We start from the raw sequence: 55789 nt of genomic DNA on the forward strand, positions 1-55789 counted from the left end.
CCGCCTGGTGGCCGGCCCGTGCGGAACAGCTCTCCGGGGTGCCGGTGGCCGACCTGGAGGCGACCGCCCGCGCACTGGGCACCGGCGGTCGGGTGATCATCCTTACCGCGCGCGGTGCCGAGCAGCATGCCAAGGGCGTGGACACGGTCACCGCGTACGTCAATCTCGCCCTTGCCCTCGGCCTGCCGGGCCGCGACGGATCGGGGTACGGCTGCCTCACCGGCCAGGGCAACGGTCAGGGCGGGCGGGAGCACGGGCAGAAGGCCGACCAACTCCCCGGCTACCGGCGGATCGACGACCCGGCGGCCCGGGAGCACGTGGCGGGGGTCTGGGGGGTGCCGGCCGACGAGCTGCCCGGTCCGGGCGTGCCGGCCTATCAACTGCTCGACTCGCTCGGCACTCCGGGCGGCCCCCGGGCGTTGCTGGTGTTCGGTTCCAATCCGGTGGTCTCCGCGCCCCGGGCGACCCGGATCGAGCGCCGGTTACGCGACCTCGACCTCCTTGTCGTCGCCGACCTGCTGCTCTCCGAGACGGCTGCGCTGGCGGACGTGGTGCTGCCCACCGCCCAGTGGGCCGAGGAGGACGGCACCATGACCAACCTGGAGGGCCGGGTGCTGCGGCGACGCGCGCTACGCCCGCCCCCGCCGGGCGTCCGGACCGACCTGGCCATCATCTCCGCCCTGGCGGCGAGACTGGCCCCCGACGAGGCCGCGGCCACCGAGGCCGCAGCTCGGTTCCCGGCCGACCCGGCGGCCGTCTTCGCCGAACTGCGCCGCGCCTCTGCCGGCGGGGCCGCCGACTACGCCGGCATCAGCTGGGACCGGATCGACGCCACCGACGGCGTCTACTGGCCCTGCCCGACCGAGGACGGGCCGGACACGCCACGGCTCTTCGCCGAGGAGTTCGCCACCCCGGACGGCCGGGCCCGGTTCCACCCCGTCGACCATCGGCCGGCCGCCGAGGAGGTCTGCGCCGCGTACCCGTTGCACTTCACCACCGGCCGGGTGCTGGCGCAGTACCAGTCCGGCACCCAGACCCGCCGGGTGGCCGCGCTGCGGCGCGCCGCACCCGAGGCATTCGTCGAGTTGCACCCCGACCTGGCCACCCGGCTGGGCATCGACGACGGCGACCCGGTGCGGGTCACCTCGCGCCGAGGTGAGTTCCGCGCGCCGGCCCGTCTCAGCGCCCGGATCCGACCCGACACCGTCTTCGCCCCGTTCCACTACGCGGGGGCGGAACGCGCCAACTCGGTGACCAACGACGCGGTGGACCCGATCTCCGGGATGCCCGAGTTCAAGATCTGCGCGGTTCGGGTGGAGAAGGCATGACCGCCCGGGTGGTCATCATCGGCAACGGGATGGCGGGTGCCCGCCTCGCCGGTGAGCTGCACGCCCGGGAGGGCGACCGGAAGGTCACCGTGCTCGGGGCCGAGCCGCACCGCGCGTACAACCGGATCCTGCTCTCCACCCTGCTGGCCGGCCGGATCGACGAGCCGGACGTGGAGCTGACCGAGGCCGCCGGGCACGGCATCGACCTGCGCACCGGCGTACCGGTGAGCGCGGTCGACCGGTCCGCCCGGGAGGTCCGCACCGACGACGGCGAACGAATCTCCTACGACCACCTGGTGCTGGCCACCGGCGCCCGAGCGGTGGTGCCGCCACTGCCCGGCCTCGACCCGACCGAGCTGCCAGAGCGGGTGGTCCCCTTCCGGACCCTGGACGACTGCCGACGGATCCTCGCCGTGGCGGACGGGGCACGCAGCGCGTTGGTGCTGGGCGGCGGGCTGCTCGGGCTGGAGGCCGCCCGAGGATTGGCCACCCGGGGTCTGGTCACCACCGTGGTGCACCCTCGGGAGCACCTGATGGAACGGCAGCTCGACCCGGCGGCCGGCGCGGTGCTCGCCGGTACGCTCGCCGGTCTCGGCGTGACCATTCAGCTGGCGGTGCCGGCGACCGGCGTGACCGCCGACGCCACCGGCGTTCGCCTCGAACTGGCCAACGGCCGCACGCTGCGCGCCGACCTGCTGGTGCTCTCCTGCGGCGTACGCCCGGACACCGCCCTCGCGCAGGCCGCCGGGCTGACCGTCCGGCGCGGCGTGGTGGTGGACGACCGGCTCCGCACCAACGACCGGTCCATCTCGGCGATCGGCGATTGCGCCGAGCACGACGGTGTGCTCACCGGGCTGGTCGCACCCGCCTGGGCGCAGGCCCGGGTGCTCGCCGACGTGCTGACCGGGACGGAACCCCTGGCCCGGTACCGGCCCCGGCCGGTGGTGACCCGACTCAAGGCCGCCGGAATCGACCTGGCCTCGATGGGCGACGCGGTCAGTGGCGGGCCCGGCGAGGAGCTGACCTTCACCGACCCGGCCCGAGGCACGTACGCCCGATTGCGGATCCGGGACGAGCGGCTGATCGGCGCGATCCTGCTCGGCGACAACCCTGCTGTCGGCACGGTGATCCAGCTCTTCGACCGTGGTCACCCGGTGCCGACCGACCGGCGGGCGCTGCTGCTGGGCCGGGCACTCGGCGCGGTCGGCGCTGCTCCGGCCGCGTCACCGGCACTGATGCCGGACGCGGCCACGGTCTGCCAGTGCAACACGGTGAGCAAGGGCGCGCTGGTCCGCAGTTGGCGCTCCGGGGCCCGGACGGTCGACGCGGTGGTGGCGGCGACCCGGGCCGGCACCGGATGCGGCGGATGCCGGGACGCGGTGAGCGGCATCGTCGACTGGCTGAGCCAGGCGGAATCGGTGGAGGTGACGCGATGAACGGCGGCGATCTGATCGTCATCGGCAACGGCATGGTCGGGCAGCGCTTCGTCGATGCGCTGCGCGCCCGTGACCCACAGGGCAGCTGGCGGGTGACCGTGCTGGCCGAGGAGGGACGTCCGGCGTACGACCGGGTGCGGCTCTCGGCGTACTTCGACGGGGTGAGTGAGAGCGAGCTCAACCTGCACACACCGTACGACGGGGTGCGGCTGCGTCTCGGCGAGCCAGCCACCGCCATCGACCGGGCCCGGCAGGTGGTGACCACCGCCGTGGGCGAATATCGCTACGACATGCTGGTGCTGGCCACCGGGTCGTACGCGTTCGTGCCGCCGGTGCCCGGCGTGGAGCTGCCGGGGGTCTTCGTCTACCGGACCCTGGACGACCTGACGGCGATTCGTGCTTACGCGCAGGGCCGAACGGTCGGCGCGGTGATCGGCGGCGGGCTGCTCGGTCTGGAGGCGGCGAACGCCCTGCGGCTGCTCGGCCTGAGCACCGACGTGGTCGAGTTCGCACCCCGGTTGATGCCGGTGCAGGTGGACCAGGCCGGCGGTGCGATGCTCCGCCGCTACGTCGACGAGTTGGGCGTACGGACCCATCTCGGGGTGGCGACCACGGCGATCCGATCCGGCCCGGACGGCGGTGTGGCAGCCCTGGAACTCTCCGACGGTGGTGCCATCGACGCCGATCTGGTGGTGGTCGCCGCGGGCATCCGGCCCCGGGACCAGTTGGCCCGGGACGCCGGTCTGCCCCTGGGTCCGCGGGGCGGGGTGCTGGTCGACGCGACCTGCCGCAGCGCCGACGAACGGATCTGGGCGGTCGGTGAGTGCGCGGCGGTCGACGGCACCTGCCACGGTCTTGTCGCCCCCGGGTACGCGACGGCCGAGGTGGTGGCCGACCGGCTGGTCGGCGGGGCGGCGACCTTCCCGGGTGCGGACACCGCCACCAAGCTCAAACTGCTCGGCGTCGACGTGGCCTCGTTCGGCGACGCCCACGGCGCGACACCGGGCTGCCTGGACGTCACGTTCACCGACCCGGCCACCCGGGTCTACGCGAAGCTGGTCCTCTCCGACGACGCGCACACCCTGCTCGGCGGGGTGCTGGTCGGTGACGCCAGCGCGTACCCGACGCTGCGGGCCAGCGTGGGCGGTCCGCTGCCGGCTGCGCCACTGGCGCTGCTCGCACCGGACGGCGGCGGGGCGGACGCCGGGGCGCTGCCCGCCGCCGCCCAGGTCTGCTCCTGCAACGCGGTGACCCGTGGCGACGTGGACGCCGCAATCGCCGAGGGCTGCACCGACGTGCCGGCGTTGAAGGCGTGCACCCGGGCCGGCACGAGCTGCGGTTCCTGCGTGCCGACGCTGAAGCAGCTCCTGGACGCGGCCGGGGTGGCGCAGTCCAGCGCGCTCTGCGAGCACTTCGACGTCAGCCGGCGGGAGCTGTTCGAGATCGTCCGCGTACGCGGTATCCGCACCTTCTCCCGGCTGGTCGCCGAGCACGGTCGGGGGCGCGGCTGCGACATCTGCAAGCCGGTGGTGGCGTCGATCCTCGCCTCGCTGGGCAGCGGGCACGTGCTCGACGGTGAGCAGGCGTCATTGCAGGACACCAACGACCACTTCCTGGCCAACCTGCAACGCGACGGCAGCTACTCGGTGGTGCCTCGGATTCCGGGCGGGGAGATCACCCCGGAGAAGCTGATCGTGATCGGCGAGGTCGCTCGGGACTTCCAGCTCTACACCAAGATCACCGGCGGGCAGCGAATCGACCTGTTCGGGGCGCGGGTGGAGCAGCTGCCGCAGATCTGGCGGCGGCTGGTGGACGCCGGCTTCGAGTCGGGCCACGCGTACGGCAAGGCACTGCGGACGGTGAAGTCGTGCGTGGGCGAGACCTGGTGCCGGTACGGGGTACAGGACTCGGTGGGGCTGGCCATCGCGCTGGAGCTGCGCTACCGAGGGCTGCGCGCCCCACACAAAATCAAGTCAGCGGTCTCCGGCTGCGCCCGCGAGTGCGCAGAGGCGCGCAGCAAGGACTTCGGCATCATCGCCACCGAGACCGGCTGGAATCTCTACGTCGGCGGCAACGGCGGCTTCCGGCCCCGGCACGCCGACCTGTTCGCCACCGACCTGTCCACGGAAGCGCTGATCTCCCTGATCGACAGGTTCCTGATCTATTACATCCGCACCGCCGACCGGCTGCAACGCACGGCCGGCTGGATCGAGGCGATGGACGGCGGCCTGGACCATCTGCGCTCGGTGATCGTGGACGACTCGCTCGGGCTCTGCGCCGAACTGGACGCGGCGATGGCCCAGCACGTGGCGTCGTACTCCGACGAGTGGCGCGACGTCCTGGAAGACCCGGAACGGCTGCGCCGCTACACCTCCTTCGTCAACGCTCCCGACGTGCCGGACCCGTCGATCACCTTCGCTCGGGAGCGCGGCCAGCCGGTACCGATACGCGACCACCCCCCGGCCGGACCTGCGGCGACCGACGGTCACCGTCGGCAACCGGTCACCCTGGGCCTACCGGAGGTACGGCGATGATCCCGACCACCACGCTGAGCTGGACCGCCGTGTGCCCCCTGGACCGGCTGGAACCGGACCGGGGAGTCGCCGCCCTGGTCGACGGAGCGCAGGTCGCTCTCTTCCGGACAGCGGACGAGCTGTTCGCCATCGACAACCGCGATCCGGTCTCCGGGGCGTACGTGCTGTCCCGGGGCATCGTCGGCAGCCGTGGCGGAGTGCCGACGGTCGCCTCGCCGCTGCACAAGCAGGTGTACGACCTCCGCAGCGGGCACTGCCTCGACGTGCCCGGGGTGGCCGTGGCACGGCACGACGCGCGTTGCCGCGACGGGCTGGTCGAGGTGCGGCTGCGGCAGGAGGGTTGATGCGGGAAGAACTGGCGGGATTCACCATCGGGGTGACCGCCGACCGGCGGCGCGACGAGTTGGCCGCGCTGCTCGAACGGCGGGGCGCCCGGGTGGTGCTCGCTCCGGCGTTGCGGATCGTGCCGCTCTCCGACGACACCGAGCTGCGCGAGGCGACCCGCGCCTGCCTCGACCAGCCGCCGGACATCCTGATGGCCAACACCGGCATCGGGATGCGCGGGTGGCTGGAGGCGGCCGAGGGCTGGGGGCTGGCCGAGCCGCTGCGCTCGGTGCTGGCCAGCTCGTACGTGGTGGCGCGTGGCCCGAAGGCGCGCGGCGCGATCCGTGCGGCCGGGTTGCACGACCAGTGGTCGCCGGCCTCGGAGAGTTGCGACGAGGTGGTCGACCACCTGCGCCGGCGCGGCGTGGCCGGTCAGGTGATCGCCATGCAGCTGCATGGTGAGCGGCAGCCCGAGTGCACGCTCGCGCTGGAGGCGGCCGGAGCCACGGTGATCGAGGTGCCGGTCTACCGCTGGGCTCCGCCGACCGACCCGGCACCGCTGCACCGGCTGATCGACCTGATCGCCGGCCGGCTGGTGGACGCGGTGACCTTCACCTCGGCGCCAGCGGCCGAGGCACTGTTGCGGGCAGCCGGGGACCGTACCGACGCGGTGGTGTCCGCGTTCCGCAGCGACGTACTGGCCAGCTGCGTCGGCGCGGTGACGGCCGAGCCGCTGCTGCGGCACGGTGTGCCGGTGAGCGCGCCGGGTCGGGCACGGTTGGGCGCGCTGGTGCGAACCATCGTCGACGAGCTGCCCCGCAGGACCCTGACGTTCAAGGCCGGCGGCCACCTGCTCACGCTGCGCGGGCACGCCGCAGTGATCGACGGCGAGTTGCGGCCACTCGCCCCAGCCCCGATGGCGGTGTTGCGGGCACTGGCCCAGTCCCCCGGCCGGGTGCTGTCCCGCACGGCGCTGCTGCGGACGCTGCCCCGGGGCGCGGACGAGCACGCGGTGGAGATGGCCGTCGCCCGCCTACGCGCCGGCCTGCGCGCGCCTCGCGTGGTGCAGACCGTGGTGAAGCGCGGCTACCGACTCCGGGTCGACTGACGCGTCACGGCCGGCACACGTCGGCCGGCCGTGACGCGACTGTTCAGCCGACCGGCGTGGGGAAGCCCCGCCCGTGCTCGGACTGGAGCCGGAGCATGGCGTGCTCGACCACCGTCACCAGCACCTGCTTGACCGAGTCCCGGTGTCGGGCGTCGGTCATCACCAACGGCACCTGCGGCGAGATGGCCAGCGCCTCGCGGACCTCATCCAGCTCGTACTGGGGAGCGCCGTCGAAACGGTTCAGCGCCACCACGTACGGCAGGTTGCGGTTCTCGAAGTAGTCCAGCGGGGCGAAGGCATCGGTGATCCGGCGGGTGTCCACCAGCACAGCGGCACCCACCGCACCTCGGATGATCTCGTCCCACATGAACCAGAACCGAGTCTGACCGGGTGTACCGAAGAGGTACAGGATCAGGTCCTCGGCCATGGTGATCCGGCCGAAGTCCATGGCGACCGTGGTGGTCTCCTTGCCCGGCACCTTGGACGGGTCGTCGATGCCGACACCGGCCGCGGTCATCAATGCCTCGGTGGTCAGCGGTGTGATCTCGGAGATCGCCCCGACCAGTGTTGTCTTACCGACGCCGAAGCCGCCCGCGACAACGATCTTCGCGGAGACGATTCCCCGGCCCGGCCGCCCCCCCAGCGGGGTCATAGCCTGCGAAGTCCACTTAGCACCCTTCCAAGCAGTTCCATCCGCTCCTCGAACCCCTCGGCGGGAGCAGCAGTGTGTAACGTCAGCAGGCTCTCGGCCACCATGTCGGCGACCAACACCCGGGCGACGCCCAGAGGCATCCGGGTGTACGCGGCGATTTCCGCCAGCGACTGTGCTCGGCCTTCACAGACCGTTGCAATGCGGTGCTTGTCATGCCCGGCGAAGCGGGACTCGGCGACCTGGGTGGGAGACGCGGTGAGGACGGCCTCGAGGGCGATGTCCTGCCGCGGCTCCGTTCGACCACGGGTGACCGCGTACGGACGCACCAGCGCGCCGCGTGGGTCAGCGCGTCGTTGGTCCATTCCCGATCACCTCCTCGTCCCCTGCGGAGCCGGTCTGCGCCGCCTCCTGCCCCTGCTTCGACGCGCGATCCGAGCGCCGCCTTCCGGTGCTAGGAGCGCACCGCGTCGCGCGGTAGCGGCACCAGCGCGGCGCCCACCCGCTCTACCAGCAGTGCCATCTCATAGCCCACCTGGCCCACGTCGCAGCTGCGCGCGGCAAGTACGGCCATCGACGAGCCGTCGCTGATCGACATCAGGAAGAGATACCCGCTGTCCATCTCGATGACTGTCTGCAACACCCCGCCCGCGCTGAACATTCGGGCTGCGCCCTCGGTCAGGCTCACCACGCCGGACGTGATCGCAGCGAGCTGGTCCGCCCGGTCCCCCGGCAGATCCCGGGAGGACGCGAGCAGCAGCCCGTCGGCGGACACCGCCACCACGTGGGCGATGCCCGCCACGCTGTCGGCGAAGTTGGTGAGCAGCCAACCCATGTCCTGCATGGCAGCTGGCCTGTTCATCGGCTCTCCTTGGTCGAGGTGCTGTTCAGGTCCGTTCCGGCCGTCCGACCGCGTTGCACACCACGGTGGTAGGCCGACAGCAGGCCACGTACTTCGTCCGGGGTCCGCCGGCTGCGGTCCCGGCCACTCTTCGGTTCGATGCCACCCGGCACCAGCTGTGCCTGCGGCGTCCGCTTGGGCAACCCGGATCGGGTGGTCCCGGCGGGGGCCGGTTCGGCGGCCCGGCTGGCCCGGGACCAGCCCTCGTCCGCCGCGGTCCGCCATGCCTCCGAATCTCCGGAGGGCGCACTGGGCGCGGCCGACGCCGTCCGGGGGCCGGAGGCGCAGCGTACGCCGGGGGTACCGCCGGCGGAGCGTTGAACCCGCTGGCGGTCGCACCGCTGCGGCCGCCCCCGGTGCCCGGCGTGGTGGTGCCGTTGGTGTTGGAACTGCCCGGGGTCCGGGTCGGCAGTGGCGGGCGTGCCGGCGCCGCGGTTGGCACAGCGGCCGCACTCGACTGACCGCCGTTGCCCGCGCGCAGGCCGGCGTCGGCCGGACCGTCGGTGGCGGACGCTGACGGCTCGTCGAAGTTGGGCCGGGTGAAGATCGCGGTGGCGTCGTCGCCGTGCGACCGGAACCAGACCGCCTCCATCTCCCGGAAGATCGGCGCCTCGGCGGGGAAGTCGGGCCGGGTGCTGACCGGTGCGGCGGGCAACGACGGCGCGGCAGGCGGTGCCACCGCGCCGGGGCCGGCGACCGGCCCGACCGGCAGGCCCGGAGCGCTGCGCGCGTCCGCGCCATCCGCGGTCGAGCCGCGCCGGGGCAGCGGGTCGATGGTCGGGTAGGCCACGGTCGGGCTGCCCATCGAGGCGCCCGCGCCGTTGCCGTACGCGGGCCGCGCCGGCAGAAGCGGGGCGGCGGGTGTCGGGGCGGCCGGCGTCGTCGAGCGTGTTCCGGTGTAGCCGCCCGCCTGCACGGCCGACGTGGTGTCCCGCGCGTCGAGCGGGGACTGCCACTGGGCCGGTGCCGGCGCGTTGGTCCGCCACTGGTCGGGCAGCGTCGCCGCCGAGGTCGCGGCACCGGCGAACTGCTCGGCGTGACCGGCCGGGGTGAGCGGCGCCTGCTCCACGGCCATCGGCTGACGCGGCCGGGTGAGCACCTGCTCGCGGCCCCGGTTGGTGGGCAGCACCACGGTGGCGGCGGGCAACGTCACCTGGGCGACGGTGCCGCCCTCGACGTTGCGGCGCAACTCCACCCGGACGCCGTAGCGGGAGGCGAGCCGACTCACCACGGCCAGACCCATCAGCCGGAACGCGGCGACGTCGACACTCGGCGGGGCGGCCAGCCGTCGGTTGAGCGAGTCGAGCTGCTCGTCGCTGAGGCCGAGCCCGCGGTCCTCGATCTGGATCAGGACGTAGTCACGGATCCGGCGACCGTCGGCGACCACGGTGGTGTTCGGCGGCGAGAACCGGGTGGCGTTGTCGAGCAACTCGGCGACGAGTCGTACCACGTCGTTGACCGCGTGCGCGGCCACCGAGATGTCGGTGTCCACCGTCCCGAACTCGATGCGGTTGTACAGCTCGACCTCGGACTGGGCGGCACGCAGTACGTCCACCACCAGCGCGTTGTCGTGACGCGGTGCGGCGGAGTCGGCACCGGCCAGGACCAGCAGGTTCTCGTCGTTGCGGCGCATTCGAGTGGCCAGGTGGTCCAGCTCGAAGAGCTGCGCCAACCGCTTCGGGTCCTCTTCGCCGCGCTCGATCGCGTCCAGCTCGCCGATCATCCGGTCGACCAGGGTCTGACTACGACGTGCCAGGTTGAGGAACATCGCGGAGACGCTGGTACGAAGCGCGGCCTGCTCAGCTGCGACCCGTACCGCCTCGCGGTGGACGACGTTGAAGGCCAGCGCCACCTGGCCGACCTCGTCACGGGTGTTGAGCTGGATCGGGTCCCGGACCTGCCGGACGATCTCCTCCACTCCGCCGTCGCCGACGCTGCCCATGTTCTGCAGCCGCTGCACGGCGTCGGGCAGGTCGTGGTTGGCCACCGAGAGCGCGCCCTCGCGCAGCCGGCGAAGCGAGTGGTTGAGCGACCGGGCCAGCACCACGGCCAGTGACACGGCGATGATCAGGGTCAGCAGCACCAGGACCGACTCGACCACGGCCTGCTGGATGACGTCCGCGCGTGCCTGGTCGGCCTGCTGGAGCAGCCGGTCCTGCAGTTGAATCTCGGCCCAGCGCATCAGGTCGTTCACGGCGCCGATGGCGGCGGTGGCGTCCTGCGCGGTAACCAGCGGGCGCTGGCCGACCGAGCGGGTGATGTCGGCGGCCACCCGGTCGGCCAGGCCGACCGCGTCACCGGAGACGGTGCTGTCGACCAGGGCGCGCTGCACCGGGTCGGCGGCCAGGGAGAAGGAGACCAGGGCCTCCTGCTGGCTGGTCAGCGTGGCCACGAAGGAGGAGAACTGCTCCGGGTCGAGCTGGCCTGTCGTCAGCGCGGTGAAGGCGACCGCTTCCTCTTCGGCGACAGAGGCCTTGGCGCGGGCGAAGGCGGACACCGCGCGGCGGCTGTCCGACAGGCTCTCGTCGCCGGGCAGCTGGGCCAGGCCGTCACCGTAGGAGACCAGGTCGGTGAGGATGACACCGTAGCGGAGCACCGCCTCGGCGACCGCCATCTGCCGGCGGTCCAGCACCTCCTGACGGGTGCCGTCCAGCGTGGACAGGTGGTCGTCGATGGCGGCCAGCCGGTCCCGCAGAGCCGCCGGCACCTCGCCGACGCGGCCTCGCTCGGCGCGGTACTCGTCCACCTGCTGCTGCGTCTTGCGGACCCGCAGGTTGTACGCGTCGGCCGGCTGCTGCGGAGTGGCCAGGTAGGCCGCCGCGGCCATCCGCTCGGCTTGGAGGTCCTGCGTGAGGGCGCTAACGTCGATGGAGAGCGCCGTCAGCGACCGGGCCCGGGTGGCGTCGAAGGCACCCTCGCCAACGGAGATGAGGCGGACCGTGGCCAGCGCGATCACTGCCGCCACCGGGACAACCAGGATCAGCGCCAGTTTCGATCGGATCCGGGCGTCCCGCAGTCTCGGCAACCGTCGGCGGGCAGGTCGACCACTGTCGCCGAGCGCGGGCAGGGTCGTCGGTCCGGTGCTCACGACATCGCCTCCGTCGTTTCTTCCCCGCCTGAACCGCCGAGCCATGCCGTAAGCGGAGGGGACCACGCGCGGCACGGCCGCGATTTCATCAGAGAAGATCCTGTTTGGGAAGCCGCAGTGAGGTAGGAAACGGTCGGATGGAGCGCATCCCGTGATCCGGGCAACTGATACCTTCATTTCCGCAAGCCCCTGAACAGGGCATGTAACTCCAGAGTGGTCACGCGTGTATGCAAAGTGAGCTTTTGCAAACATTGCGTTACCCCAGCATGTGGGATGGCCGTCCCGAAAATGCTGCCGGGGTCCGCGCTTGACCACAGCGCCGGCCATTGGCAAGGTTTTGCAGGCTTCGCGCATACCGTACGGCAGAGGAGACCCCGTCCTCCACTGAGGACGGATTAGCGGCGGTGACCGGGCAGCGCCCGCGCCCGCACCTGGAGGACTGAGTTGAGCCCCATCCGCTCCGCGACCATCGCGGCGCTCGCATCGGCCGTAGTGGCCACCACGCTCACCGGCTGCCAGTTTGGCGGAGCCGAGCAGGACACTAGTCCGATCGTGATCGCCGCCGACCTCGAACTCTCCGGCGCCGCGGCCCCGGTCGGCCGGACATACCAGCGCGCGCTGGAACTCAAGAGGGACCAGCTGAACTCCTCCGGAGCACTGAACGACCGGAAGATCGAACTGAAGGTGAAGGACAACCGTTCCGACGCCGCCGAGTCACTTCGCAACATCGCCGACTTCAGCAGCGATTCCCGGGTCAGCGCCATCATCATGGGTGGCTGCAACGAATGCGCGGTCGGCGCGGTCGGAACCATCAACGAGAAGCGGATTCCCACCATTGCGCTCGCCGCATCCGGCGCGATCGCCAGCCCGGTCGCCGAACGGCGCTACGTGTTCAAGCTGGGCCCCAACGCCGCCGACAGCGCCGCCGCGCTGACCACCGAACTGCGCCGCAACAACGTCCGCAAAGTGGGGCTGCTCATCAGCGACGACGACTATGGGCGGGAGGGCGCGACCGCGCTCAAGAGCGAGCTGGACAAGGCAAGAATCACGCTCCGTGAGCAGAAGGTCAAGACCACCGACACCGACGTCAGCCAGCAGGTCCGACAGCTCACAACGAGCAAGCCCGACGCGCTGGTCTTCTGGACCCCGCCGGAGCAGGCGACACTGGCCGCCACCAGCGCCCAGCAGACCACCTTCCGTGGGTCGCTCTTCTTCGACGCGGGTGCGGCCGGTGACCTCTTCCTCGGCGCGGCGGCCAAGGCGATCGAGCGGGCCACGCTCATCTTCACCCAGACGATGGTGATCGACGACGTGATCGCGACCACGCCGGCCAAGGCGGCGCGGCGGCAGTGGTTCCAGGACTACACCGCACGCTTCGGTGGCTACAACGGGTCGTCGTCCTTCGCCGCGGACGCCGTCCAACTGATCGCCGACGCGGAACTGCGCGCCGGTGGCGAGGTCGGGAAGGTGAACCGCAACGGCATTCGGGACGTGCTCGAGACGTCACAGATGGACGGCCTGTCCGGCCCGATCCGGATGACGCCGGACAACCACAGCGGGTTGATGCCGCAGGCGCTCACCACGCTGGTCGCCCGCAACGGCCGGTGGCGGTTGGCGGGGTAACGCCGCCCCTTCTACGTCAGCGGCGTCGACGAAACGGGCCGGCCTCCTACCGGGAGGCCGGCCCTGCGCGTTTCGCGGTTTGATCTTTCCTGACTGGTCAGCGACTGCTGGTGGTTTCCCGCACCCAGGGCAGCGCGATCCGCTCGATCACCAGGAGCGCCGAGTAGAGCAGGATGCTCACCAGCGCCACCAGCATGATCGCGGCCCACGCGGTGGCGGCGTCGCCGATTCCCGCGTACTGCAGAATGACGTACCCGAGGCCGTTCTCGCCGGCCTGGAACTCACCGATCACCGCGCCGATCGCGGCCAGGGGCATGGCCACCTTGAGCCCGACGAAGATCTGCGGCAGCGCGGCCGGGAAGCGCACCTTGCGGAACGCCTGCCAGCGGGAGGCGTTCCAGGAGCGCACCAGCTCGGCCAGGTCGGCCGGCGTGGTGGTCAGCCCGGTCGCGGTGGAGAGCACGATCGGGAAGAAACAGAGCAGGAAAACCATGGTCAGGATCGGCTTCTGACCCCAGCCGAGCGCCACCACCAGCAGCGGGCCCAGCGTGATCTTCGGCACTGCGTTCACCGCGACCAGCAGTGGGGTGAACATCCGCTCCACCGTGCGAGACGTCGCCAGGGAGAGTCCGATCAGGATGCCGGCGGCCACCGACAGGGCAAAGCCGAACACGATCTCCTTCAGCGTGGCCCAGGTGTGCTCCAGCATCTGGGCGGGCTTGTCGACGAACGCGATGAGGACGTCGCCGGGCGGCGGCAGGGCAAACGGGTGGACGAGCTCCAGCCGGGCGACCAGCCACCAAGCCGCCAGGGCGATCAGGAGGCCGGCCGCGGGCAGCAGCGCCGTCCCGGCCCGGGCCCGCAGGCCGGCACCTCGACCCGCACGCCCCGCCTCGGGGTCGGCACCCGGCGGTGGGGGTGCCGCAACCGCCGGGTCCGCTGACCGGACGTCGGTCATCTTGTCCTCCTCGAAATCCCACGGCCCCCATGGGCCGACGAGCGACGGGGGTACGCCCCACCGGAATCGGTGGGGCGTACCCCCTGGTGACGACCGGACGATCAGGCCTTCGGCGCGAGGCTGAAGTCGATGATCTGCTCGGGGGTGATGTTCTGCTTGAGCGCGCCGGCGCCCTGCAGGATGGCGATGCTCTTGGCGACCCGACCGCTGTCCAGGGTGCCGATCGCGGTGCCGGTGTTGCCGGAACGGACGTACGCGGCCATCAGCTCCAGCTCGGCGGCGGCCGAGGCCACCACGGTGGCGTCGACGTTCTTCTTCAGGATGTCGGCGGCCTCCTTGGAGTTCGCAAGGCTGTACTCGAGACCCTTGAGCAGCGCTGCGGTGAACCGCTTCACCATCTCGGGCTTCTCCTTGGCGATCTTCGAGGACGTGATCAGCACGTTGCCGTAGAGGTCCTGCATCACGTTGCTGTACGGCAGCATGACGGCCTTCTTCTTGGCCACCGCCTCGATCGTCGGCTGGCCGACGACGAACTGGCCGATGCCGTCCACCTGGCCGCCGGCCAGCGTGCCGATCAGGTTCTGCGCCTCACCGTTGACCCAGGTCACCTTGCTCGCGTCCACACCGGCGAGCCGGGCGTACGTCGGGAAGAGGTTGCGGACCACGGACCCGGGGGTGTCGGCGAGCTTCTTGCCCTCCAGGTCCTTCGGGGAGGCGATGTTCTTGCCCTCGAGAGTGGCGATGCCCGCCATCGTGCGCTGCTGGATCGCAGCCACTGCGGTGAAGTCCTTCGCCTGGCCGCTGCCGAGCTGAAGGAGGCCGCCGGTGAGGTCGATCGGGCCGAAGTCGGCCTGGCCGCCGACGACCGTCTGGATGACGCCACCGGTGCCCTGGCCGGCCTTGATCTCGACGTCGAAGCCGGCCTCCTTGAAGAAGCCCTTGTCCTTCGCCACCCAGGCGTAGGAGTCACGCCCGAAGTTGCCGAACGAGGTGAGGTATGTCACCTTCTCCAGCGTCTTGCTGTCGCCGCCCTTGGCGTCGTCGGCCGAATCCGACCCGCTGCTGCAGGCGGAGACAAGGGCGAGGGCGGTGGCCAGCGCGGCCGTAGCGACCGTACGGGTCAGCCTTCTCATCAGTGCACCATGTCCTTTCCGACCGGGGCCGCAGGCCACCGGAGGGGGTTGTCGTGGCGGGCCGGCAGGAGGGGGTGGAAGCCGGGCGCCGCCGTCGTGAGGGGACTCTTCGCGGGCACAGCGTACGAGAAACCCACCTTTGCGACGCCAGGCGTATCGGGTTGCGGAACGGAAACAACCTGACGACCACCCCGGACGGTGCGATACGCAGACAGGCCGGCTAGCCTTTGTCGGATTCCTGACCGTCCACTCAGCGGAGGTCCGCCGGAGATGATCCAACTGTCCGGGGTGTCCCGTACCTTCGAGGGCCGATCTGGCCGGGTGGAGGCGTTGCGTGGCATCAACCTCGGCGTCGCCGAAAGCGAGTTCGTCGCCATCCTCGGCCGCTCCGGCTGCGGCAAGTCCACCCTGCTGCGGCTGATCGCCGGGCTGCTCCCGCTGACCGCCGGCGAGATCACCGTGGCCGGTACGCCGATCACCCGTCCTCGCCAGGACATCGCCATGCTCTTCCAGAAGCCGGCGCTGCTGCCCTGGCGCACCGTGCTGGACAACGTCATGCTGCCGGTGGAGATCTTCGGCTGGGGCCGCGCCAAGCACCGCGAGCGGGCCCGGCAACTGCTCGACGTGGCCGGGTTGTCCGGCTTCGAGAAGCGGCTGCCGCACGAGCTCTCCGGCGGCATGCAGCAGCGGGTGTCGCTGTGCCGGTCGTTGATCGGTGAGCCCCGGGTCATGCTGATGGACGAGCCGTTCTCCGCGCTGGACGCGCTCACCCGTGAGGAACTCTCCGGCGAACTCCAGCGGGTGCACATGGAGAACAAGCCGACCATCGTCTTCGTCACCCACTCGATCGACGAGGCGGTGCTGCTCGCCGACCGGGTGGTCGTGCTGAGCCCCCGCCCCGGCCGGATCCGCAAGGTCGTCGACGTCGACATCCCCCGGCCCCGCACCCTGGGTCGCAACGCCCACCTGGCCGACGTCGCCCAGGTCAGCGCCGACCTCCACGAACTGTTGATGGAACGCGACCAGCCGGCCGCGGCCGGCGCGGAAGGGCGATGAACATGCGGGTCTCGGTCTTCACCGAGCCGAACCGGGGCGCTAGCTACGACACCCAGCTCCGCTTCGCCCAGTTGGTCGAGGCCTGCGGGTACGAAGGCTTCCTCCGCGCCGACCACTACCAGTCGATGGGCGCCGACCCGGGCCTGCCCGGCCCCACGGACGCCTGGCTGACCCTCGCCGCGCTGGCCCGGGAGACCAAGCGAATCCGGCTCGGCACCCTGGTGACGTCGGCCACCTTCCGCCTTCCCGGCCCCCTCGCGGTGATGGTCGCGCAGGTCGACCAGATGAGCGGCGGCCGGGTCGACCTGGGCATCGGCGCCGGCTGGTACGAACGCGAGCACACGTCGTACGGCATCCCGTTCCCCAGGGTCGGCGAGCGCTTCGACCGGCTGGCCGAGCAGCTCGAGGTGATCACCGGACTGTGGAAGACCCCGTCCGGCGAGACCTACAGCTTCAACGGCGACCACTACCGGCTGGTGGACGCCCCGGCCCTACCCAAGCCGGTGCAGGTGCCCGGGCCACCGATCATCGTGGGCGGGCGCGGCCCCAAGCGCACACCCGAACTGGCCGCCCGGTACGCCGACGAGTTCAACATGCCGTTCAAGTCGGTGGCGGACACCGCCGAGGCGTACGACCGGGTGCGCGAGACGTGCGAGCGCACCGGGCGGGCGGAGTCCGGGCGCGAGCCGTTGGTGCTGTCCGCCGGGATCGTCGTGGCCATCGGCCGGACCGACGCGGAGGCACAGCGGCGGGCCGCGCCGCTGCACGAGAAGAGCGCGCTTCCACCGGAGGACCCGGTGGTCGGCTCACCCGCGCAGCTCGCGCAGCGGATCGGCGAGTTCGCCGCGATCGGCGCCACCCGGGTCCACCTGCGCCTGATCGACTTCGACGACCTCGACCACCTCGAACTGATCGCCGCCGAGGTGCTCCCTCAACTGGACGGACAACGATGACCGACGTGATCGACGGAACTGAACTCGGGCCGGTAGGCCAGGAGATCGTGTTCGAGAACGACCGGGTCCGGGTCTGGCACATCCGCCTCGAACCGGGCGAGCGGCAACCGCTGCACCGGCACGACCACCCCTACCTGGTGGTGGCGGTCGAGGGTGCCAAGAACGTCATACAGACCATCGACGGCACCCGAATCGACGCCGACGAACACGCCGGCGGAGTGGTGTACCGGGACCCGGGAGCGGTGCACATGCTCACCAATGTCGGAGACACGACATACCTGGCCCGGCTGGTCGAACTCAAGTAGACCCGCCGAACGCAGGCCGACGCGCCGCGCGGCGCGCCGGTGGCGATCGGGTGTACCGGGTGCGTAACGTGCCCGACATGGCCTTTCGGACCTGGGGCAGACTGCTGCTCACGGCGCTCGGGGTGAGTGTGCTGGCCGGGGCCGGCCAGCTCGGCGTCGCGTACGGTTTCGGCATCGTCCGGCTGACCGGCGCCTTCACCGGTACGACCGTCAACCAGTGGCCGGCCCAGCTCGTCTGGGTGGGCTGGTTCGCCGCGAACGCCGCCGTCGTCGGCGCCGTCCTGACCGGCCGCCTCGCGCGCCGCGATGCTCCGGCGGCCAGCACCGGCCGGCAGTTGGCAATCGGCGGTGCGGCCGCGCTCGGTGCCACCGTCATCGCCCCGCTCTGCATGCAGCCCGCCCGCGCCGCAGAGTTGATCTCCGTCGACCCGGTCTGGGCGGTGGGCATCTGCGCCGTACTCGGTGCGGTGATCGGGGCGGGCGCGGCGATCGCCGTCCTGCTCCGGCCCGAGCTGGGCTGGAACATGGCGGCTGTGTCCGGCGCGGTCTGGCTGCTGGCGCTGATCTCCGTCCTACCGTCGCTCGGCACGGCCGGCCCGCTGCCGACCGTCCGGCTCGGAGTGCTGGAGCCGAGCTGGCTGAACGACGCCGCCGCACAACGGCTGGCGCTGCTCCTGCTGCCCACCGTGGCGCTGCTTGCCGGCGCCGCGACCGCCGGGCTGGCACGCTGGCGGGGCCAGGCTCCACTGGTCAGCGGGGCTACCGGGGTGGCCGGTCCGGTGCTGGTGGCGTTCGCCTACCTGATCGCCGGTCCGGGCGACGCCGTGGACCGCTACCAGGCCACCCCCTACTACGGCTCATTGATCGCGATCCTCGCCGGCGCGCTCGGCGCGGCCGCCGCCGCGCTGCTGCGCTGGCCGGCGCGTGCCCGCGCGGCGGATTCGCAGGCGATCGAGCCCAGCGACATCCTGCGGCCACTGCCCGCCGGCCCGGCCCTGCCCAACGCCGCGTCGAAAGATTCGGCGAACGACCGGGACACCGTCGAGCGCACCGGAGCGGAGCTGGCCAACACGGAGCCGTCGACCGGACAGCCGGCGGGCGCAGAGCTGGCCGGTGTCGCCCCAGGTCCGCGGGCCGCAGGAGACCCCGATGGGGTACGCACCGTCCCGGCCCACTGGGACTGGCCGGCGACCACCGCGAGCGGCCAACACGGTCCGACCCCCACCGCTCCGGCGAAGCCCGCATCCTGGCTGACCGATCCGACCGGTGAGTTCACCACCGGAGCGCAGACGCGCACGTCGAGCCGGGACGATGTCACCTCCCCGGCCGACACCGAGCCCTCGGCCAACACCGAGCCCTCGGCCAACACCGAGCCCTCGGCCACCGCCGACGTCAGCAGCTCGACCGGCGCCACCCCGACCAGCACCCCGGCGGGACGCGCCGATGCCGCGATTTCGACAGACGGCCCTCAGGCCGACGAGCCAACCGGCAGCGCAACGACGGGCACGAGCGGCAGGCCGACCGGTGACCGCACCATCAGCAAGAAGAACACCCCCGTCACCGACCCGGCCAGCGCGGGCCTGACCAGCGCGGGCGCACCCAGCCCCGCCACCGCCAGCGCGGGCACGAGCAGCGCGGGCACGACCAGCGCGGGCACAACCAGCGCGGGCACGGTCGATTCCCGCACGGTCGATGCACCGCTGACGGTCAAGCCGCGACGGACCCGTAAGCCGAAGGCCAACCCGGACGCCGCCACCGCTGACTCACCCGAGGGCACGCCGCCATCGGAGTCGGCGACGACCGGCGAGACGACCACCGGCCGCACCCGAAAGGTGACCCGGCCCGGCAAATCCGCCGACAGCACCAGCTCTGGCACGGCCACCGACACTCCTGTGCCCAACCAGGAGAGCCAGGGCACCCGGCCCGGCCTGACGACCGAGCCCATCCCGGCCGCTGCCTCCGGCACGACGGCGGCAGCAACCGCCCCGACCACCGCCACCGCCACCGGCACCGGCACCGGCACCGGCACCGGCACCGGCACCGGCACGACGCAAGCACCGACCACACCGGCTACCGCAACCGGCACCACGACGCAAGCACCGGCCACTCCGACCGCCCCGACGGCCCCGACCGCCCCGACCGGCAGGACGCGAGCACCGGCCGCCCCGACCACCGCAACCGACCCCACGCAAGCACCGACCACACCGGCCACCGCAAGCGGCCCTGGTGCGGAAGCCCCTGAAGCGTCGCGCACCTCGGCCGTCACCACCACCGGCCAGACGGTGCCGCCGGCCGACCCGGCCAGTGATTCCGCAGCCGCCGAGGCTGGTGGAACCGGCAGCGCGCGGACCGCCACCGAGGACGGTTCCACCGCTGGATTGTTCGGGGTCACGGCCGCCAGCGACCCGGACGCGGACCGGTGGACGCCGGCTCCGTCGGCCTGGCCGGTCACCGCCGCGTGGACAGTGCCGCCGCAGGCCGCTGATCGGGGGCCAACCGCATCCGAGCCGCTTGCCGGGCCGGTTGAGCCGACCGAGCAGACGCCGCGGCCCCGGCACCGGGCACCGCTGCCGGACTTGAGCCGGGCCAGCACATGGAACGCCTTCAACACCGCCCGCCGTGCCGGACCGACGGGGACGCAGGACAGCTCGACGGCCCAGACCACGCCGGACGGCCCGGCCGCGACCGGTGAAACGGCCGCCCCAGCGGTACGCCCGAGCATGACAGAGCCTTCGGTCGTTCCTGGTGAGGCTGGCGCTCCCACCGCCACCGGCACCGACGACCCGGTGAACATCGACGCCACACCGGCCGCTCCGACGCCCGCCAAGGTGGCGGAGCAGCCCTCCCGACGAGGACGGCTCGGCGGTCTGTTCCGTCGCAACCGGTCCCGGGACGAGGAGAGTCGGGAGACGTCGGACGCGGCGGAACCGCTGCAGACCCAGGATGAGGAGTTCGTCGACTGGGTCGCCGGTCTGAGCAAGCCGGTGGCGGACAATGAGCCGGAGCAGGAGGATGGCCGCCGGTCGCTGCGCTCCACCGGCCGGCACCACCGCGACTGACCTCACCAACGGCGCGTCGGAACGCCGATCGGTCGACCCACCTCGCTTGATCCACTCCGGTTCACTGATGTCGGGCTGTCCCACCCGCCTGGACACCGCGACATCAGTGAACCCGAGTGGATCACCCCGCACCGGGCGGACGGGCCGCGCTGCCCGGAGCGCGGGACAGGTCAGGCGAGCGGCAGGTAGACCCGGCCGCCGCCGGAGACGAACTCCTCCGACTTGCCCTTCATGCCGCGTGCCGCGTACTCCTTGAGCTCCTGGGTGATCTTCATGGAGCAGAACTTCGGGCCGCACATCGAGCAGAAGTGCGCCGTCTTCGCCGGCTCGGCGGGCATCGTCGCGTCGTGGTACGAGCGTGCCGTCTCCGGGTCCAGCGAGAGGTTGAACTGGTCCTCCCAGCGGAACTCGAACCGCGCCTTCGACAGCGCGTCGTCCCAGTCCTGGGCGCCGGGGTGCCCCTTGGCCAGGTCCGCCGCGTGCGCCGCGATCTTGTACGCGATCACGCCCGCCTTCACATCGTCACGGTCCGGAAGGCCGAGGTGCTCCTTCGGGGTGACGTAGCAGAGCATCGCGGTGCCGAACATTCCGATCATCGCGGCGCCGATCGCCGAGGTGATGTGGTCGTACGCGGGCGCGATGTCGGTGGTCAGCGGACCGAGCGTGTAGAAGGGTGCCTCGTGGCACCACTCCTGCTGGAGGTCCACGTTCTCCTTGATCTTGTGCATCGGCACGTGGCCGGGGCCCTCGATCATCACCTGGACGTCGTGCGCCCAGGCGACCTTCGTCAGCTCGCCGAGGGTGCGCAGCTCGGCGAACTGCGCCGCGTCGTTGGCGTCCGCGATCGAGCCGGGGCGCAGCCCGTCGCCGAGGGAGAAGGTCACGTCATAGCGGGCCAACAGCGCGCACAGCTCGGCGAAGTTCGTGTAGAGGAAATTCTCCTCGTGGTGCGCCAGGCACCACGCCGCCATGATCGAGCCGCCTCGGGAGACGATCCCGGTCACCCGGTCCACGGCCAGCGGCACGTACGGCAGGAGCACCCCGGCGTGCACCGTCATGTAGTCCACGCCCTGCTCGGCCTGCTCGATCACGGTTTCCCGGAACACGTCCCAGCTCAACTTCACCGGGTCACCGCCGACCTTCTCCAGCGCCTGGTAGATCGGCACCGTTCCGATCGGCACCGGCGAGTTGCGCACGATCGCCTCGCGGGTCTCGTGGATCCGCTTGCCGGTGGACAGGTCCATCACGGTGTCCGCTCCCCAGCGGGTGGCCCAGGTCAGCTTCTCCACCTCCTCGGCGACCGACGAGCTGACCGCGGAGGTGCCGATGTTGGCGTTCACCTTGACCAGGAACGCCTTCCCGATGATCGCCGGCTCGCACTCCGGATGGTTCACGTTGAGCGGCAGCACCGCCCGGCCGGCGGCGATCTCGGCCCGTACGAGCTCCGGGTCGACGTTCTCCCGGATCGCCACGAACTCCATCTCCGGCGTCACCACACCGGCCCGCGCGTACGCCAGCTGGGTGGGCCGGCGACCGTCCGTCCCGGCGAGCGGCGTGCCCGCCCCCGCACCGGCGCCACGTCACCCCGCTCGGCGATCCACGGCCCACGCAGCGGCGGCAGCCCCACCTCAGGGTCGGAACCGGGACCGGACGTGTCGTAGAGCCGCACCGGCGGATGGTCGCCGGTCAGCTCCACCTCCGCGAACGGCACCCGGACATCCGGCCGCGAACCCTCGACGTACACCTTGCCTCGTGCCTGCATGACTGCCTCCCTTGGAATTCAAGCGGACCAGCCGAAGTGGTTCAGCGGCCCGCGCCCCGCGCCCAGCTCCCAACTCCGCGCGCCGGTCAGCGCGCGGAGCACGTATTCCTTGGCGGCCCCTACCGCCGCCGGCACCGGATCGCCCAGCGCGAGCCGCACCGCGATCGCCGCCGAGAACGAGCACCCCGTGCCGTGGGTGTGCCGGGTGGCCACCCGGGGTGCGCGCAACAGGGTGGTGACGCCGCCGCCGTGCAGCACGTCGACCGCCTCGCCTCCGTCCAGGTCACCGCCCGTGACCACGACGTACTCCGGGCCGCCGGCAACGAGAGCCTCGGCGGCCACGACCATCCCGGCCACGTCGTCCACCGGGCGCCCCGTGATGGCGGCGGCCTCCGCGCAGTTCGGCGTCGCCACCCTGGCGTACGGCAGCAGCCGCTCGACCGCCTCCACCACGCCGAGCCGGTGGCCACTGGTGGCAACCAGCACCGGGTCGACGACAAGCTGGGGCAGCCGGCCGTCCCGTGCGGCCTCGGCTACCACGTCGGCGACCGCCGGGGTGCCGAGCATCCCCGTCTTGACCGCGCGGACGGTGAAGTCGGCGAGCACGCTGTCCAACTGCTCGGTGACCGTGCGCGGAGGTAGCGGCAGCACCGCGTCGACACCCCGGGTGTTCTGCGCGGTGACCGCCGTGAGGACGCTGGTGCCGTACGCGCCCAGCGCGGCGAAGACCTTGAGGTCGGCCTGGATGCCCGCGCCGCCGCCGGAGTCTGAGCCGGCGATGGTGAGGATGGTGCTCGGGGTCATCTTTCCTCTTTGGTTGCGGTTGAGGGCTGCGGGGCGTGGGTGGTTGCGGTTTGGGGCTGCGGCCGACCGTGCCCACGCAGGGATCAAGCCTGACCGCCCGGAGTGGGCACGGTCGGCCGCAGCCCCGTTCGTGGGGGCCTGCTGCCTCCGTGGCGGCTTTTAGAGGGCTTGGGGGTGACCGCCTCTTGGAAAGCATTGATCAGGGTGGTGGCTGTTTCGGTGGGGTCTTTGGCTCGCATCAGTGCGCCCAGCACTGCCACCCCGACGGCTCCTGCCTCGATGCAGGCGGTTACCTGTTCTGGGGTCTCGACTCCGCCGAGGGCCAGCAGGGGCACCGGGCTGACCTCGATCAGCTTGCGCAGCCCCTCCGGGCGCAGGGGTGGGCCGTAGCCGGGTTTCGTCCTCGTCGGCCACACCGGGGACACGGTGGCGTAGTGCTCTGTGGTCAGGCGGTCGAGCTCGGTGCGGTTGTGGCAGGAGCGGCCGACGAGTTGGTGGGTCGGTGGCGGGTACGGGCCGGCGGCCGGCAAGTGGACGGCGTCGCCGCCGAGCGGATCGGGGCCGGCCACGATGAGGGTTCCGCCGACGTCGACGAGGATCGCGCGCAGGTCGGCGGCGAGGGCCGCGCGCTCGGCGCGGGGCAGGTCCTTCTCCCGGAGCACCACCCAGCGCACTCCCCCGGCCACCGCCCCCGCCACCACCCGGTCGAGCCCGCCCCGCGCCACGAGCCGATCGGTCAACACGACAACACCGGACGGCGGGGTCACAGGTCGGGTCTTCCCTCGTCAGGTGTGGAGGGAAGCGCGTGGAAGCGACGGGCGATCCGGCCGGCGCCTGCGGCCAGTCGGCCCGCCTCGACCGCGTAGCGCATCGCGGTGGCCATCGCCACCGGGTCCGCGGCCCGGGTCACCGCGCTTGCCAGCAGCACCGCGTCGCAGCCCAATTCCATGGCGAGGGCCGCATCGGATGCGGTGCCGATGCCGGCGTCGAGGATCACCGGCACGTCCACACCCTGACGGATCAGCCGGATGTGGTGCGGGTTGCCGATGCCGAGCCCCGAACCGATCGGGGAGCCGGCCGGCATCACCGCGGCACAGCCCACGTCGGCGAGCCGGCGGGCCAGCACCGGGTCGTCGCTGGTGTACGGCAGCACGGTGAAGCCGTCGCCGACCAGTTCCTCGGCGGCGCGGAGCAGTTCCACCCCGTCGGGCAGCAGCGTCCGCTCGTCGCCGATCACCTCCAGCTTGACCCAGTCGGTGTCGAACGCGTCCCGGGCCAGCCGGGCCACCTTCACCGCCTCGGTCGCCGTGTGGCAGCCGGCGGTGTTCGGCAGCAGCCGTACCCCGCACCGGTCCAGCAGTTCCAGCAGCCCTCCGGTGGAGCCCGGCGCCGTGCCCACCCGACGCAGCGCCAGGGTGACGAGCTCGGTGCCGGACGCCCGGATCGCCTGCTCCAGCACGTGCAGGTTCGCGGCGCCGCCGGTGCCGAGGATCAGCCGTGAGGTGAACGTCTCCCCACCCAGCTCGAATGGCACGCCGCTCACCCGCCCTGCGCCGCGGTGAGCACCTCGACGCGGTCACCGTCGCGCAGCACCCGGGCCGGCCAGCCAGCCCGGGGCACCACCTCGCCGTTGACCGCGACCGCCACCCCACGCTGCTGAGGCACGACGTCGCGGACCAGGTCCGCCACCGAAACACCGTCGGGGACGCTGCGTCCGGCCCCGTTCACCGTCAACTCCACCGGTCCCCCTCCGTTGCCCGTTCAGGTCCGCCCGTCCCGACCGCCCCGGAACCGACCGAGCCGGAACCGACTCCCCCGGCACCGGCCGAGCCGGCACCGCCGAAGCGGTCGGCCCGGAAGGGCGCGAGCAGCCGGTCGGGTACGCCGGTGAGCACCAGGTCGGCGATCAGGTCGGCGGTGATCGGGGTCAGCACGATGCCGTGGCGGTGGTGCCCGGTGGCGGCCAGGACGTCCGGCCGGCCGGGTAGCGGCCCGAGGATCGGCGCGTTGTCCGGGGTGCCCGGGCGCAGCCCGGCGACCGCCTCGACCAGGTCGTACTCGGCCAGCTCGGGCAGCAGGTCGATGCCGGCGCGGAGTAGGCGCTGCACGGCACCTGCGGTGACCGTGGTGTCCGACCGCTCCTCGACCGTCGCGCCGAGCACGACCTCGCCGTCGGCGCGGGGCACCAGGTAGGCAGGCTCGCCGTCGGCGTACCCCCGGATCACGTGCCGGAAGCCCGGCGCGACGCCATCGGGCGCGCGTAGCCGGAGGATCTGGCCCTTCACCGGACGCACGGGCAGGCCGGTGAGACCGGCGGCCCCGCAGCCGGCGGCGACCACGGTGATCCGCGCGTCCACTTCGGACAGACGCTGGACCGCGTGCGGCACGAGCACCGCGCCGGCCCGCTGCGCGGCCGTGCGCAGCGCCGGCACCAGCAGTCGGGGGTCGACCTGGTGGTCGGTGGGCGCGAGCGCGCCGCCGCGCACCCGTGGGGCGAGCGCCGGCTCGCGGTCGCGCAGCTCGCTGGGGCGCAGCGGGGTCACGGGCAGACCCAAACCCTGCTGGTACGCCCAGAGCCTGCGCGCCTCGGCCAGGTCGTCGCCGGTCAGCCCGACCATGAGGGTGCCCTCGGTCCGGTAGCCGATGTCGGCGCCGGTAGCCGCCGTCAGCTCGGCGGCGAACTCCGGCCAGCGGGCGGCGGATGCCAGCAGCAGCGCGGTCAGATCCCGCTCACCGAAGTACGCCTCGGAGACCGGGGAGAGCATGCCTGCGGCCACCGCCGACGCCCCCGAGCCGGACGCCGGATCGTGGACCACCACTCGCAGCCCTCGGGCGGCGCAGCGCCAGGCGATCGCCAGCCCGATCGGCCCCGCCCCCACCACCGCGACGTCCGGCCGGACCCGGTCGCTCGATCGCGGTGACGGGAACCGGCCGGTCAGCACGTCAGAGCCTCGATCAGTTCGGCGGTCGCCCGAGCGGGGTCGGCTGCAGCGGAGAGAGCACCGACGACCGCAACCCCGTACGCCCCAGCGGCTCGCAGAGCCGGCACGTGGGCGGCGGTGACCCCGCCGATCGCGATGACCGGCACGTCCACGGCGTCGGTGACCGCGCGTACTCCCGCAGGGCCGATCGGATCCGGCAGCCCGGTCTTGGTGCTGGTGGTGTGGCACGGCCCGACACCCAGGTAGCTGGCTCCCGCCGCGACGGCCTCGGTCGCCGTTCCCGGCGCGCGGGCGGTGGCTCCCAGCACGCCGGTGGGGCCGAGCACCCGGCGGGCGGCGGCGACCGGCAGGTCGTCCGCGCCGACGTGCCCGCCGGCGGCGCCCACCGCCAGCGCCACGTGCAAGCGGTCGTTGACCAGGCAGGTCGCCCCGTACGACGCGCAGAGCGCCAGCACCCGCTGGGCCAGGTCGTACGCCTCGCGGTCGGTGGCGGAATCCTCGACCCGGACCTGCACCACCAGGTCGGCGCGGGCCGCAGTGAGGGCGGCCCGGACCACGGTGAGTGGGTCCCGGCCGGGTCGGGTGTCGGTGATCAGATGCAGTCGCCCCAGGGACGGCACGGCAACGCTCCTCCCTGCGCCGGCATTACCCGGATCAGGTTCGACGGTCGGGGGCTGTCAGCCCCCCTCTCAGCCCGGTACACCGGGCTCCCGTGGGTTACTTGCGTGTCACCGTACGACAGATCCGCGGGTCTGCCAAGGGAGGGGTCGGCGGGCCGGGGCGGCGGAATCGGTTGGGCGCTTCATCCCGGTCCTGTTCGGAATGTCGCCTGCCGTTGCAGAACCGTTACCCGCCGGCATCTTGCCGGACATTGAGCCAGCCGAATTAATTTGTTCAGCGATTCGACAAAATGTTGGCGGAGGCACCCTGGCACGGTGTCACCACCGGCTCCATCTGGGACGGTCTTCGGCGAGCCGGCTCCCGCGATTCCTGTCACTACGACATAGGAGGCGGCGTGTCCCGTTCTCGTCGTGCCCGCGTACCCATCACCGCGACCCTGATCTCCCTAGCTCTCGCCTCGACGACTCTGTTCGGGATGCCCGCTCAGGCGGCAGCACCAGCAGCCCAGGTCCCCCCGCGCGATGCGAAAGCCGCAGCCCCGGTCACCCAGGTGGTACCGAAGGCACCAAAGGCCGCGGCCGATCCCTTCTCCGTCCTGGTCTTCTCCAAGACCGCCGGCTTCCGGCACGACTCCATCCCCACCGGTGTCGCCGCCATCCAACAGCTCGGCGTCGCCAACGGATTCACCGTGGACAACTCCGAGGACGGGGCCGCATTCAGCGACGCCAACCTGGCGAAGTACAAGGCGGTGATCTGGCTCTCCACCACCGGTGACGTGCTCAACGCCGACCAGCAGGCGGCGTTCGAGCGCTACGTGAAGGCCGGCGGCGGTTACGTCGGCATCCACGCCGCCTCGGACACCGAGTACAGCTGGGCCTGGTACGGCGACCTGGTCGGCGCGTACTTCGCCAACCACCCGCAGAACCAGCAGGCCACGGTCAAGGTGGAGGACCACGCCCACCCGTCCACGGCCGGGCTGCCGGACCGCTGGTCCCGGTTCGACGAGTGGTACAACTACCAGACCAACCCCCGGCCGGACGTGCACGTGCTGGCCAGCCTGGACGAGAAGAGCTACACCCCCGGCGCCGGCGCGATGGGTGCGGACCACCCGGTCGCCTGGTGTCAGGACTATGACGGTGGTCGGTCCTGGTACACGGGCCTGGGGCACACCCGGGAGTCGTACGCCGAGCCCGAGTTCCTCTCCCACCTGCTCGGCGGCATCCGGACCGCGGCAGGTGTCGAGAACGCCGACTGCGGCGCCTCGAAGACCTCGAACTTCGAGAAGGTCACGCTGGACAGCAACACCAGCAACCCGATGGAGCTGGACATCGCCCCCGACGGGCGGGTCTTCTACATCGAGCGCGACGGTCGCGTCCAGATCGTGAAGCCGGACACCGGCAGCACCGTCACCGCCGTCGACCTGGACGTCTTCACCGGCAACGAGGACGGCCTGATCGGCATCCGACTCGACCCGGACTTCGCCACCAACAACTGGGTGTACCTCTACTACGCCCCGAACGACGGGGTCACCCGCAACCTGCTGTCCCGCTTCACGGTCACCGGCGACACCATCGACCTGGCCAGCGAGAAGCAGGTGCTGCGGGTCGACACCCAGCGCAACACCTGCTGCCACGCCGGCGGCAGCATGGCCTTCGACGGCGACGGCAACCTCTACCTGGCCACCGGTGACAACACCAACCCGTTCGAGTCGAGCGCGTACTCGCCGCTGGACGAGCGGCCGGGCCGCCAGGACTACGACTCGCAGCGCACCTCCGCCAACACCAACGACCTGCGCGGCAAGGTGATCCGGATCCACCCGGAGGACGACGGGACGTACACCGTTCCGTCGGGCAACCTCTTCGCGGCGGGCACCGAGAAGACCCGTCCCGAGATCTACGCGATGGGCTTCCGCAACCCGTTCCGGATCGGCACCGACCCGAAGACCAACACGCTGTACGTCGCGGACTACGGGCCGGACGCCAACGCCGACAACCCGAACCGAGGCCCCCGGGGTCTGGTCGAGTGGAACATCGTCACTCCTGGCAACTACGGCTGGCCGTACTGCACGGGGACGAACGAGGCGTACAACGACTACACGTTCCCGTCCGGTCCGAGTGGGGCGAAGTTCGACTGCGCGGCACCGGTGAACAACTCGCCCAACAACACCGGCCTGACCAACCTCCCGCCGGTCGTTCCGGCGACCGTCGACTACGGGTACGCCGGTGACGCGCGTTACCCGGAGATCGGCGGCGGTGGCGCCCCGATGGGCGGCCCGGTCTACCGGTACGACGCCGACCTCAACTCCAACCGCAAGTGGCCGGCGTACTACGACGGCAAGGCTCTGCTCGGCGAGTGGAACCAGAACAAGATGTACACCATGCAGGTGACCGCCGACGGCAAGTCGTTGGTGGACATCAACCAGCTGCTCACCGGCATGACCATGCTCCGGCCGATGGACTTCGAGTTCGGCCCGGACGGCGCGCTGTACCTGATCGAGTGGGGCAGCGGCTTCGGCGGCAACAACGACAACTCCGGCGTCTACCGGATCGACTACACCGCCGGTGACCGCGCGCCGATCGCGGCAGCGGCCGCCACCCCGACCTCGGGGCCGACGCCGTTGACGGTCACCTTCTCCAGCGCCGGTTCCCGGGACCCGGACGGTGGCGCGCTCACCTACGCCTGGGCCTTCGGTGACGGGCAGACCTCGACCGAGGCCAACCCGACGCACACGTACGCGACGGCGGGCAGCTACACCGCCCAGCTCACCGTCACCAACCCGAAGGGCCGTACCGCGGTGGCCAACGTGCCGATCACCGTGGGCAACACCGCACCGACGGTGACCATCGAGTTCCCGCCGGACGGTGGCTTCTTCAACTGGGGTGACCAGGTCCGCTACTCGGTCAAGGTGACCGACCCGGAGGACGGGCAGATCGACTGCGACCGGGTTCAGCTCCAGGTGCTGCTCGGTCACGACGAGCACGCCCACCCGCTGGAGCAGCACACCGGCTGCACCGGCACCGTCCAGACGTCGCTCGCCTCCGGGCACGGCGCCGAGGCGAACGTGTTCGCGGTCTTCGAGGCCACCTACACCGACGAGGGCGGCGCGGGCGGGTCCGGCCCGCTCACCGGCCGGGCGATCGAGGTCCTGCAGCCCAAGCAGAAGCAGGCCGAGTACTTCACCGCCACCGGGCGTGCGCCGGTGAACACCGGCGGCGGAGACGCCGGCGTGCAGCGGGAGACCGGCGCCGACACCGCCGGCGGTGGTCAGAACATCGCGTTCATCGAGGACGGCGACTGGTGGTCGGTCGCTCCGGCGGACCTGACCAACATCACCGAGATCCGGTTCCGGGCCGCCTCGGCCGCCGCTGGCGGTCGGATCGAGGTCCGCGCGGGTGCGGTTGACGGACCGGTGGTCGCCACGGCCATCGTGCCGACGACCGGCGCGTGGCAGACGTACACGGACGTGAGCGCGCCGGTCACCGGTGCCGCGAGCGGCTCGCTGTACTTCCTGGCCCGCGACCCGAACGGCGGGACCGGCTCGCTGTTCAACGTCAACTGGATGGACTTCATCGGCCGGGGCGTCACCGAGAACGCGCCGCCGGTGGTCAGCGCCACCGCCACCCCGGCGACCGGCACCGCGCCGGTCACCGTCGCCTTCGACGGCACGGCCACCGACGCCGAGGGGAACACCCCGCTGACGTACGCCTGGGACTTCGGTGACGGAGGCACGGCGACCACCCTGGACGCCAGCCACACCTACACCAACCCGGGCACCTTCACGGCCACCCTCACGGTGACCGACAGCAAGGGCGCCAAGTCGTACACCACGGTGCCGGTGCGGGTGAACGCGCCGGACACGTCCTGCTTCGGGGCGCGTTCGGACGACTTCAACGGCGCCAGCCTCGACAAGGGCCGGTGGACCAGCGTGGTCCGGGAGAACCAGCTCTACTCGGTCAGCGGCGGCGCGCTGCGGCTGCCCACCTCGGTGGGTGACCTCTACGGCGCTCGCAACGATGCCACCAACCTGGTGCTCCAGGCGGCTCCGACCGGCGCCTGGGAGATGACCACCAAGGTCACCCTGCCGGTGACGGCCAACTACCAGCAGGCCGGCGTACTCGTGTACGGCGATGATGACAACTACGCCAAGCTGGACCTGCTGTACAACGGCAGCCGGCGGGTGGAGTTCATCCGGGAGACGGCCGCGACGCCTCGCAACGAGGCCGCCGACAGCGCCGCCGCACCGGCCGGTGACACCGTGTACCTGCGGATCACCAGCGATGGGGCGAACCTGACCGCGGCCACCTCGGGCGACGGGCAGACCTTCACCCCGGTCGGCCGATCGGCCGCGCTCGACGGCATCACCAACCCGCGGATCGGGGTCTTCGCGCTCAACGGCGGCACCGAGGCGCCGGTGGTCGACGCTGCCTTCGACTCGTTCCTGGTCACGCCGGACGCCCCGGCCGGCCCGGTCGACCCGTCGGACGAGTTCACCGGCAGCACGTTGGACAAGTGCCGGTGGGACGCGATCCTGCGGGAGGACCCGAGCGGTTACCGGGTCACCGGTGGGGCGCTGCGCATCGACGTGCCCAACGGTGACATCTACGGCACCGACAACACCGGGCCGAAGAACTTCATCCTCCAGACCGCGCCGTCCGGCGACTGGACCCTGGAGACGAAGGTCGACGGCAGCCTGCTGAACGAGCAGTACCAGCAGGCCGGTCTGATCGTGCAGGCGGACGACGACAACTACCTGAAGTTCGACTTCATCGCGGACAACCAGGCTGGCCAGGCGGTGACGCGGCGGATCGAGTTCCGCAGCGAGATCGCCGGGGCGGTCCAGAACCCGCAGCCGGAGGCAGGCAACCTGACCGATGCCGTGTGGCATCTGCGGCTGGCTCGCACCGGCGACACGTTCACCGCTTCGTACTCGGCCGACGGGACGACCTGGACGGCGTTGACGACGCTGACCAACAGCGCCGTCGGGGCCACGCCGAAGGTCGGGCTGTTCACCCTCGGCGCCGCCCAGACGGCCTCGAAGACGGCCTCGTTCGACTACTTCCGGCTCAGCACGGAGGTGGCCGACGAGACCGCGCCGGTTACCACGGCGGCGGTTTCCGGTACCCCGACCGACGGGTGGTACACCGGGCCGGTGACGATCACGCTCACCGGTGCCGACGAGGCCGGCGGTAGCGGGCTTGCCGGTACGGCGTACCAGTTGGACGGGGCCACCACCTGGACGGCCTACACCGCACCGGTGGAGGTCAGCGGGGACGGCGAGCACGAGCTGCGGTTCCGCTCGACGGACCAGGCGGGCAACGTGGAGTCGACGAAGACCGTCTCGGTCAAGATCGACGCCACCGCGCCGGTGACCTCGGCGACGTTCGCTCCGGCGAACGACGCCGGCTGGCACAACGGGACGATCCCGGTCGTGCTGACCTCGACCGACGCCGGTTCCGGCGTCAAGACGGTCGAGTGGTCCCTGGACGGTGGCGCGTGGACGCCGTACTCGGCGCCGGTCGAGGTGACCGGTGACGGGCAGCACGAGCTGCTGTTCCGTTCGACCGACAAGGCGGGCAACGCCGAGACGCTCAAGTCGGCGGTGCTGCGCATCGACGGCACGAAGCCGACGTTGCTGGTGTCCGGGATCGCCGACGGCCAGCTCTACGGTGACAGCCAGGACGTTCGGGTGTCCTGGCAGGCCGTCGACCCGACCTCGGGCATCGCTACCGTGGTCGGCCAGTTGGACGGCAGGGCGTACGCCAGCGGCACTCTGCAGGCCATGTACGAGCTGCCGCTCGGCCTGCACGAGCTGACCGTGACCGCGACCGACAAGGCGGGCAACAAGACCACCTCGACGGTCCGGTTCTTCGTCACCACCTCGTTCCGGGACATGCAGAGCCTGCTGGACCGGTTCAAGGCGACGGGGCGGCTCTCGACCAAGGCGCACAAGCAGCTGACCAACAAGCTCGACGCCGTCCGCAAGTCCGAGGCGGCCGGCGACGACAAGGCAGCGGTGAGGCAACTGACCGCGTTCCGGACGCTCGCTGCTGACGCCACGCTGGTGGCCGAGGCGGAGATCCGGGATGTCCTGATCCGGGACGCCGACGCCATGATCGTCCGGCTCGGCGGCGCGGCCAGCAAGGCCGGCGTCAAGGCGAACGACGGCGAACCGGTCAAGGGCACCGGGCGGCTCGGTGGCGATGCCACCCGGCTCGCACCCGGTCGCCAGCTCTGATCCGACGAGGCCCCTCCCCGACGCTGCGGCGTCGGGGAGGGGCCTCCCTCATCCGTAGTGGGGAGATGTCCGTGACGGGTATCCGCAAGGTGCTGGCCGCCGTTTTCGTCGGACTGGCCCTGACCCTGTTCGCCACTGCCCCGGCGGCGGCTCAGGCCGACAAACTCAAACTCACGGTGGCCGGCGACGGGGCCGAGGGGGTCACCATCCAGGCCACCTACACCGATGGCCGTCGGCTGGACCAGCTGGTGCGGTTGGTCATGACCGCCACCGGCCCGGACGGACAACGGGTCGGGCCGGTGCAACTCGAGCCGGCACCGGAGGGGCAGGGCTTCTACACCAGCGGTCCGCTTCTCACCGCCGGCAGTTGGCGCGTGAAGGTGAACTCCCCCGCTCCGCTTCAGAGCGAGGCCACCGCCACGGTGCAGGCCCGGGCGGCACAGTCGCCCCCGGTGCCCGCGCCTGTCGCGGTGACCGCGGACGGGACCGCCGGACGCGGGGCGGGCGCCGGCTGGTGGCCGTTCGCGGCGGCCGGCCTCGTGCTCGTCGCCGCAGCGATGGGGGTGGCCATGCTGTTCGGCCGCCGCCGCCCCGGTACGCCGAACGACTGATCGACTCGGTATCCCGGAAGTCGGGGTGTCCCGGGCGACCGGTCACCCCGACTTCCGGGAACGCGAGTGGATCAGCGCGGCGCACGCCCACGCGCACGACGAGGCACGCGTCTCGCCGCGCTCAGAGGATGGCGCGCAGCGCCGCCAGGTCCTCGTCGCCGGGTTCCCAGGTGCCGGCGGCGGCGTTGGCGCGCACCTGCTCGGGCGTGGTGGCACCGGCGATCACCGAGGTCACCGCCGGCTGGGCGGCCAGCCCGCCGATCGCCACCTGGAGCATGGTCAGCCCCCGCTCGCCCGCGTACGCCTCGATCGCCTCGATGGTGTCCCAGTCGGCTGCGGCGAGCCGCTCGGCGTACCGGCCACCGCCGGAGAGCCGGCTACCGGCCGGCGGCTGGCCCTCGCGCTTGTACTTGCCGGTGAGCAGGCCGTTGGCGAGCGGGAAGAACGGCAGCATGCCGAGGCCGAACCGCTCGCAGGCCGGGATCACCTCGGCCTCCACCGAGCGCTCCAGCAGACTGTAGTGGTTCTGGGCGCTGATGAATCGGGCCCGTCCGTTGGAGGAGGCGACCCAGTCCGCGTCGGCGATCTGCCAGCCGGTGAAGTTGGAGTTGCCCAGGTAGCGCACCTTGCCGTCGCGGACCAGGTCGTCCAGGGCGGCGAGGGTTTCGTCGATCGGCGTGCCCGGGTCGGGCTCGTGCATCTGGTAGAGGTCGATGTGGTCGGTGCCGAGTCGGCGCAGCGACGCCTCGACGGCTCGGGCGATGTAGCGCCGCGCACCACGCGCGCCGTAGTCCGGCCCGTTGAGGCCGTTCATGTCCATGCCGAACTTGGTGGCCACCACCACGTCGTCCCGGCGCCCCTTGAGCGCCTGCCCGAGCAGCTCCTCGGAGCCGCCCTGCGGCTCACCGTAGATGTCGGCGGTGTCGAAGAGGGTGATCCCGGCGTCCAGTGCGGCGTCGACCACCGCACGGGTGCCGTCAAGGTCGAGCTTGCGGCCAAAGTTGTTGCAGCCGATGCCGACTACGGACACCACGAGCCCGGAGTCGCCCAGCCGGCGATAGGTCATCTCAGTCACGAGATCCACCCTATGCCGGCCGGCCGCACCGTCGCCCGGGGACCGATCAGCCGACGTCCCAGACCGGTTCCGGGGTCTCCACCACCTCGCTGTCGCTTCCGAACAGCACGAACCGGTCGAAGGAGCGGGTGAACCAGCGGTCGTGGGTGACCGCGATCACGGTCCCCTCGAACGCGGTCAGGCCCGCCTCCAGCGCTTCGGCACTGGCCAGGTCGAGGTTGTCGGTGGGCTCGTCGAGCAGCAGCAGGGTCGCCCCGGACAGCTCCAGCAGCAGCACCAGGAACCGGGCCTGCTGCCCGCCGGAGAGGGTGCCGAAGCGCTGGTCGCCCTGCCCGGCCAACTCGTAGCGGCTGAGCACCCCCATCGCCGTGTGCCGGTCCATCCCCGTGCGGTGCTCGTCGCCCCGCCAGAGGATCTCGACCAGCGTCTTCGACATCAGCTCCGGTCGGTCGTGGGTCTGGGAGAAGTGTCCAGGGCGGACCCGGGCACCCAGCCGGGCGGTGCCGTCGTGTGTCACCGGGGCGAGCGCGCCCGCCCCGTCCACCGGCCCGTTCGCCGGGTCGGGATCGGTGCCGCCCCGGGCCAGCAGCCGCAGGAAGTGCGACTTGCCGGTGCCGTTGGCACCGAGCACCGCCACCCGATCGCCGTACCAGATCTCCAGGTCGAAGGGGTAGGTCAGGCCGTCGAGCTCCAGCTGCTCGCAGATGACCGCGCGCTTGCCGGTCCGCCCGCCGCTCAGCCGCATCCGGATGTCCTGGTCCTTCGGGGGTACGGGCGGCGGCCCGGCCTCCTCGAACTTGCGCAGCCGGGTCTGCGCGGCCTGATAGCGCGAGGCCAACCCGTCGTTGTACGCGGCCTTCTGCTTGTACATCAGCACCAGCTCGCGCAGCTTCTGGTGCTCCTCGTCCCAGCGTCGGCGCAGCTCGTCGAGGCGGGCGTGTCGAGCCACCCGCGCCTCGTGCCAGCTCGCGAAACCACCCGGGTGCACCCAGGCGCTGCCACCCTCCACGGCGACCACCCGGTCGGCGGACTGGGCGAGCAGCTCGCGGTCGTGCGAGACGTAGAGCACCGACTTGGTCGACTCCCGCAGTCTCGCCTCCAGCCAGCGTTTGCCGGGCACGTCGAGGAAGTTGTCCGGCTCGTCGAGCAGCAGCACCTCGTCCGGGCCGCGCAGCAGCAGCTCCAACGCGAAGCGCTTCTGCTGGCCGCCGGACAGGGTACGAACCGGCCGGTCCCGCACGGCGTCCCAGGGCTGGTCGAGCACGATGGTCGCGACGGTGTCGAAGAGCACCTCGGCGTCGTACCCGCCGGCCTCGCCCCAGGCGCCCAGCGCGTCGGCGTACGCCAGCTGGGACTTGCCCGCGGCGTTGCTGAACTTGCCGTGGGCCTCGGCCGCCCGCATCGCCGCCTCGGTTTCGCCGAGCCGGCGTCCCGCGGCGCGCAGCGACGGCGGGGCCAGCGACAACGCCAGGTCGGCGAGCGTCGACTCGTCGCCGATCATGCCGATGAACTGGCGCATCACGCCCAGCCCACCGGCCCGAGCGACGACGCCGGTACGCACTGGCAGATCGCCGGCGACCATCCGCAGCAGCGTGGTCTTTCCCGCGCCGTTCGGCCCGACCAGGGCGACCTTGCTGCCCTCCCCGACCCGGAACGACACGTCGGCGAAGAGCTCCCGACCGTCGGGAAGAATGTGCCCGACCCCTGCCACGTCCACGTATCCCACGCCGGGATCCTGCCCCAGTCAGAGCCGGGGGGACATCCAATTACCGGGTGACCCGCAGCACCCGGAAGCCCTTCTGGCTGGCGTGCCGCTCGACCTGCCAGCTCTGCTCGGTGAGCCAGCGTTGCAGCGAGTCGCCGCCGAGGTGCCGGGCGACGACCAGCCAGCCGACGCCGTCCGGTGCGAGTCGGGGCATCCAGCGCAGCAGCAGGTCGTGCAGCCCGTCCTTGCCGATCCGGATGGGTGGGTTGGACCAGAGCTGGGCGAACTGGATGTCCGCCGGCACGTCGTCCGGCGCGCTGACCCGAATCCGGTCGGCGGCGCCGATCCGGACCGCGTTGGCGGCGGTCAGCTCGCGGGCGCGGGCGTTGACGTCGACGGCCCAGACGGTGCTGGTCGGCGCGGAGTCGGCCAGCACGCAGCTGATCGGCCCGAACCCGCAGCCGAGGTCGAGCAGGTCACCGCTGGTGTCGGCGGTCGGCAGCTCGGCCTTGCGCAGGAGCACCGCGGTGCCCGGGTCGAGCCGGCTGGCGGAGAAGACCCCGCCGGCAGAGGCGAGCCGGTAGTCGCGGTCGGCGACGGAGAACTCGACCTCGCGCGCCGGGGCGTCGCTGGCGGGTTGTGCGGTGAAGTAGTGGTCGCCGGTCACGTCGGCAATTCTCGCACCGGGCCGAGCGGGCCATGACACGGCCCACGTACACATTTACTGAATTTTACCCCCTAAAGGGACAATGACTCTTACTCTGGGCGACATGGTGTATCGGTACGAGTCCGATGAGGACGCTTTCGAGGAGTACCCGGAGCCCGGGTCCGACCTGCCGGTGCTCGGCGCCGGCCCGCCCCCACCGGCCGGGCCCTCTCCGTCACGCTTCCCCACGCCGTCGCTGCCACGACCGAATCAGCTCTCGCTGCCGTCGTCGCCGCCACCGCCACCGCCACCGCCACCGCCGGCTCCTGCCGACATCCCGCTCGCCGCACCCCGCAGCCAGGTCTACACCTCGGCGACGCCGGTGGAGCCGACCACACGGCGCGGCGGCGGTCGGATGTGGCAGGTGCTGATCGGCGGCGCAGCCGTCCTGGTCCTGCTCGCCCTCTGTGGCCTGGGTGCCGCCGCGCTGCTCGTCGACCGCGACCAGCAACCGCAGAACACCCCGACGTACCAGGCGAACGCCGCCCCGACGACATCAGCTCCAGCGGAACGGCTGGCCCTCGACTCCCGGGACACCGACCAGGCTCCGCTGACCGCCAAGGAACTCTTCCCCGGCAAGGAACTGAAGCTCACCGACGGCCAGCCGAGCTACCAGGTGCTCAAGAGCCAGTCCAGCGGCAGTTGCGCCGTCGCCGCCACCGGCGAGGTCGCCGACCTGTTGATCCGGCTCGGCTGCAACCAGGCCGTCCGGGCCACGCTGCGTACGCCCGACGGTGCACACCTGGTCACCGCCGGCCTGTTCAACCTCACCGACAAGGTCAGCGCGGAACGGGCCCGGGACCGGATCCGACAACTGCTCGACGAGCGGCAGGGCCGGTTCCGTGGCCTCCCCGCCACCGACGGTGCCGCCACCGACGTGCTGACCAGCGCCCCGGCGCGGGTCGGCTGGCAGGTCCGTGGCCACTACCTGGCGTACGCGCTCGTGGTCCGCGAGGACGGTGCGGCGATCAAGGCGGGTGACACCAAGGTCCGCGAGATCCTGTTCGACATGATCGAGCTGCACCTCAGCCGCGGCGTGCTGCAACAGCGGGCCGACGGTGGCACCGCCGCACAACCGTCGCCGGTGCCGACCGAGAGCAGCGGGGCCCAGGGCGGCAGCACCAGCCCCGGCGACTTGCCGGGCGAATGACCCGCGCCATGCGGTCGTCGGTGGCAGCCGCGCGGACGGGCGGTGGTCAGCCCTCGATCGGGACCCGCAGCCGGCGGGTGAGGTCGGCGCGGCGGGCATACTCGGCCGGATCGGACGGGTAGCCGACGGCGACCAGGGTCAGCCCACGCGCGGGGGCCACCGTCACCTCGCTGGACCGATCCTGCCGGGTGAGCAGGCTGCCCGGCCACTCGACCGGGCGGCGGCCGTCCCCGGCCACCAGCATCGCCCCCACCAGGCTGCGCACCATCGCCTGGCAGAACGCGTCGGCCTGCACGGTGGCGACCAGGATGCCGTCCGGGTCGCGGCGCCAGTCCAGCCGGGTCACCTCGCGCAGCGTGGTCGCGTTCTCCTTGCGCCGGCAGTACGCGGCGAAGTCGTGCTCACCGACCAGGCCGGCCGCCGCGGCGTTCAACGCGGCCAGGTCCAGCGGCTTCGGCCAGGCCAGCACCTCGTGCCGGCGTAGCGGCTCCGCTCCGAAGGTCGCATCGGTGACCCGGTATTGGTAGCGCCGGAAGGTGGCCGAGAACCGGGCGTCGAAGTCAGCCGGCACCTCGGTCATCGCCCGTACGCGCATGTCGGTGGGGAGCAGCCGGGCCAGGCGACGCAGCAGCCGCCCCTCATGCTGCCGCCACACGTCGACGGGCAGGTCCAGGTGGCACACCTGCCCGGTGGCGTGCACCCCCGCGTCGGTTCGCCCGGCCACCGTCAGCCCGGTGGCCGTGCCGGCGCCGAGGACCAGGTCCAGAGTTTCGACGAGCACCCCCGCGACGGTGCGCTGGGTCGGCTGGGGGGCCCAGCCGGAAAAGCCCGTGCCGTCGTACGAGACGTCCAGCCGCAGCCGGATCCGCTCGTCCACGTCGTACCTCCTGTCACGGGTCGGGCCCGACACCCCGATGGGGTGCCGGGCCCGACGTTGCCCCTGATCAGGCCTTGTTCTCGGTGGCCTCGTCGCTGTCCTCGCGGGCGGCGTCGGTGTCACCGGACGCCGACACCGGCGCCTCGGAGTCCTGGTCGACCGGGGCCGACTGCGGGGTCTCCTCGGCCGGGGCGAGCGCCTCGACCTTGTCCTGCTGCGCGGCCTTGCGGGCGGCGGTCTTCTTGTTCGCCTTCGGCTCGGCGACCTGAAGCTCCTCCACCAGCTCGATGATGGCCATCGGCGCGTTGTCACCCTTGCGCGGACCGGTCTTCACGATCCGGGTGTAACCGCCGGGGCGGTTGGAGTATCGCGGCGCGATCTGGTCGAACAGGGCGTAGACCACGTCCTTGTCCTTGACGACACCCAGCACCCGCCGACGCGAGGCGAGGTCACCGCGCTTGGCCTTGGTGATGAGCTGCTCGGCGAGCGGACGCAGCCGCCGGGCCTTCGTCTCGGTGGTCTTGATCTTGCCGTGCTGGAACAGCGCAGTGGCCAGGTTGGCCAGCATCAGCCGCTCGTGCGAGGGGCTGCCGCCGAGGCGGGGGCCCTTGGTGGGCGTGGGCATTTTTGGTGCTCCTCAGTTGTGGCGGCAGCGCGGACTAGAGCTGCTCGGTCTCGCGGTAGTCGTCGGTGTCGTAGTCGGCCTCGCCGAAGGTGTCCACGACATGCGCCGGGTCGAAGTTCGGAGCCGAGTCCTTCAGCCCGAGACCCATCCCGGCGAGCTTCATCTTGACCTCGTCGATCGACTTCTGACCGAAGTTGCGGATGTCGAGGAGGTCGGCCTCGGTACGCCCGATGAGCTCACCAACGGAGTTGATGCCCTCGCGCTTGAGGCAGTTGTAGGAGCGGACGGTGAGGTCCAGCTCCTCGATCGGCAGAGCGAGGTCCGCTGCCAGCTGGGCGTCCTGCGGGGACGGCCCGATGTCGATGCCCTCGGCGGTCTCGTCCAGCTCCCGGGCCAGCCCGAACAGCTCCACCAGCGTCGAACCCGCGGAGGCCAGCGCGGTACGCGGACCCATCGACGGCTTGGTCTCGACATCGATGATCAGCCGGTCGAAGTCGGTGCGCTGCTCGACACGGGTCGCCTCGACGCGGTAGGTCACCTTCAGCACCGGCGAGTAGATCGAGTCGACCGGGATCCGGCCGATCTCCGCGCCGGACTGCTTGTTCTGCGCAGCCGTCACGTAGCCCCGGCCCCGCTCGACGGTCAGCTCCATGTCGAGCCGGCCCTTGCCGTTCAGGGTGGCGAGCTTGAGATCCGGGTTGTGCACCGAAACGCCGGCCGGGGGCTGGATGTCGCCCGCGGTCACGTCGCCCGGACCCTGCTTACGCAGGTACATGCTGACCGGCTCGTCGTGCTCGGAGCTGACGCACAGCTCCTTGATGTTCATGACGAGCTCGACCACGTCCTCCTTGACACCGGGGATCGTGGTGAACTCGTGCAGCACGCCGTCGATCTTGATCGAGGTGACGGCCGCGCCCGGGATCGACGACAGCAGCGTACGCCGCAGCGAGTTACCCAGGGTGTAGCCGAAGCCCGGCTCCAGCGGCTCGATGGCGAACCGCGACCGGGTCTCGTTGATCGACTCCTCGGAGAGGGAGGGTCGCTGGCTGATGAGCATCTTTTCTCTTCTCTTCCGGGGCGCCCGCTATTTGACGCCCACGACACAAACTGTTCCGGTGGCCCGCCCCGAGGGGCGGGCCACCGAACGAGCTCGGACTACTTGGAGTAGAGCTCGACGATCAGCTGTTCCTGGACCTGCGTGTCGATGACCTGCCGGGCCGGGAGGGAGTGCACGAGAACCTTCATCTGGCTCGGGATGGCCTCAAGCCACGCCGGAACCGTCCTCGAGCCGGCCTGAGCCTGCGCGACGACGAACGGAGTGAGCTCCTTGCTCTTGCCCCGAACCTCGATGATGTCGTGCTCCTTGACGCGGTACGACGGGATGTCGACCTTCTTGCCGTTCACCGTGAAGTGACCGTGCTTGACCAACTGGCGGGCCATGTCCCGCGAGTGGGCGTAGCCGGCCCGGTAAACGACGTTGTCCAGCCGCGACTCGAGGATCTGCAGGAGGACCTCACCGGTCTTGGCCTGCTTGCCAACGGCTTCCTCGTAGTAACCGCGGAACTGCTTCTCCAGCACGCCGTAGACACGGCGAGCCTTCTGCTTCTCGCGGAGCTGGAGCAGGTACTCCGTCTCCTTGGTGCGGCCGCGGCCGTGCTGCCCGGGCGGGAACGGCCGGGACTCGAACGGGCACTTCGGACCATCGCACTTGCTGCCCTTGAGGAACAGCTTCATCTTCTCCCGCCGGCAACGGCGGCAGTCAGCACCGGTGTAACGAGCCATCTCTCTCTACCTCTCAGACCCGGCGACGCTTCGGCGGACGACACCCGTTGTGCGGCTGCGGGGTGACGTCGGAGATCTGCCCGACCTCGAGGCCCACTGCCTGCAGCGAACGGATGGCGGTTTCCCGGCCGGAGCCGGGGCCCTTGACGAACACGTCGACCTTGCGCATGCCGTGCTCCATGGCGCGACGCGCGGCAGCCTCGGCGGCCAGCTGCGCGGCGAACGGAGTCGACTTGCGGGAGCCCTTGAAGCCCACCTGGCCAGCGGAGGCCCAGGAGATGACCGCACCGGTCGGGTCCGTGATGGACACGATGGTGTTGTTGAACGTGCTCTTGATGTGCGCCTGCCCGTGGGCGACGTTCTTGCGTTCCTTGCGCCGGACCTTCTTGACAGCGGCTCCGGCACGAGCCTTCGGTGGCATAAGTCTGTGCGCTCCTAGTTGACTTTCCGGAATGGGTTACGGCCTGCCCTACCTCGACGAAGGCCGACCCGGTCATCCGGTTAAGAACTACTTCTTGCCGGGCTTCTTCTTGCCGGCGACGGTCCGCTTCGGGCCCTTGCGGGTCCGTGCATTGGTCTTGGTCCGCTGGCCACGCACGGGCAGGCCCCGGCGGTGCCGGATGCCGGCGTAGCAGCCGATCTCAACCTTGCGGCGGATGTCAGCGGCGACCTCGCGGCGCAGGTCGCCTTCAACCTTGTAGTTGCCCTCGATGTGGTCGCGGAGCTGCACGAGCTCCTCGTCCGTGAGGTCCCGAGCGCGCTTGTCCGGCGAGATGCCGGTGGCGGCGAGTGTCTCCAGGGCGCGGGTGCGACCGACCCCGAAGATGTAGGTGAGCGCGATCTCCAACCGCTTTTCGCGGGGGAGATCCACGCCGACTAGACGTGCCATGTGCGGGCGTACTCCTCGTGATGTGTGGCGGAGGTGTGGACCCGTCCCATCCCGCTACCGGCCGTCCCGTCTTTCCGACGCGGTCAGCGCCGGCGACCGGGATCGGTCGCTGCCCAAGCGGGCCCCGGCCTCCGACCGGGGGTCAGCCACGCAGGAGTACGTCTCGCGTACCGCTCGTGGCTGGGACGAGCATGTGTGATGTGTGTGTCGCTGAGGATCCGCCTGGACCAACGCCACCCGGCCGGTTACGGCCGGACGGGCTGAGTCAGCCCTGGCGCTGCTTGTGGCGCGGGTCGCTGCAGATGACCATGACCCGGCCGTGCCGGCGGATAACCCGGCACTTCTGGCAGATCCTCTTGACGCTCGGCTTGACCTTCACGGTTGCCTTACTTCCCATCTGGCCCGGGGACGCGCGTTGCACGACACCGGACGTCGAAGACGGACACGGGACTTCCCGGCCGTCGTCAGGACTACTTGTAGCGGTAGACGATGCGCCCGCGGGTCAGGTCGTACGGCGAGAGTTCGACGACGACCCGGTCCTCCGGAAGGATGCGGATGTAGTGCTGCCGCATCTTGCCGCTGATGTGAGCCAACACCTTGTGGCCGTTCGCGAGCTCCACCCGGAACATAGCGTTCGGCAGGGGCTCGATGACCCGACCCTCGATCTCAATGGCTCCGTCTTTTTTCGGCATGTCCTCCGCTGTCCTGACGTCGATTGCTCCGGGCGGCCCACAACGCCTTACACGGGATCTGACCAAAATCAGAAGCCCGCGCCAGCCGCGGCTCCAGGTCCCACCGAAGCGCAGGGTGGGCATGCCGGAGTGGACGCTGTGCGCCGATCTGAAAGTGTACGCCCGCCTCCGGGCGGTCGCCAAACCGGCCACCCATCGGGCCGCCGTGGCGGGTGCGGAGCCCTCGTCCGGAGCCCCGATGATCTTCACGAGACCACCGTCAGCGGTCAGCCAGCAGGCTGTGGGTCGTCCCGTTCATCCGATTCACCGGCACGCAGCTCCCGCTGACGTTCCCGCTTCGCCCGCTTGCGCTGCCGCCGACGCTCCCGCTCGATCGCCTGGCGCCGGGGCTCTCCCCCGGTCAACCCCGTGACCGTACGGATCACCAGCACCGCGCCCCAGGGCCCCGCCACCCAGGCCGGCCAGAAGTAGAGCGGCTGCTGGCTGAGCAGCGACGTCACCGCCCAGATGGTCACCACGATGGCGATCACCCTCAGGTACGGGAACCACACCTCACCCAACCAGCGGGCGGTGACGCCACCGGCCGGCGCCTGATCGGGCTGGCCGCCCAGAGGGCTGACAGTCGTCGCGGTGCCCGAGGCCGGTGCCAGGACCGACGACTGCGACGGCGTCACCGGCGGCAGATCTGTGAGCAGAGCCTCCAGCTCGGCGTACGTGCGCGCCGCGTAGGCCCGCTGCAACCGCTCGTCGTACTCGTGCAGGTCCAATCGACCCTCGTTGAGGGCGACCCGCAACCGGTCGGCCACCGCCGCACGGTCCGCGTCCGCGGCTCGCATTCCGTCCTGCCCGTCCATGCTGGCAAGCATGCCACCGTCACGCCAACCGTGTCCGACCCCCTGACACCGGTCGATCATGAAGTTGTTGCCCGGACCAGCGGCGTGTCGTGGCAATAACTTCATGATCGACGGTCGGGGTGGGGGGCCCGGGGGGCCCTGGGGGGCCTGGGGGGTTAGGGGGTTGTTGAGGCGGCGGGTTGGCGGGCGGTTACCAGGTTGCCCAGGCGGGCTCGGCCTCCGTCGAACGCGGTGAGCACCCAGACCCCGTCCGGCAGCAGAGCCATCGAGTGCTCGACGTGCGCCGCCATCGAACCGTCCCGGGTGACCACCGTCCACCCGTCGGCCAACTCGGCCGTACGCGGCGACGCCATCGTGATCATCGGCTCGATGGCCAACGCCATGCCGGGGACCAGTCGGGGCCCCTTGCCCGGCCGACCATGGTTGAGCACGTGCGGGTCCTGGTGCATCTCGGTGCCGATGCCGTGCCCGCCGTAGCCGTCGACGATGCCGTACCGGCCGCCCTTGCGGACGGCGGTCTCCACCGCGTGCGAGATGTCGGTGAGTCGGCCCTTGCCGCTGGCCGCGCCCCGCGCTGCCGCGGCGATGCCAGCCCACATCGCGTCTTCGGCGACCTCGGCCATCTTCAGCAGCGCCGGGTCGACGTCGCCGACCCCGACGGTGATCGCGGAGTCGCCGTGCCACCCGTCCAGCACCGCACCACAGTCGATGGAGATCAGATCACCGGCCTGGAGCACCTGCTCCGGCGACGGGATGGCATGCACGACCTGCTCGTTGACCGAGGAGCAGATCGACGCCGGGAAACCGTGATAGCCCTTGAACGACGGAACGCCACCCGCCTCGCGGATGGTCGACTCGGCGATGGCGTCCAGATCGGCAGTGCTCACACCGGGGGCGACAGCCTCCCGCATCCGGCGAAGCGCCTCGGCCACCACCAGCCCGGCGGCCCGCATCTTCTCGATCTGGTCAGGGGTCTTCAGCTGGATGTCCAGCTGGGGACGACGCATGGAGCGATTACCTTTCGTTGCCGAACAGCGGGGCACGTCAGGCGTACCCCGCTGTTCGCACTCTATCCGCCGTGGCCCGGCCGGACCTCAGCCGCCGTACGACCGCAGCGCATCGATGGCCCGGCTGGTGACGTCCTCCACCGGGCCGGTGGCGTCGATCCCAACCAGCTTGCCCTGAGCGCCGTAGTAGTCGACCAGGGGTGCGGTCTTCTCGCTGTATTCGCGAAGCCGGGTGGCGATCGTCTCCGGCTTGTCGTCGTCGCGCTGGAACAGCTCGGCGCCGCACCGGTCACAGATGCCGGACCGGGTGGTGGCGTCGAACTCGACGTGCCAGATCTTGCCGCAGCCCCGGCAGGTACGCCGACCGGACAGACGCCGGATCACCTCGTCGTCGTCGACCACCAGCTCCAGGACCAGATCCAGGGCGGTGCCCAGATCGGCGAGGAGCTTGTCCAGGGCGGCAGCCTGCGGAGTGGTCCGCGGGAAGCCGTCGAGCAGAAAACCCTCGCTGGCGTCGGGCTCGGCCAGCCGGTCCCGGACCATGTTGATGGTGACCTCGTCCGGAACCAGCTCGCCAGCGTCCATGTACCGCTTCGCCTCGACACCGAGCGGCGTGCCCTGGGTGACGTTCGACCGGAAGATGTCTCCGGTCGAAATCTTGGGCACCGACAGGTGTGCGGCGATGAACTCGGCCTGCGTGCCCTTGCCCGCACCCGGTGGCCCAACCAGAACGAGTCTCATCTACCGCAGGAACCCTTCGTAGTTCCGCTGCATGAGTTGGCTCTCGATCTGCTTCACGGTCTCCAGACCGACGCCGACCATGATGAGCACAGCGGTGCCGCCGAACGGGAAGTTCTGGTACTGCTGGTTGTCCAGCCAGATGAAGAAGAAGTTCGGCAGGATCGAGATGACGCCGAGGTAGAGCGCGCCCGGCAGGGTGATCCGGCTGAGGATGAAGTCCAGGTAGTCGGCAGTCGGCTTGCCCGGACGGATGCCCGGCACGAACCCGCCGTACTTCTTCATGTTGTCCGCGACCTCGGTCGGGTTGAACGTGATCGAGACGTAGAAGTACGTGAAGAAGATGATCAGCAGGAAGTAGACCCCGATGTAGATCGGGCTGCTCGGGTTGACCAGGTTGTTCTGGATCCACGCCTGGGTCTTGCCCGGGTCGGTCGTGTCGAAGAACTGCAGAGCCAACTGCGGCAGGTAGAGCAGCGACGAGCCGAAGATGACCGGGATCACACCCGCCTGGTTGACCTTCAGCGGGATGTAGGTCGAGGTGCCGCCGTACATCCGCCGGCCGATCATCCGCTTGGCGTACTGCACCGGGATCCGGCGCTGCGCCTGCTCGATGAAGGTGACCGCCGTGATGACCACCAGGACCAGCGCGATGACCAGGGCGAACATGTCCCAGCCCTTGCTGGTCTTGATCTGCCAACCCTCGCTGGGCAGCCGCGCCGCGATCGAGGTGAAGATCAGGACGGACATGCCGTTGCCGACGCCGCGGTCGGTGATCAGCTCACCGAGCCACATGACCATGCCGGTGCCGGCGGTCATCGTCATCACCAGGATGGCCAGGGTCAGCCAGTTCGGGATGCCGGTGCCGGTGGGGATGATCGGGAACTGGTCGCAGCGGTTCTGGAAGAGCTGCCCGGAGCGGGCCAGGGCCACGAACGCCGAGGCCTGCAGCACACCGAGACCCAGGGTCAGATAGCGCGTGTACTGGGTAATCTTCGCCTGACCGGCCTGGCCCTCCTTGCGGAGCTGCTCGAGGCGCGGGATCACGACGGTCAGCAGCTGCAGGATGATCGACGCGGTGATGTAGGGCATGATGCCCAGCGCGAAGACCGAGAGCTGTAGCAGCGCTCCGCCGGAGAAGAGGTTGAGCAGGTTCACGACCCCGGTGGTGTCACCCTGGATGGTGTCGAGGCACTTCTGCACGTTGCCGTACGAGACGCCCGGGCTGGGGAGCGTTGCACCCAGCCGGTAGACCGCAATGATGCCTACTGTGAACAGCAGCTTCTTGCGCAGGTCAGGCGTACGGAACGCACTGAGAAAGGCGGACAGCAACTTCTTCCTCCTGCGCGAGGCGGGCCGCCGGTGATCCCTGGCGGGTCGGGGTGGATCACGGGCGAGTGCCCGCAATCCATGGCTGGGATGGGACTCTAACAGCCCCACCCCGGTCCGGGCAGATGCGCCCGACTACATAAATCGATTCCGATATTACCGGGCGCTCAGGGCCCAGGCAGACCATGGCGCCCGCCAGTTGCTCACAACTGGACGGGCGCCATGGGTCGTATGCCTTACAGCTCGGTGGCGGAGCCACCGGCAGCAGCGATCTTCTCCTTGGCCGACGCACTGAACGCGTGCGCAGACACCTGGAGCGCCACACCGCCGAGGTCCCCGGTGCCGAGGACCTTGACCGGGTGACCCTTGCGGACCGCGCCGGACTCGACGAGCTCCAGCGGGCCGACCTGGCCACCGTTCGGGAACAGCTCAGCGAGTCGGTCCAGGTTGACCACCTGGAAGACCACCTTGAACTTGTTCTTGAAGCCCTTCATCTTCGGAAGGCGCATGTGGATGGGCATCTGCCCACCTTCGAACGCCGCCGAGATGTTCTTACGGGCCTTCGAGCCCTTGGTACCGCGACCAGCCGTCTTGCCCTTGGAGCCCTCACCGCGACCCACACGGGTCTTCGCGGTCTTGGACCCGGGTGCCGGGCGCAGGTGGTGAACCTTGATCGTCATTACTCGACCTCCTCGACCTTCACGAGGTGGCTCACAGTGAAGATCATGCCGCGGATCTCGGGCCGGTCCTCCTTGACCACCACGTCGTTGATCCGCTTGAGACCGAGCGAACGCAGCGACTCACGCTGGTTGTGCTTGGTCCCGATCCCGGACCGGAGCTGGGTGACCTTCAGGCGTGCCATCAGCGCGCCACCCCCGCACGCGACGCCAGCATGGCGGCCGGCGCGACGTCCTCCACCGGCAGGCCACGACGCGCTGCGACCTGCTCGGGGGACTCAAGCCCCTTCAGGGCCGCCACGGTGGCGTGCACGATGTTGATCGGGTTCGAGGAGCCGAGGCTCTTCGAAAGAACGTCGTGGATCCCGGCGCACTCCAGCACGGCGCGCACCGGACCGCCGGCGATGACACCCGTACCGGCCGAAGCCGGCTTGAGCAGCACCACACCAGCGGCGTCCTCGCCCGTCACCGGGTGCGGGATCGACTGACCGATCCGCGGGACCTTGAAGAAGTGCTTCTTGGCCTCCTCGACACCCTTGGCGATAGCCGCGGGCACCTCCTTGGCCTTTCCGTAGCCCACGCCGACCGTGCCGTCGCCGTCGCCCACGATCACGAGGGCGGTGAAGCTGAAGCGACGACCACCCTTCACGACCTTGGCGACGCGGTTGATCGCGACGACCCGCTCAAGGTGCGGGGTCTTCTCGACGGGCGCGTTTCCGCGGCCGCCCTCACGGCGGTTGTCGCGGCGACCACCCTCGTTGCCACCGGACCCGCCGCCACGGCGCTGTTGACCTGGCATCAGCAGCCTTCCTTATCTCTCGTGACGGGGTTGTTAGAACTCGAGCCCGGCTTCGCGGGCGGCGTCGGCAAGCGCGGCGACTCGCCCCGCGTACCGGTTGCCACCGCGGTCGAAGACGACCTTGGAGACGCCGGCGGCCTTGGCCCGCTCGGCGAGCAGCGCGCCCACCTTGCCAGCAAGGGCGCTCTTGTCGCCCTCCGCACCGCGCAGCGAGGCGTCCAGGCTCGACGCCGACGCCAGGGTGTGACCCTTGGTGTCGTCGACGACCTGGGCGACCATGTGCCGCAGCGAGCGGGTGACGACCAGGCGCGGACGCTCGGCCGTACCACTGACGTTCTTGCGGACGCGGAAGTGCCGACGCGCACGCCCAACGGCGCGCTTGGCGGCGACGCCGCGGCGGCGCTTGAGCAGCGTGGCGCTCACTTCTTACCTGCCTTTCCAGCCTTGCGGCGGATGACCTCGCCCTGGTACTTGACGCCCTTGCCCTTGTAGGGCTCCGGCGGGCGGATCTTCCGGATGTTGGCGGCGACCTCACCGACCTGCTGCTTGTCGATGCCAGCCACGTGGAACAGGGTCGGCCGCTCCACCGTGAAGGTGATGCCCGCCGGGGCGGGGACGATCACCGGGTGCGAGAACCCGAGCGCGAACTCGAGGTCCGAACCCTTGGCGGTGACCCGGTAACCGGTGCCGGCGATCTCCAGGCTCTTACGGTAGCCCTCGGTGACCCCGACGATCATGTTTGCAACCAGCGTACGGCTCAGGCCGTGGAGTTCCTTGGCCTTGCGCTCGTCGTTCGGCCGGTTGACGCTCAGCTGCCCATCCTCGGCCCGCTCGATCGAGATCGGCTCGGCGAGGGTGTGCTGGAGCTGGCCCTTGGGGCCCTTGACCTTGACGGTCTGCCCGTCGATCGTGATGTCGACGCCGGCTGGTACCGGGATCGACTTACGTCCAATTCGCGACATTTCTACCTGTCTCCCGTTACCAGACGAAGGCGAGGACTTCCCCGCCAACACTCCGCTTGCGGGCCTGCCGGTCGGTCAGCAGCCCCTGGGACGTCGAAATGATCGCCACGCCCAGCCCACCGAGCACCCGCGGGAGCCCGTCCGACTTGGCGTACACCCGGAGACCGGGCTTGGACACGCGCTTGATGCCGGCCAGGCTCCGCTCGCGGCTCTGGCCGTACTTCAGCTCGACGACCAGTCGCTTGCCGACGGCGCCTTCTTCGGGCTCCTCGACCGACCAGGTGGCGATGTAACCCTCGGCCTTCAGGACCTCGGCGATATTCGCCTTGATCTTGGAGTAGGGCATCTTCACCTGATCGTGGTACGCCTGGTTGGCGTTACGCAGACGCGTGAGCATGTCTGCGATCGGGTCGGTCATCGTCATGGATTTCGTCAGCCTTTCTCGCCGGGGTTCCCGGAGCATCAGCCCCGGGCCTACGGCGAAGAGCAATACCTAATCGGTGCAGGAGTTCCCGGCCGACGGCCGGGACGCGGTCGCCCTTACCAGGAAGCCTTGGACACGCCCGGCAGCTCACCGCGGTGAGCCATCTCCCGGATGCAGATCCGGCAGAGCCCGAACTTGCGGTAGACCGCCTTCGGACGCCCGCACCGCTGGCAGCGGGTGTACGCGCGAACCGAGAACTTCGGCTTCGCGGCCGCCTTGATGATCAGCGCCTTCTTGGCCATCTCAGTTCTCCTTGAACGGGAAGCCCAGGAGCTTGAGCAGCGCCCGGCCCTCGTCGTCGGTCGTGGCGGTGGTGACCACCGTGATGTCCATGCCCCGCGGGCGATCGATCCGGTCCTGGTCGATCTCGTGGAACACAGACTGCTCGGTCAGACCGAACGTGTAGTTGCCGTGCCCGTCCAGCTTGCGCCCGTCCAAGCCGCGGAAGTCACGGATACGCGGCAGCGCGATGGAGAGCAGCCGGTCCATGAACTCCCACATCCGGTCGCCACGAAGGGTGACCTTCGCGCCGATCGGCATGCCCTCGCGGAGCTTGAACTGCGCGATGGACTTGGTCGCCCGCCGCACCTGCGGCTTCTGGCCGGTGATCGTGGCGAGGTCGCGGACCGCACCGTCGATCAGCTTGGCGTCGCGAGCAGCCTCGCCGACACCCATGTTGACGACGATCTTGACCAGCCGCGGCACCTGCATGGGGTTGCCGTAGCTGTTCTGCTCACGCAGCTGGGCCACGATCTCGTTGCGGTACCGCTCCTTGAGGCGCGGCATGGTCTTTTCGGTAGCCGTGGTCATCACAGGTCCTTACCGGTGCTACGCGCGATGCGGACCTTCTGGCCGTTGTCGTCGAACCGGTAACCGACGCGGGTCGGCTTGCCGTCGGAGTCCAGGACCTGCACGTTCGAGACGTGGATCGGGGCCTCCTGAGTGACGATGCCGCCGGTCTTGGCGCCACGCTGGGTGGTGCTGATTCGAGTGTGCTTCTTGACCCGGTTCACGCCCTCAACCAGGATCTTGTCCTGCCGCGGGTAGGCCGCAATGACCTTGCCCTTGGCGCCCTTGTCCTTGCCGGCGATGATGACGACCGTGTCGCCCTTCTTGACCTTCACGGTCACAACACCTCCGGCGCGAGGGAAATAATCTTCATGAACCGCTTGTCACGCAGCTCCCGGCCCACCGGGCCGAAGATGCGGGTACCACGCGGGTCCCCGCCGTCCTTGATGATGACGGCGGCGTTCTCGTCGAAGCGGATGTACGAGCCATCCGGCCGGCGCCTCTCCTTGGCCGTGCGAACGATGACCGCCTTGACGACGTCGCCCTTCTTCACACCGGCACCCGGGATCGCGTCCTTGACCGTGGCCACGATGACGTCGCCAATGCTCGCGTAGCGCCGACCCGAGCCACCGAGAACCCGGATGCAAAGGATCTCCCGAGCACCCGTGTTGTCGGCGACGCGCAGTCGCGACTCCTGCTGAATCACGTCTATCTCCTATGTCTGCCGGTTCTCCGGCCGCCGTAGCGGCCGGAGCCTGGCGGAACCTACGCCCGACGCAACGCCGGGCTCGAGCCTTCGCTACTTGGCCTTTTCCAGGATCTCCACGATCCGCCAACGCTTGGTGGCGCTCAGCGGCCGGGTCTCCATGATGAGAACCCGGTCGCCGGTGCCAGCGGCGTTCTGCTCGTCGTGCACCTTCAGCTTGGCCGTACGGCGCATGATCTTGCCGTACAGCGCGTGCCGAACCCGGTCCTCGACCTCGACAACGACGGTCTTGTCCATCTTGTCGCTGATCACCAGGCCCTCGCGGACCTTGCGGCGCGACCGCGCGGCGGCGGTGGCGGTCTCTTCGGTCATGATGCAGTCACCTCAGTCGGCGCGGCCGAGAGCCCCAGCTCGCGCTCACGCATGATCGTGTAGATCCGGGCGATCTCCCGACGGATGACCTGCAACCGCCGGTTGTTGTCCAGCTGCCCGGTTGCGGCCTGCACGCGGAGGTTGAACAGCTCCGCCTTGGCCTCCCGCAGCTTCGTGACCAGCTCCTCTTCGGAGAGCTCACGCAGCTCGGTCGCCTTAACGCCCGCTGCCATCAGGATTCACCCACTTCGCGCGTAACAATGCGGCACTTCATCGGGAGCTTGTGGATCGCGCGACGCATAGCCTCTCGCGCGGTCTGCTCGTTGGGGAAGGACATCTCGAAGAGAACCCGCCCCGGCTTGACGTTGGCGACCCACCACTCGGGCGAGCCCTTGCCGGAACCCATCCGGGTCTCGGCAGGCTTCTTGGTGAGGGCCTGGTCCGGGAAGATCGTGATCCAGACCTTGCCACCACGCTTGATGTGGCGAGTCATCGCGATACGCGCCGACTCGATCTGCCGGTTGGTCACGTACGCCGGCTCGAGAGCCTGGATCCCGAACTCGCCGAACACCACCCGGTTACCACCCTTGGACGCGCCACTGCGGTCCGGGTGGTGCGGCTTGCGGAAGCCCTTCGGGGGCTTGCGCGGCATCAGCATCTGTCAGCCCTCCTGCTGCGTTTCTGCCGGAGCGGAAGCCGTGGCGGCGACAGCTGCGCTGTCGACCGGCTCGCCGCTCGGCGTCTCGGCCTGCTGCGCGATGGTGGTCGCAGCAGCCCGACCGGCCTCGGTGCCACCGGCCGTGGTGCCGGACGAACCCGACCGGCCACGACGCGGACGCTCGGGACGATCGCCACGCTCACCACGACGCGGGCGGGACGGACCGGCCTCGGCCGGAGTCTCCCGGCCCATGACGGCGTCGCCCTTGTAGATCCAGACCTTCACACCGATCCGGCCGAACGTGGTACGGGCCTCGAAGAAGCCGTACTCGATGTTGGCCCGCAGCGTGTGCAGCGGAACCCGGCCCTCACGGTAGAACTCGGTCCGGCTCATCTCGGCGCCGCCGAGGCGACCCGAGACCTGAACCCGGATGCCCTTGCAGACCGGGTTCTTCATCGCCGACTGCATGGCCTTGCGCATCGCCCGACGGAAGCTGACCCGGCTGGACAGCTGCTCGGCCACGCCCTGCGCAACAAGCTGAGCGTCCGACTCGGGGTTCTTCACCTCGATGATGTTCAGCTGAACCTGCTTGCCGGTGAGCTTCTCAAGCTCGCCGCGGATCCGGTCGGCCTCCGCACCCTTACGGCCGATGACAATGCCCGGCCGGGCGGTGTGGATGTCGACCCGGACCCGGTCGCGGGTGCGCTCGATGTCGACCTTGGAAATCCCGGCACGCTCGAGGCCCTTGGACATCATGCGGCGGATCTTGACATCCTCGCCGATGTAGTCCTTGTAGAGCTTGTCTGCGAACCAGCGGGACTTCCAGTCGGTCGAGATGCCGAGCCGGAACCCAGTGGGGTGAACCTTCTGACCCATTACTCGGCGTCCTCCGTCTTGCTCTGCGCTTCGGCCGGTGCGGCCTCCGTGGCCGGGGCGGCCTTCTTCGCCGCGGCCTTCCTCGGCGCTGCCGGCGCGACCGCTTCGACCGCCACGGTGATGTGGCAGGTGCGCTTGCGGATTCGGTACGCCCGACCCTGCGCCCGCGGCTGGAACCGCTTCATCGTCGGGCCCTCGTCAACGAAGGCCTCGCTGACGAGCAGCGCGTCGGGGTCCAGCCGCTCGTTGTTCTCCGCGTTGGCGATCGCGCTAGCGAGCACCTTGTACACCTGCTCGCTCGCAGCCTGCGGCGCGAACTGCAGCACCGTGAGCGCCTCCTTCGCGGGCAGGCCGCGGACGAGGTTGACCACCCGGCGCGCCTTCATCGGCGAGATGCGCACGTGCCGCGCAACCGCCCGCGCGCCCGGAAGCACCGGAGCGTCGCCCTTTCCTGGCATCGCTGTAACCCCTTGTTCCCTCTATCCGTATGCCCGCGGCGTCAGCGCCGACGGCTCTTCCGGTCGTCCTTCTCGTGACCCTTGAAAGTGCGGGTCAGCGCGAACTCGCCGAGCTTGTGCCCGACCATCGCCTCGGTCACGAACACCGGGACGTGCTTGCGTCCGTCATGCACGGCGATCGTGTGCCCCAGCATCTCGGGGATGATCGTCGAGCGCCGCGACCAGGTCTTGATCACGTTCTTGGAGCCCTTGTCGTTCTGTACTTCCACCTTCTTGAGCAGGTGGTCGTCTACGAACGGGCCCTTCTTCAGGCTGCGAGGCATGTCTTATCTCCCTCAGCCGCGCTTACGCGTGGCGTAGCGGCGGCGGACGATCAGCCGGTCACTCGGCTGGCCCTTACGGCGGGTGCGGCCCTCGGGCTTACCCTGCGGGTTGACCGGGTGGCGACCACCGGAGGTCTTACCCTCACCACCACCGTGCGGGTGGTCGACCGGGTTCATGGCGACACCACGGACGGTCGGGCGCTTGCCCTTCCACCGCATACGGCCGGCCTTGCCCCAGTTGATGTTCGACTGGTCGGCGTTGCCGATCTCGCCGATGCTGGCGCGGCAGCGCACGTCCACACGCCGGATCTCGCCGGACGGCATACGAAGGGTCGCGTACGCGCCCTCGCGGCCGAGCAGCTGGATGCCGACGCCCGCGGAACGGGCCAGCTTGGCCCCGCCACCCGGACGCAGCTCCACGTTGTGGATCGTGGTACCGACCGGGATGTTGCGCAGCGGCAGGTTGTTACCCGGCTTGATGTCGGCGCCCGGACCGGACTCGACGCGGTCGCCCTGCTTCATGTCCTTCGGCGCGATGATGTACCGCTTCTCGCCGTCGGCGTAGTGCAGCAGCGCGATGCGCGCCGTGCGGTTCGGGTCGTACTCGATGTGAGCGACCTTTGCCGGCACGCCGTCCTTGTCGACCCGCTTGAAGTCGATCAGACGGTACTGACGCTTGTGACCGCCACCGTGGTGTCGCGTGGTGATCCGGCCGTGGGCGTTACGCCCGCCCTTCTTCGGCAGCGGAGCCAGCAGCGACTTTTCCGGCGTGGACCGGGTGATCTCGGCGAAGTCAGCGACGCTGGAGCCACGTCGGCCCGGCGTCGTCGGCTTGTACTTACGGATAGCCATTGTCTACACCCCTCAGCTGACCGGGCCGCCGAAGGCCTCGATACGGTCACCGTCAGCCAGCTTCACGATCGCCCGCTTGGTCGCCTTGCGCTGACCGAAACCGGTCTTGGTGCGCTTGCGCTTACCCTGGCGGTTGAGCGTGTTGACCGTCAGGACGCGGACGTTGAAGATCTGCTGGATAGCGATCTTGATCTCGGTCTTGTTCGCGTCCGGGTGCACCAGGAAGGTGTACCAGTTCCGGTTCAGCTCGCTGTAGCTCTTCTCCGAGACGACCGGCGCCACGATGATGTCGCGCGGGTCGGCGATCGTGCTCACTTGCCACCCTCCTCGGTGGTCTCGGCGGGCACGCCCAGGAACTCGTCCAGGGCGTCCTTGGTGAAGACCACGTCGTCGGCCACCAGCACGTCGTACGTGTTCAGCTGGCCGGACTCGATCAGATGCACGCGCGGCTCGTTGCGCAGCGACACCCAGTTCAGCTCGTCGGTGCTGCTAAGCACGACCAGGACCCGACGGGCCTCGGTGAGCTTGGTCAGCGTGGCCAGGGCCGCCTTGGTAGACGGCTTCTCGCCCGAGACGAACGCCTCGACGACGTGCACCTGCCCGGCGCGAGCCCGGTCCGAGAGGGCACCGCGCAGCGCGGCAGCCTTCATCTTCTTCGGGGTCCGCTGGCTGTAGTCGCGCGGCACGGGACCGTGCACGACGCCACCGCCGGCGAACTGCGGCGCGCGGATCGAGCCCTGCCGGGCGCGACCGGTGCCCTTCTGCTTGTACGGCTTCTTGCCGCCACCAGCGACCTCGCCGCGGGTCTTGGCCTTGTGCGTGCCCTGTCGGGCCGCCGCGAGCTGGGCCACCACGACCTGGTGCATCAGCGCGACGTTGGCCTGCACGTCGAAGATGTCCGCCGGCAGCTCGACCGAGCTGCTGGTGGTGCCTTCGACGGTGCGCACGTCAACGGTGGTCACTTGGCCGCACCG

The 55789-nt window shown here is 70.5% G+C and carries 58 protein-coding genes, 3 pseudogenes and 1 riboswitch (2 of these 62 only partly in view); of the genes and pseudogenes, 13 read left to right on the forward strand and 48 right to left on the reverse strand.

Annotated elements, in window-relative coordinates:
- The 5 genes in view from PCA76_RS28720 to PCA76_RS28740 are tightly spaced (each overlapping or abutting the next) and all read left to right on the forward strand, a layout consistent with a single transcriptional unit that may run on beyond the window.
- Positions 1-1328: the 3' portion of a molybdopterin oxidoreductase family protein gene (locus tag PCA76_RS28720; protein WP_272613554.1), read on the forward strand. Its footprint begins 805 nt before the window's first position; the window shows 1328 of its 2133 coding nt (coding positions 806-2133); its start codon lies beyond the left edge, outside the window; the stop codon is at positions 1326-1328.
- Positions 1325-2764, forward strand: coding sequence for an FAD-dependent oxidoreductase (locus PCA76_RS28725; protein ID WP_272613555.1), 1440 nt, complete (start codon positions 1325-1327; stop codon positions 2762-2764). The genes PCA76_RS28720 and PCA76_RS28725 overlap by 4 nt, the downstream gene beginning before the upstream one ends.
- Positions 2761-5298: a nitrite reductase large subunit NirB gene (gene nirB / locus PCA76_RS28730; protein ID WP_272613556.1), complete on the forward strand. Its 2538-nt coding sequence runs from the start codon at positions 2761-2763 to the stop codon at positions 5296-5298. Before PCA76_RS28725 ends, nirB begins: the two co-directional genes overlap by 4 nt.
- Positions 5298-5642, forward strand: a complete 345-nt coding sequence (gene nirD / locus PCA76_RS28735) for a nitrite reductase small subunit NirD (RefSeq protein ID WP_272619704.1) — start codon at positions 5298-5300, stop codon at positions 5640-5642. The genes nirB and nirD overlap by 1 nt, the downstream gene beginning before the upstream one ends.
- Positions 5642-6730 carry a uroporphyrinogen-III synthase gene (locus tag PCA76_RS28740; protein ID WP_272613557.1) on the forward strand — a complete coding sequence of 363 codons (1089 nt, stop codon included), beginning with the start codon at positions 5642-5644 and terminating at the stop codon, positions 6728-6730. Before nirD ends, PCA76_RS28740 begins: the two co-directional genes overlap by 1 nt.
- A 43-nt stretch (positions 6731-6773) precedes the next feature.
- Here the strand turns inward: PCA76_RS28740 and PCA76_RS28745 are convergent.
- The 4 genes and pseudogenes from PCA76_RS28745 to PCA76_RS28760 all read right to left on the reverse strand — a co-directional run bounded on the left by PCA76_RS28745 (position 6774) and on the right by PCA76_RS28760 (position 11368).
- A pseudogene (locus tag PCA76_RS28745) lies at positions 6774-7398 on the reverse strand (GTP-binding protein).
- A complete protein-coding gene (locus PCA76_RS28750; RefSeq protein WP_007465174.1) occupies positions 7379-7744 on the reverse strand; it encodes a DUF742 domain-containing protein in 366 nt (121 codons plus the stop codon). The pseudogene PCA76_RS28745 and the gene PCA76_RS28750 overlap by 20 nt, the downstream one beginning before the upstream one ends.
- An 89-nt stretch (positions 7745-7833) precedes the next feature.
- A complete protein-coding gene (locus PCA76_RS28755; protein WP_007465177.1) occupies positions 7834-8241 on the reverse strand; it encodes a roadblock/LC7 domain-containing protein in 408 nt (135 codons plus the stop codon).
- Positions 8238-11368 (reverse strand): annotated as a pseudogene (locus tag PCA76_RS28760) (sensor histidine kinase). Before PCA76_RS28760 ends, PCA76_RS28755 begins: the two are co-directional and overlap by 4 nt.
- 444 nt (positions 11369-11812) lie before the next feature.
- Here PCA76_RS28760 and PCA76_RS28765 point away from each other — a divergent pair.
- Positions 11813-12991, forward strand: a complete 1179-nt coding sequence (locus PCA76_RS28765) for an ABC transporter substrate-binding protein (RefSeq protein WP_272613559.1) — start codon at positions 11813-11815, stop codon at positions 12989-12991.
- 97 nt (positions 12992-13088) lie between these two features.
- Here the strand turns inward: PCA76_RS28765 and PCA76_RS28770 are convergent, their stop codons facing one another.
- Both PCA76_RS28770 and PCA76_RS28775 read right to left on the reverse strand, forming a co-directional pair.
- Positions 13089-13949 carry an ABC transporter permease gene (locus PCA76_RS28770; RefSeq protein ID WP_272613560.1) on the reverse strand — a complete coding sequence of 287 codons (861 nt, stop codon included), beginning with the start codon at positions 13947-13949 and terminating at the stop codon, positions 13089-13091.
- Between the two features lie 101 nt (positions 13950-14050).
- Entirely contained in the window at positions 14051-15082 is a 1032-nt protein-coding gene (locus tag PCA76_RS28775; RefSeq protein WP_272613561.1) for an ABC transporter substrate-binding protein, read from the reverse strand.
- Between the two features lie 270 nt (positions 15083-15352).
- Between PCA76_RS28775 and PCA76_RS28780 the strand changes: the two genes are divergently transcribed.
- From PCA76_RS28780 to PCA76_RS28795, 4 genes are all read left to right on the forward strand, one after another.
- Positions 15353-16138 carry an ABC transporter ATP-binding protein gene (locus PCA76_RS28780; protein WP_272613562.1) on the forward strand — a complete coding sequence of 262 codons (786 nt, stop codon included), beginning with the start codon at positions 15353-15355 and terminating at the stop codon, positions 16136-16138.
- Between the two features lie 2 nt (positions 16139-16140).
- The gene (locus PCA76_RS28785; RefSeq protein ID WP_272619706.1) at positions 16141-17091 is read left to right on the forward strand and encodes an LLM class F420-dependent oxidoreductase; all 951 of its coding nucleotides are present in this window, start codon (positions 16141-16143) and stop codon (positions 17089-17091) included.
- The gene (locus PCA76_RS28790) at positions 17088-17396 is read left to right on the forward strand and encodes a cupin domain-containing protein (RefSeq protein ID WP_272613563.1); all 309 of its coding nucleotides are present in this window, start codon (positions 17088-17090) and stop codon (positions 17394-17396) included. Before PCA76_RS28785 ends, PCA76_RS28790 begins: the two co-directional genes overlap by 4 nt.
- Positions 17397-17473: 77 nt before the next feature.
- The gene (locus PCA76_RS28795) at positions 17474-20455 is read left to right on the forward strand and encodes a hypothetical protein (RefSeq protein WP_272613564.1); all 2982 of its coding nucleotides are present in this window, start codon (positions 17474-17476) and stop codon (positions 20453-20455) included.
- 170 nt (positions 20456-20625) lie between these two features.
- Here the strand turns inward: PCA76_RS28795 and thiC are convergent.
- The 7 genes and pseudogenes from thiC to thiE all read right to left on the reverse strand — a co-directional run bounded on the left by thiC (position 20626) and on the right by thiE (position 26583).
- Positions 20626-22217 (reverse strand): annotated as a pseudogene (thiC, locus tag PCA76_RS28800) (phosphomethylpyrimidine synthase ThiC).
- Between the two features lie 18 nt (positions 22218-22235).
- Positions 22236-23021, reverse strand: a complete 786-nt coding sequence (gene thiD / locus PCA76_RS28805) for a bifunctional hydroxymethylpyrimidine kinase/phosphomethylpyrimidine kinase (protein WP_272613565.1) — start codon at positions 23019-23021, stop codon at positions 22236-22238.
- Between the two features lie 83 nt (positions 23022-23104).
- Positions 23105-23788: a thiamine phosphate synthase gene (locus tag PCA76_RS28810; protein ID WP_272613566.1), complete on the reverse strand. Its 684-nt coding sequence runs from the start codon at positions 23786-23788 to the stop codon at positions 23105-23107.
- Positions 23785-24564: a thiazole synthase gene (locus PCA76_RS28815; protein WP_272613567.1), complete on the reverse strand. Its 780-nt coding sequence runs from the start codon at positions 24562-24564 to the stop codon at positions 23785-23787. The genes PCA76_RS28810 and PCA76_RS28815 overlap by 4 nt, the downstream gene beginning before the upstream one ends.
- Entirely contained in the window at positions 24561-24761 is a 201-nt protein-coding gene (gene thiS, locus PCA76_RS28820; protein WP_272613568.1) for a sulfur carrier protein ThiS, read from the reverse strand. Before thiS ends, PCA76_RS28815 begins: the two co-directional genes overlap by 4 nt.
- Positions 24752-25963: a glycine oxidase ThiO gene (thiO, locus tag PCA76_RS28825; RefSeq protein ID WP_272613569.1), complete on the reverse strand. Its 1212-nt coding sequence runs from the start codon at positions 25961-25963 to the stop codon at positions 24752-24754. Before thiO ends, thiS begins: the two co-directional genes overlap by 10 nt.
- A complete protein-coding gene (thiE, locus tag PCA76_RS28830; RefSeq protein WP_272613570.1) occupies positions 25957-26583 on the reverse strand; it encodes a thiamine phosphate synthase in 627 nt (208 codons plus the stop codon). Before thiE ends, thiO begins: the two co-directional genes overlap by 7 nt.
- Positions 26578-26687, reverse strand: a riboswitch (TPP riboswitch). It overlaps the preceding gene by 6 nt.
- Positions 26688-26978: 291 nt before the next feature.
- On the opposite strand from thiE, the gene PCA76_RS28835 reads away from it, so the two are divergent.
- Positions 26979-32819, forward strand: a complete 5841-nt coding sequence (locus tag PCA76_RS28835; protein WP_272613571.1) for a ThuA domain-containing protein — start codon at positions 26979-26981, stop codon at positions 32817-32819.
- A gap of 65 nt (positions 32820-32884) precedes the next feature.
- Positions 32885-33430 carry a hypothetical protein gene (locus PCA76_RS28840; RefSeq protein WP_272613572.1) on the forward strand — a complete coding sequence of 182 codons (546 nt, stop codon included), beginning with the start codon at positions 32885-32887 and terminating at the stop codon, positions 33428-33430.
- Positions 33431-33551: 121 nt separating this feature from the next.
- Here PCA76_RS28840 and PCA76_RS28845 read toward each other — a convergent pair whose 3' ends face one another.
- Genes PCA76_RS28845 through PCA76_RS28855 form a run of 3 tightly spaced genes read right to left on the reverse strand, consistent with a single transcriptional unit; the run spans position 33552 to position 36877 of the window.
- Positions 33552-34514 (reverse strand): aldo/keto reductase, encoded by a 963-nt coding sequence (locus PCA76_RS28845; RefSeq protein WP_272613573.1) that lies wholly within the window; start codon positions 34512-34514, stop codon positions 33552-33554.
- A 37-nt stretch (positions 34515-34551) separates the two neighbouring features.
- Positions 34552-36231: an ABC-F family ATP-binding cassette domain-containing protein gene (locus PCA76_RS28850; RefSeq protein ID WP_272613574.1), complete on the reverse strand. Its 1680-nt coding sequence runs from the start codon at positions 36229-36231 to the stop codon at positions 34552-34554.
- Positions 36232-36271: 40 nt separating this feature from the next.
- Positions 36272-36877, reverse strand: coding sequence for a class I SAM-dependent methyltransferase (locus PCA76_RS28855; RefSeq protein ID WP_272613575.1), 606 nt, complete (start codon positions 36875-36877; stop codon positions 36272-36274).
- 103 nt (positions 36878-36980) lie between these two features.
- On the opposite strand from PCA76_RS28855, the gene PCA76_RS28860 reads away from it, so the two are divergent.
- Positions 36981-38066, forward strand: a complete 1086-nt coding sequence (locus tag PCA76_RS28860) for a hypothetical protein (RefSeq protein ID WP_272613576.1) — start codon at positions 36981-36983, stop codon at positions 38064-38066.
- Positions 38067-38112: 46 nt separating this feature from the next.
- On the opposite strand, the gene truA is transcribed toward PCA76_RS28860, so the two are convergent.
- The 32 genes from truA to rplC all read right to left on the reverse strand — a co-directional run.
- Positions 38113-38943: a tRNA pseudouridine(38-40) synthase TruA gene (truA, locus tag PCA76_RS28865; protein ID WP_272613577.1), complete on the reverse strand. Its 831-nt coding sequence runs from the start codon at positions 38941-38943 to the stop codon at positions 38113-38115.
- A 67-nt stretch (positions 38944-39010) separates the two neighbouring features.
- Positions 39011-39568 (reverse strand): 50S ribosomal protein L17, encoded by a 558-nt coding sequence (gene rplQ / locus PCA76_RS28870; protein WP_272613578.1) that lies wholly within the window; start codon positions 39566-39568, stop codon positions 39011-39013.
- A 34-nt stretch (positions 39569-39602) separates the two neighbouring features.
- Complete coding sequence (locus PCA76_RS28875; protein ID WP_007465227.1) at positions 39603-40625, reverse strand: DNA-directed RNA polymerase subunit alpha; 1023 nt, start codon at positions 40623-40625, stop codon at positions 39603-39605.
- A gap of 98 nt (positions 40626-40723) precedes the next feature.
- Positions 40724-41350, reverse strand: a complete 627-nt coding sequence (gene rpsD / locus PCA76_RS28880; protein WP_272613579.1) for a 30S ribosomal protein S4 — start codon at positions 41348-41350, stop codon at positions 40724-40726.
- 13 nt (positions 41351-41363) lie between these two features.
- The gene (gene rpsK / locus PCA76_RS28885; RefSeq protein ID WP_007073011.1) at positions 41364-41771 is read right to left on the reverse strand and encodes a 30S ribosomal protein S11; all 408 of its coding nucleotides are present in this window, start codon (positions 41769-41771) and stop codon (positions 41364-41366) included.
- An 87-nt stretch (positions 41772-41858) separates the two neighbouring features.
- Positions 41859-42239 carry a 30S ribosomal protein S13 gene (rpsM, locus tag PCA76_RS28890; RefSeq protein ID WP_030329917.1) on the reverse strand — a complete coding sequence of 127 codons (381 nt, stop codon included), beginning with the start codon at positions 42237-42239 and terminating at the stop codon, positions 41859-41861.
- A 265-nt stretch (positions 42240-42504) separates the two neighbouring features.
- Complete coding sequence (rpmJ, locus tag PCA76_RS28895; protein ID WP_088952025.1) at positions 42505-42618, reverse strand: 50S ribosomal protein L36; 114 nt, start codon at positions 42616-42618, stop codon at positions 42505-42507.
- 91 nt (positions 42619-42709) lie between these two features.
- Positions 42710-42931 carry a translation initiation factor IF-1 gene (gene infA, locus PCA76_RS28900; RefSeq protein ID WP_007073013.1) on the reverse strand — a complete coding sequence of 74 codons (222 nt, stop codon included), beginning with the start codon at positions 42929-42931 and terminating at the stop codon, positions 42710-42712.
- Between the two features lie 266 nt (positions 42932-43197).
- Positions 43198-43785, reverse strand: a complete 588-nt coding sequence (locus PCA76_RS28905; RefSeq protein WP_272613580.1) for a DUF1707 SHOCT-like domain-containing protein — start codon at positions 43783-43785, stop codon at positions 43198-43200.
- A 155-nt stretch (positions 43786-43940) separates the two neighbouring features.
- Positions 43941-44792: a type I methionyl aminopeptidase gene (gene map, locus PCA76_RS28910; RefSeq protein WP_272613581.1), complete on the reverse strand. Its 852-nt coding sequence runs from the start codon at positions 44790-44792 to the stop codon at positions 43941-43943.
- 87 nt (positions 44793-44879) lie between these two features.
- Positions 44880-45533, reverse strand: coding sequence for an adenylate kinase (locus PCA76_RS28915; protein WP_272613582.1), 654 nt, complete (start codon positions 45531-45533; stop codon positions 44880-44882).
- Positions 45534-46862 carry a preprotein translocase subunit SecY gene (secY, locus tag PCA76_RS28920; protein WP_272613583.1) on the reverse strand — a complete coding sequence of 443 codons (1329 nt, stop codon included), beginning with the start codon at positions 46860-46862 and terminating at the stop codon, positions 45534-45536.
- A gap of 233 nt (positions 46863-47095) precedes the next feature.
- A complete protein-coding gene (gene rplO, locus PCA76_RS28925) occupies positions 47096-47539 on the reverse strand; it encodes a 50S ribosomal protein L15 (RefSeq protein ID WP_088950230.1) in 444 nt (147 codons plus the stop codon).
- Positions 47539-47721, reverse strand: coding sequence for a 50S ribosomal protein L30 (gene rpmD / locus PCA76_RS28930; RefSeq protein WP_007465262.1), 183 nt, complete (start codon positions 47719-47721; stop codon positions 47539-47541). The genes rplO and rpmD overlap by 1 nt, the downstream gene beginning before the upstream one ends.
- The gene (gene rpsE / locus PCA76_RS28935) at positions 47721-48335 is read right to left on the reverse strand and encodes a 30S ribosomal protein S5 (RefSeq protein ID WP_007465263.1); all 615 of its coding nucleotides are present in this window, start codon (positions 48333-48335) and stop codon (positions 47721-47723) included. The genes rpmD and rpsE overlap by 1 nt, the downstream gene beginning before the upstream one ends.
- Positions 48336-48368: 33 nt before the next feature.
- The gene (gene rplR, locus PCA76_RS28940) at positions 48369-48758 is read right to left on the reverse strand and encodes a 50S ribosomal protein L18 (RefSeq protein ID WP_272613584.1); all 390 of its coding nucleotides are present in this window, start codon (positions 48756-48758) and stop codon (positions 48369-48371) included.
- Positions 48755-49297 carry a 50S ribosomal protein L6 gene (gene rplF, locus PCA76_RS28945; protein ID WP_272613585.1) on the reverse strand — a complete coding sequence of 181 codons (543 nt, stop codon included), beginning with the start codon at positions 49295-49297 and terminating at the stop codon, positions 48755-48757. The genes rplR and rplF overlap by 4 nt, the downstream gene beginning before the upstream one ends.
- A 16-nt stretch (positions 49298-49313) precedes the next feature.
- Positions 49314-49721 (reverse strand): 30S ribosomal protein S8, encoded by a 408-nt coding sequence (gene rpsH, locus PCA76_RS28950; RefSeq protein WP_272613586.1) that lies wholly within the window; start codon positions 49719-49721, stop codon positions 49314-49316.
- 116 nt (positions 49722-49837) lie between these two features.
- Positions 49838-50023 carry a type Z 30S ribosomal protein S14 gene (locus tag PCA76_RS28955; RefSeq protein WP_272613587.1) on the reverse strand — a complete coding sequence of 62 codons (186 nt, stop codon included), beginning with the start codon at positions 50021-50023 and terminating at the stop codon, positions 49838-49840.
- A gap of 1 nt (position 50024) precedes the next feature.
- Positions 50025-50591 carry a 50S ribosomal protein L5 gene (gene rplE / locus PCA76_RS28960; RefSeq protein ID WP_336298028.1) on the reverse strand — a complete coding sequence of 189 codons (567 nt, stop codon included), beginning with the start codon at positions 50589-50591 and terminating at the stop codon, positions 50025-50027.
- On the reverse strand, positions 50591-50911 hold the full coding sequence (rplX, locus tag PCA76_RS28965; protein ID WP_272613588.1) for a 50S ribosomal protein L24: 321 nt from the start codon (positions 50909-50911) through the stop codon (positions 50591-50593). Before rplX ends, rplE begins: the two co-directional genes overlap by 1 nt.
- A complete protein-coding gene (rplN, locus tag PCA76_RS28970) occupies positions 50908-51276 on the reverse strand; it encodes a 50S ribosomal protein L14 (protein ID WP_023358185.1) in 369 nt (122 codons plus the stop codon). Before rplN ends, rplX begins: the two co-directional genes overlap by 4 nt.
- A gap of 93 nt (positions 51277-51369) precedes the next feature.
- Positions 51370-51648: a 30S ribosomal protein S17 gene (gene rpsQ / locus PCA76_RS28975; RefSeq protein ID WP_030489590.1), complete on the reverse strand. Its 279-nt coding sequence runs from the start codon at positions 51646-51648 to the stop codon at positions 51370-51372.
- On the reverse strand, positions 51645-51881 hold the full coding sequence (gene rpmC, locus PCA76_RS28980; RefSeq protein ID WP_007465283.1) for a 50S ribosomal protein L29: 237 nt from the start codon (positions 51879-51881) through the stop codon (positions 51645-51647). Before rpmC ends, rpsQ begins: the two co-directional genes overlap by 4 nt.
- Positions 51881-52306, reverse strand: a complete 426-nt coding sequence (gene rplP, locus PCA76_RS28985) for a 50S ribosomal protein L16 (RefSeq protein WP_053653940.1) — start codon at positions 52304-52306, stop codon at positions 51881-51883. Before rplP ends, rpmC begins: the two co-directional genes overlap by 1 nt.
- Before the next feature lie 3 nt (positions 52307-52309).
- Positions 52310-53182, reverse strand: a complete 873-nt coding sequence (gene rpsC / locus PCA76_RS28990; RefSeq protein ID WP_272613589.1) for a 30S ribosomal protein S3 — start codon at positions 53180-53182, stop codon at positions 52310-52312.
- Complete coding sequence (rplV, locus tag PCA76_RS28995) at positions 53182-53640, reverse strand: 50S ribosomal protein L22 (RefSeq protein WP_007465297.1); 459 nt, start codon at positions 53638-53640, stop codon at positions 53182-53184. The genes rpsC and rplV overlap by 1 nt, the downstream gene beginning before the upstream one ends.
- Before the next feature lie 41 nt (positions 53641-53681).
- Positions 53682-53963 (reverse strand): 30S ribosomal protein S19, encoded by a 282-nt coding sequence (gene rpsS, locus PCA76_RS29000; RefSeq protein WP_007465299.1) that lies wholly within the window; start codon positions 53961-53963, stop codon positions 53682-53684.
- Between the two features lie 12 nt (positions 53964-53975).
- Complete coding sequence (gene rplB, locus PCA76_RS29005) at positions 53976-54815, reverse strand: 50S ribosomal protein L2 (RefSeq protein WP_030329891.1); 840 nt, start codon at positions 54813-54815, stop codon at positions 53976-53978.
- Positions 54816-54827: 12 nt separating this feature from the next.
- Positions 54828-55130, reverse strand: a complete 303-nt coding sequence (gene rplW, locus PCA76_RS29010; RefSeq protein ID WP_007465304.1) for a 50S ribosomal protein L23 — start codon at positions 55128-55130, stop codon at positions 54828-54830.
- Positions 55127-55777 (reverse strand): 50S ribosomal protein L4, encoded by a 651-nt coding sequence (rplD, locus tag PCA76_RS29015; protein WP_007465305.1) that lies wholly within the window; start codon positions 55775-55777, stop codon positions 55127-55129. The genes rplW and rplD overlap by 4 nt, the downstream gene beginning before the upstream one ends.
- On the reverse strand, positions 55774-55789 hold the 3' portion of the coding sequence (gene rplC, locus PCA76_RS29020; protein WP_272613590.1) for a 50S ribosomal protein L3. The gene runs 650 nt beyond the window's last position; the window shows 16 of its 666 coding nt (coding positions 651-666); its start codon lies off the right edge, out of view; its stop codon occupies positions 55774-55776. Before rplC ends, rplD begins: the two co-directional genes overlap by 4 nt.

It is taken from the genome of Micromonospora sp. LH3U1, from assembly GCF_028475105.1.
Classification (GTDB): Bacteria; Actinomycetota; Actinomycetes; order Mycobacteriales; family Micromonosporaceae; genus Micromonospora.

What these genes read in the sequence shown, in the direction of transcription:
- PCA76_RS28725 (WP_272613555.1), top strand. Translation starts at nt 1,325, where the DNA reads ATGACCGCCCGGGTGGTCATCATCGGCAACGGGATGGCGGGTGCCCGC.
- nirB (WP_272613556.1), top strand. Translation starts at nt 2,761, where the DNA reads ATGAACGGCGGCGATCTGATCGTCATCGGCAACGGCATGGTCGGGCAG.
- PCA76_RS28740 (WP_272613557.1), top strand. Translation starts at nt 5,642, where the DNA reads ATGCGGGAAGAACTGGCGGGATTCACCATCGGGGTGACCGCCGACCGG.
- PCA76_RS28750 (WP_007465174.1), bottom strand. Translation starts at nt 7,744, where the DNA reads ATGGACCAACGACGCGCTGACCCACGCGGCGCGCTGGTGCGTCCGTAC.
- PCA76_RS28755 (WP_007465177.1), bottom strand. Translation starts at nt 8,241, where the DNA reads ATGAACAGGCCAGCTGCCATGCAGGACATGGGTTGGCTGCTCACCAAC.
- PCA76_RS28770 (WP_272613560.1), bottom strand. Translation starts at nt 13,949, where the DNA reads ATGACCGACGTCCGGTCAGCGGACCCGGCGGTTGCGGCACCCCCACCG.
- PCA76_RS28775 (WP_272613561.1), bottom strand. Translation starts at nt 15,082, where the DNA reads ATGAGAAGGCTGACCCGTACGGTCGCTACGGCCGCGCTGGCCACCGCC.
- PCA76_RS28780 (WP_272613562.1), top strand. Translation starts at nt 15,353, where the DNA reads ATGATCCAACTGTCCGGGGTGTCCCGTACCTTCGAGGGCCGATCTGGC.
- PCA76_RS28785 (WP_272619706.1), top strand. Translation starts at nt 16,141, where the DNA reads ATGCGGGTCTCGGTCTTCACCGAGCCGAACCGGGGCGCTAGCTACGAC.
- PCA76_RS28790 (WP_272613563.1), top strand. Translation starts at nt 17,088, where the DNA reads ATGACCGACGTGATCGACGGAACTGAACTCGGGCCGGTAGGCCAGGAG.
- PCA76_RS28795 (WP_272613564.1), top strand. Translation starts at nt 17,474, where the DNA reads ATGGCCTTTCGGACCTGGGGCAGACTGCTGCTCACGGCGCTCGGGGTG.
- thiD (WP_272613565.1), bottom strand. Translation starts at nt 23,021, where the DNA reads ATGACCCCGAGCACCATCCTCACCATCGCCGGCTCAGACTCCGGCGGC.
- PCA76_RS28840 (WP_272613572.1), top strand. Translation starts at nt 32,885, where the DNA reads ATGTCCGTGACGGGTATCCGCAAGGTGCTGGCCGCCGTTTTCGTCGGA.
- PCA76_RS28860 (WP_272613576.1), top strand. Translation starts at nt 36,981, where the DNA reads ATGGTGTATCGGTACGAGTCCGATGAGGACGCTTTCGAGGAGTACCCG.
- rplQ (WP_272613578.1), bottom strand. Translation starts at nt 39,568, where the DNA reads ATGCCCACGCCCACCAAGGGCCCCCGCCTCGGCGGCAGCCCCTCGCAC.
- PCA76_RS28875 (WP_007465227.1), bottom strand. Translation starts at nt 40,625, where the DNA reads ATGCTCATCAGCCAGCGACCCTCCCTCTCCGAGGAGTCGATCAACGAG.
- rpsD (WP_272613579.1), bottom strand. Translation starts at nt 41,350, where the DNA reads ATGGCTCGTTACACCGGTGCTGACTGCCGCCGTTGCCGGCGGGAGAAG.
- rpsK (WP_007073011.1), bottom strand. Translation starts at nt 41,771, where the DNA reads ATGCCACCGAAGGCTCGTGCCGGAGCCGCTGTCAAGAAGGTCCGGCGC.
- rpsM (WP_030329917.1), bottom strand. Translation starts at nt 42,239, where the DNA reads ATGGCACGTCTAGTCGGCGTGGATCTCCCCCGCGAAAAGCGGTTGGAG.
- infA (WP_007073013.1), bottom strand. Translation starts at nt 42,931, where the DNA reads ATGCCGAAAAAAGACGGAGCCATTGAGATCGAGGGTCGGGTCATCGAG.
- PCA76_RS28905 (WP_272613580.1), bottom strand. Translation starts at nt 43,785, where the DNA reads ATGGACGGGCAGGACGGAATGCGAGCCGCGGACGCGGACCGTGCGGCG.
- map (WP_272613581.1), bottom strand. Translation starts at nt 44,792, where the DNA reads ATGCGTCGTCCCCAGCTGGACATCCAGCTGAAGACCCCTGACCAGATC.
- PCA76_RS28915 (WP_272613582.1), bottom strand. Translation starts at nt 45,533, where the DNA reads ATGAGACTCGTTCTGGTTGGGCCACCGGGTGCGGGCAAGGGCACGCAG.
- rplO (WP_088950230.1), bottom strand. Translation starts at nt 47,539, where the DNA reads ATGACGATCAAGGTTCACCACCTGCGCCCGGCACCCGGGTCCAAGACC.
- rpmD (WP_007465262.1), bottom strand. Translation starts at nt 47,721, where the DNA reads ATGGCACGCCTGAAGGTCACCCAGCTCCGGTCCGGGATCGGGACCAAG.
- rpsE (WP_007465263.1), bottom strand. Translation starts at nt 48,335, where the DNA reads ATGCCAGGTCAACAGCGCCGTGGCGGCGGGTCCGGTGGCAACGAGGGT.
- rplF (WP_272613585.1), bottom strand. Translation starts at nt 49,297, where the DNA reads ATGTCGCGAATTGGACGTAAGTCGATCCCGGTACCAGCCGGCGTCGAC.
- rpsH (WP_272613586.1), bottom strand. Translation starts at nt 49,721, where the DNA reads ATGACGATGACCGACCCGATCGCAGACATGCTCACGCGTCTGCGTAAC.
- PCA76_RS28955 (WP_272613587.1), bottom strand. Translation starts at nt 50,023, where the DNA reads ATGGCCAAGAAGGCGCTGATCATCAAGGCGGCCGCGAAGCCGAAGTTC.
- rplE (WP_336298028.1), bottom strand. Translation starts at nt 50,591, where the DNA reads ATGACCACGGCTACCGAAAAGACCATGCCGCGCCTCAAGGAGCGGTAC.
- rpsQ (WP_030489590.1), bottom strand. Translation starts at nt 51,648, where the DNA reads ATGACCGAAGAGACCGCCACCGCCGCCGCGCGGTCGCGCCGCAAGGTC.
- rpmC (WP_007465283.1), bottom strand. Translation starts at nt 51,881, where the DNA reads ATGGCAGCGGGCGTTAAGGCGACCGAGCTGCGTGAGCTCTCCGAAGAG.
- rplP (WP_053653940.1), bottom strand. Translation starts at nt 52,306, where the DNA reads ATGCTGATGCCGCGCAAGCCCCCGAAGGGCTTCCGCAAGCCGCACCAC.
- rpsC (WP_272613589.1), bottom strand. Translation starts at nt 53,182, where the DNA reads ATGGGTCAGAAGGTTCACCCCACTGGGTTCCGGCTCGGCATCTCGACC.
- rplV (WP_007465297.1), bottom strand. Translation starts at nt 53,640, where the DNA reads ATGCCAGGAAAGGGCGACGCTCCGGTGCTTCCGGGCGCGCGGGCGGTT.
- rpsS (WP_007465299.1), bottom strand. Translation starts at nt 53,963, where the DNA reads ATGCCTCGCAGCCTGAAGAAGGGCCCGTTCGTAGACGACCACCTGCTC.
- rplB (WP_030329891.1), bottom strand. Translation starts at nt 54,815, where the DNA reads ATGGCTATCCGTAAGTACAAGCCGACGACGCCGGGCCGACGTGGCTCC.